At 67.3% G+C, this 57128-nt stretch carries 51 protein-coding genes and 2 pseudogenes (1 of these 53 running past the window's edge); 25 read left to right on the top strand and 28 right to left on the bottom strand.

The window, feature by feature from the left end; all coding sequences use genetic code 11:
- The 5 genes from ACV229_RS28810 to ACV229_RS28790 form a co-directional block, all read left to right on the top strand.
- On the top strand, window positions 1–1864 hold the 3' portion of the coding sequence (locus tag ACV229_RS28810) for a sigma-54-dependent Fis family transcriptional regulator (protein WP_448086477.1). It extends 74 nt beyond the left edge of the window; 1864 of the gene's 1938 nt are visible here — the last part of the coding sequence; its start codon lies beyond the left edge, outside the window; it ends in the stop codon at window positions 1862–1864.
- A gap of 40 nt (window positions 1865–1904) precedes the next feature.
- On the top strand, window positions 1905–3632 hold the full coding sequence (locus ACV229_RS28805; protein WP_448086476.1) for an ABC transporter ATP-binding protein: 1728 nt from the start codon (window positions 1905–1907) through the stop codon (window positions 3630–3632).
- Complete coding sequence (gene qhpE / locus ACV229_RS28800; protein ID WP_448086475.1) at window positions 3625–4323, top strand: subtilisin-like serine protease QhpE; 699 nt, start codon at window positions 3625–3627, stop codon at window positions 4321–4323. The genes ACV229_RS28805 and qhpE overlap by 8 nt, the downstream gene beginning before the upstream one ends.
- Complete coding sequence (gene qhpG, locus ACV229_RS28795; RefSeq protein WP_448086474.1) at window positions 4323–5654, top strand: flavin-dependent monooxygenase QhpG; 1332 nt, start codon at window positions 4323–4325, stop codon at window positions 5652–5654. Before qhpE ends, qhpG begins: the two co-directional genes overlap by 1 nt.
- 354 nt (window positions 5655–6008) lie before the next feature.
- The gene (locus ACV229_RS28790; RefSeq protein ID WP_448086473.1) at window positions 6009–7148 is read left to right on the top strand and encodes a porin; all 1140 of its coding nucleotides are present in this window, start codon (window positions 6009–6011) and stop codon (window positions 7146–7148) included.
- 73 nt (window positions 7149–7221) lie between these two features.
- On the opposite strand, the gene ACV229_RS28785 is transcribed toward ACV229_RS28790, so the two are convergent.
- The 7 genes from ACV229_RS28785 to ACV229_RS28755 form a co-directional block, all read right to left on the bottom strand.
- The gene (locus tag ACV229_RS28785) at window positions 7222–7425 is read right to left on the bottom strand and encodes a DUF2970 domain-containing protein (protein WP_448086472.1); all 204 of its coding nucleotides are present in this window, start codon (window positions 7423–7425) and stop codon (window positions 7222–7224) included.
- Window positions 7426–7575: 150 nt separating this feature from the next.
- Complete coding sequence (locus ACV229_RS28780) at window positions 7576–8286, bottom strand: ABC transporter ATP-binding protein (protein ID WP_448086471.1); 711 nt, start codon at window positions 8284–8286, stop codon at window positions 7576–7578.
- Window positions 8283–9032: an ABC transporter ATP-binding protein gene (locus ACV229_RS28775; protein WP_448086470.1), complete on the bottom strand. Its 750-nt coding sequence runs from the start codon at window positions 9030–9032 to the stop codon at window positions 8283–8285. Before ACV229_RS28775 ends, ACV229_RS28780 begins: the two co-directional genes overlap by 4 nt.
- Window positions 9029–9994: a branched-chain amino acid ABC transporter permease gene (locus tag ACV229_RS28770; RefSeq protein ID WP_448086469.1), complete on the bottom strand. Its 966-nt coding sequence runs from the start codon at window positions 9992–9994 to the stop codon at window positions 9029–9031. Before ACV229_RS28770 ends, ACV229_RS28775 begins: the two co-directional genes overlap by 4 nt.
- Window positions 9991–10860 (bottom strand): branched-chain amino acid ABC transporter permease, encoded by an 870-nt coding sequence (locus tag ACV229_RS28765; RefSeq protein ID WP_448086468.1) that lies wholly within the window; start codon window positions 10858–10860, stop codon window positions 9991–9993. The genes ACV229_RS28770 and ACV229_RS28765 overlap by 4 nt, the downstream gene beginning before the upstream one ends.
- A 137-nt stretch (window positions 10861–10997) precedes the next feature.
- Window positions 10998–12260 carry an ABC transporter substrate-binding protein gene (locus tag ACV229_RS28760; RefSeq protein WP_448086541.1) on the bottom strand — a complete coding sequence of 421 codons (1263 nt, stop codon included), beginning with the start codon at window positions 12258–12260 and terminating at the stop codon, window positions 10998–11000.
- A gap of 224 nt (window positions 12261–12484) precedes the next feature.
- Complete coding sequence (locus tag ACV229_RS28755; RefSeq protein WP_448086467.1) at window positions 12485–13663, bottom strand: multidrug effflux MFS transporter; 1179 nt, start codon at window positions 13661–13663, stop codon at window positions 12485–12487.
- Window positions 13664–13820: 157 nt separating this feature from the next.
- On the opposite strand from ACV229_RS28755, the gene ACV229_RS28750 reads away from it, so the two are divergent.
- Window positions 13821–14690 (top strand): LysR family transcriptional regulator, encoded by an 870-nt coding sequence (locus ACV229_RS28750; protein ID WP_448086466.1) that lies wholly within the window; start codon window positions 13821–13823, stop codon window positions 14688–14690.
- 15 nt (window positions 14691–14705) lie between these two features.
- On the opposite strand, the gene ACV229_RS28745 is transcribed toward ACV229_RS28750, so the two are convergent.
- Together ACV229_RS28745 and ACV229_RS28740 are read right to left on the bottom strand one after the other, a co-directional pair.
- Entirely contained in the window at window positions 14706–16880 is a 2175-nt protein-coding gene (locus tag ACV229_RS28745; RefSeq protein ID WP_448086465.1) for a 2Fe-2S iron-sulfur cluster-binding protein, read from the bottom strand.
- A gap of 37 nt (window positions 16881–16917) precedes the next feature.
- Entirely contained in the window at window positions 16918–17562 is a 645-nt protein-coding gene (locus tag ACV229_RS28740; protein ID WP_448086464.1) for a glutathione S-transferase family protein, read from the bottom strand.
- Window positions 17563–17688: 126 nt separating this feature from the next.
- Here ACV229_RS28740 and ACV229_RS28735 point away from each other — a divergent pair, with 126 nt between their 5' ends.
- Together ACV229_RS28735 and ACV229_RS28730 are read left to right on the top strand one after the other, a co-directional pair.
- Window positions 17689–18645 (top strand): LysR family transcriptional regulator, encoded by a 957-nt coding sequence (locus tag ACV229_RS28735; protein ID WP_448086463.1) that lies wholly within the window; start codon window positions 17689–17691, stop codon window positions 18643–18645.
- Between the two features lie 141 nt (window positions 18646–18786).
- The gene (locus ACV229_RS28730) at window positions 18787–19047 is read left to right on the top strand and encodes a fucose-binding lectin protein (RefSeq protein ID WP_448086462.1); all 261 of its coding nucleotides are present in this window, start codon (window positions 18787–18789) and stop codon (window positions 19045–19047) included.
- A 146-nt stretch (window positions 19048–19193) separates the two neighbouring features.
- On the opposite strand, the gene ACV229_RS28725 is transcribed toward ACV229_RS28730, so the two are convergent.
- From ACV229_RS28725 to ACV229_RS28695, 7 genes are all read right to left on the bottom strand, one after another.
- Window positions 19194–19358: a hypothetical protein gene (locus ACV229_RS28725; protein WP_448086461.1), complete on the bottom strand. Its 165-nt coding sequence runs from the start codon at window positions 19356–19358 to the stop codon at window positions 19194–19196.
- Window positions 19359–19544: 186 nt separating this feature from the next.
- Entirely contained in the window at window positions 19545–21146 is a 1602-nt protein-coding gene (locus ACV229_RS28720) for a GMC oxidoreductase (protein WP_448086460.1), read from the bottom strand.
- A gap of 23 nt (window positions 21147–21169) precedes the next feature.
- Window positions 21170–22042 carry a hypothetical protein gene (locus ACV229_RS28715; protein WP_448086459.1) on the bottom strand — a complete coding sequence of 291 codons (873 nt, stop codon included), beginning with the start codon at window positions 22040–22042 and terminating at the stop codon, window positions 21170–21172.
- Window positions 22043–22083: 41 nt separating this feature from the next.
- Window positions 22084–23340: a ferritin-like domain-containing protein gene (locus tag ACV229_RS28710; RefSeq protein ID WP_448086458.1), complete on the bottom strand. Its 1257-nt coding sequence runs from the start codon at window positions 23338–23340 to the stop codon at window positions 22084–22086.
- Entirely contained in the window at window positions 23337–25184 is a 1848-nt protein-coding gene (locus ACV229_RS28705) for a GMC family oxidoreductase (RefSeq protein WP_448086457.1), read from the bottom strand. The genes ACV229_RS28710 and ACV229_RS28705 overlap by 4 nt, the downstream gene beginning before the upstream one ends.
- 99 nt (window positions 25185–25283) lie before the next feature.
- Window positions 25284–25808 carry a hypothetical protein gene (locus ACV229_RS28700; protein WP_448086456.1) on the bottom strand — a complete coding sequence of 175 codons (525 nt, stop codon included), beginning with the start codon at window positions 25806–25808 and terminating at the stop codon, window positions 25284–25286.
- A gap of 332 nt (window positions 25809–26140) precedes the next feature.
- Entirely contained in the window at window positions 26141–26326 is a 186-nt protein-coding gene (locus tag ACV229_RS28695; protein WP_448086455.1) for a hypothetical protein, read from the bottom strand.
- Between the two features lie 173 nt (window positions 26327–26499).
- Here ACV229_RS28695 and ACV229_RS28690 point away from each other — a divergent pair, with 173 nt between their 5' ends.
- The 11 genes from ACV229_RS28690 to ACV229_RS28640 all read left to right on the top strand — a co-directional run bounded on the left by ACV229_RS28690 (window position 26500) and on the right by ACV229_RS28640 (window position 37849).
- Window positions 26500–28194 carry a 5-guanidino-2-oxopentanoate decarboxylase gene (locus ACV229_RS28690; protein ID WP_448086454.1) on the top strand — a complete coding sequence of 565 codons (1695 nt, stop codon included), beginning with the start codon at window positions 26500–26502 and terminating at the stop codon, window positions 28192–28194.
- Window positions 28191–29663, top strand: a complete 1473-nt coding sequence (locus tag ACV229_RS28685) for an aldehyde dehydrogenase family protein (protein ID WP_448086453.1) — start codon at window positions 28191–28193, stop codon at window positions 29661–29663. The genes ACV229_RS28690 and ACV229_RS28685 overlap by 4 nt, the downstream gene beginning before the upstream one ends.
- 161 nt (window positions 29664–29824) lie before the next feature.
- On the top strand, window positions 29825–30922 hold the full coding sequence (locus ACV229_RS28680) for an ABC transporter substrate-binding protein (protein ID WP_448086452.1): 1098 nt from the start codon (window positions 29825–29827) through the stop codon (window positions 30920–30922).
- Between the two features lie 4 nt (window positions 30923–30926).
- The gene (locus ACV229_RS28675; RefSeq protein WP_448086451.1) at window positions 30927–31853 is read left to right on the top strand and encodes an ABC transporter permease; all 927 of its coding nucleotides are present in this window, start codon (window positions 30927–30929) and stop codon (window positions 31851–31853) included.
- Window positions 31850–32692 (top strand): ABC transporter permease, encoded by an 843-nt coding sequence (locus ACV229_RS28670; RefSeq protein ID WP_448086450.1) that lies wholly within the window; start codon window positions 31850–31852, stop codon window positions 32690–32692. The genes ACV229_RS28675 and ACV229_RS28670 overlap by 4 nt, the downstream gene beginning before the upstream one ends.
- A 38-nt stretch (window positions 32693–32730) precedes the next feature.
- Window positions 32731–33795: an ABC transporter ATP-binding protein gene (locus ACV229_RS28665; protein ID WP_448086449.1), complete on the top strand. Its 1065-nt coding sequence runs from the start codon at window positions 32731–32733 to the stop codon at window positions 33793–33795.
- A gap of 38 nt (window positions 33796–33833) precedes the next feature.
- Window positions 33834–34658, top strand: coding sequence for a transporter substrate-binding domain-containing protein (locus ACV229_RS28660; RefSeq protein WP_448086448.1), 825 nt, complete (start codon window positions 33834–33836; stop codon window positions 34656–34658).
- A 43-nt stretch (window positions 34659–34701) separates the two neighbouring features.
- On the top strand, window positions 34702–35466 hold the full coding sequence (locus ACV229_RS28655) for an amino acid ABC transporter permease (RefSeq protein WP_448086447.1): 765 nt from the start codon (window positions 34702–34704) through the stop codon (window positions 35464–35466).
- On the top strand, window positions 35463–36119 hold the full coding sequence (locus ACV229_RS28650; RefSeq protein WP_448086446.1) for an amino acid ABC transporter permease: 657 nt from the start codon (window positions 35463–35465) through the stop codon (window positions 36117–36119). The genes ACV229_RS28655 and ACV229_RS28650 overlap by 4 nt, the downstream gene beginning before the upstream one ends.
- Before the next feature lie 41 nt (window positions 36120–36160).
- The gene (locus ACV229_RS28645; protein WP_448086445.1) at window positions 36161–36886 is read left to right on the top strand and encodes an amino acid ABC transporter ATP-binding protein; all 726 of its coding nucleotides are present in this window, start codon (window positions 36161–36163) and stop codon (window positions 36884–36886) included.
- A 90-nt stretch (window positions 36887–36976) separates the two neighbouring features.
- On the top strand, window positions 36977–37849 hold the full coding sequence (locus ACV229_RS28640; protein ID WP_448086444.1) for a LysR substrate-binding domain-containing protein: 873 nt from the start codon (window positions 36977–36979) through the stop codon (window positions 37847–37849).
- 146 nt (window positions 37850–37995) lie between these two features.
- Here ACV229_RS28640 and ACV229_RS28635 read toward each other — a convergent pair whose 3' ends face one another.
- Complete coding sequence (locus ACV229_RS28635) at window positions 37996–38661, bottom strand: TetR/AcrR family transcriptional regulator (protein ID WP_448086443.1); 666 nt, start codon at window positions 38659–38661, stop codon at window positions 37996–37998.
- A gap of 140 nt (window positions 38662–38801) precedes the next feature.
- On the opposite strand from ACV229_RS28635, the gene ACV229_RS28630 reads away from it, so the two are divergent.
- Window positions 38802–40364, top strand: a complete 1563-nt coding sequence (locus tag ACV229_RS28630) for a flavin-containing monooxygenase (protein WP_448086540.1) — start codon at window positions 38802–38804, stop codon at window positions 40362–40364.
- A gap of 7 nt (window positions 40365–40371) precedes the next feature.
- The gene (locus ACV229_RS28625) at window positions 40372–41376 is read left to right on the top strand and encodes an alpha/beta fold hydrolase (RefSeq protein WP_448086442.1); all 1005 of its coding nucleotides are present in this window, start codon (window positions 40372–40374) and stop codon (window positions 41374–41376) included.
- Window positions 41377–41446: 70 nt separating this feature from the next.
- Here the strand turns inward: ACV229_RS28625 and ACV229_RS28620 are convergent, their stop codons facing one another.
- Both ACV229_RS28620 and ACV229_RS28615 read right to left on the bottom strand, forming a co-directional pair.
- Entirely contained in the window at window positions 41447–41845 is a 399-nt protein-coding gene (locus ACV229_RS28620) for a carboxymuconolactone decarboxylase family protein (RefSeq protein WP_448086441.1), read from the bottom strand.
- 601 nt (window positions 41846–42446) lie between these two features.
- Window positions 42447–43145 (bottom strand): annotated as a pseudogene (locus tag ACV229_RS28615) (highly repetitive protein); the annotation flags it as partial.
- A 16-nt stretch (window positions 43146–43161) separates the two neighbouring features.
- On the opposite strand from ACV229_RS28615, the gene ACV229_RS28610 reads away from it, so the two are divergent.
- From ACV229_RS28610 to ACV229_RS28600, 3 genes and pseudogenes are all read left to right on the top strand, one after another.
- Window positions 43162–44442 (top strand): collagen-like triple helix repeat-containing protein, encoded by a 1281-nt coding sequence (locus ACV229_RS28610; RefSeq protein WP_448086440.1) that lies wholly within the window; start codon window positions 43162–43164, stop codon window positions 44440–44442.
- A 103-nt stretch (window positions 44443–44545) separates the two neighbouring features.
- The gene (locus tag ACV229_RS28605) at window positions 44546–45829 is read left to right on the top strand and encodes an isoprenylcysteine carboxylmethyltransferase family protein (protein WP_448086439.1); all 1284 of its coding nucleotides are present in this window, start codon (window positions 44546–44548) and stop codon (window positions 45827–45829) included.
- A 646-nt stretch (window positions 45830–46475) separates the two neighbouring features.
- Window positions 46476–47039: pseudogene (locus ACV229_RS28600) on the top strand (histone acetyltransferase); the annotation flags it as partial.
- An 11-nt stretch (window positions 47040–47050) separates the two neighbouring features.
- Here the strand turns inward: ACV229_RS28600 and ACV229_RS28595 are convergent.
- The 5 genes from ACV229_RS28595 to ACV229_RS28575 form a co-directional block, all read right to left on the bottom strand.
- Window positions 47051–48274: a porin gene (locus ACV229_RS28595; protein WP_448086438.1), complete on the bottom strand. Its 1224-nt coding sequence runs from the start codon at window positions 48272–48274 to the stop codon at window positions 47051–47053.
- 64 nt (window positions 48275–48338) lie between these two features.
- Complete coding sequence (locus ACV229_RS28590) at window positions 48339–48881, bottom strand: hypothetical protein (RefSeq protein ID WP_448086437.1); 543 nt, start codon at window positions 48879–48881, stop codon at window positions 48339–48341.
- A 94-nt stretch (window positions 48882–48975) separates the two neighbouring features.
- Entirely contained in the window at window positions 48976–50319 is a 1344-nt protein-coding gene (locus tag ACV229_RS28585) for an MFS transporter (protein WP_448086436.1), read from the bottom strand.
- A 100-nt stretch (window positions 50320–50419) separates the two neighbouring features.
- Window positions 50420–50779, bottom strand: coding sequence for a protocatechuate 3,4-dioxygenase (locus ACV229_RS28580; protein WP_448086435.1), 360 nt, complete (start codon window positions 50777–50779; stop codon window positions 50420–50422).
- A complete protein-coding gene (locus ACV229_RS28575; protein WP_448086434.1) occupies window positions 50776–51621 on the bottom strand; it encodes a gallate dioxygenase in 846 nt (281 codons plus the stop codon). Before ACV229_RS28575 ends, ACV229_RS28580 begins: the two co-directional genes overlap by 4 nt.
- A 498-nt stretch (window positions 51622–52119) precedes the next feature.
- On the opposite strand from ACV229_RS28575, the gene ACV229_RS28570 reads away from it, so the two are divergent.
- Window positions 52120–53385, top strand: a complete 1266-nt coding sequence (locus tag ACV229_RS28570; RefSeq protein WP_448086433.1) for a LysR family transcriptional regulator — start codon at window positions 52120–52122, stop codon at window positions 53383–53385.
- Window positions 53386–54022: 637 nt separating this feature from the next.
- Here ACV229_RS28570 and ACV229_RS28565 read toward each other — a convergent pair.
- The 4 genes from ACV229_RS28565 to ACV229_RS28550 all read right to left on the bottom strand — a co-directional run.
- Window positions 54023–54553, bottom strand: coding sequence for a hypothetical protein (locus ACV229_RS28565; RefSeq protein ID WP_448086432.1), 531 nt, complete (start codon window positions 54551–54553; stop codon window positions 54023–54025).
- A gap of 100 nt (window positions 54554–54653) precedes the next feature.
- The gene (locus ACV229_RS28560; protein ID WP_448086431.1) at window positions 54654–54905 is read right to left on the bottom strand and encodes a hypothetical protein; all 252 of its coding nucleotides are present in this window, start codon (window positions 54903–54905) and stop codon (window positions 54654–54656) included.
- Window positions 54902–55720 (bottom strand): hypothetical protein, encoded by an 819-nt coding sequence (locus ACV229_RS28555; RefSeq protein WP_448086430.1) that lies wholly within the window; start codon window positions 55718–55720, stop codon window positions 54902–54904. Before ACV229_RS28555 ends, ACV229_RS28560 begins: the two co-directional genes overlap by 4 nt.
- A 327-nt stretch (window positions 55721–56047) precedes the next feature.
- The coding region (locus ACV229_RS28550) for a hypothetical protein (protein ID WP_448086429.1) at window positions 56048–57128 on the bottom strand (1081 nt) is incomplete at its 5' end.

Raw genomic sequence — 57128 nt, 5'->3', positions numbered from 1 at the left:
GCGTTCGGACGGTGTGCTCCCGCAAGGCTACCTGCGGGTCGAGATCGACCAGTCATGGCGGCGCAGCCTCGACCACGGCGTGCGCTGGGACAACGACGCGCTCGTGAACCTGCGCGAATTCTGCAATCTCGACGACCTGCACGGCGCGAACCGGCTACTGCTCGATGCGGCCACCCCCGAACTCGAGTTCCTCGCCGAGCGCTGCGGAAACCAGGGCGTGATCCTGCTGGCCGATGCGCGCGCAACGATCCTGTCGGTCGAAGGCAATGCGGGCCAGCTCGCCGATCTCGGCATCGGCGACATCCATCCGGGCGCGAGCTGGTGCGAATCGCTGCGCGGCACCAATGCGCTCGGCACCGCGCTCGTCGAAGGCCGCCCGGTCGCGATCGACCGCGGCGAACACTTTCTCGGCCGGCTCGGCCGCTTTTCGTGCCGCTCGCTGCCGCTGCACGATCCGCACGGACAGCCGATCGGCGTGCTCGACCTCACGCGCGAAGGCGACCTGCCGCTCACGCTCGACGCGCTGTCGATGCTGATGAGCGATGCCGCGTCCCACATCGAGACGCGACTGTTCGACACGTATTTCCCCGAGCACGTGGTGCTCGTGTTCCATCCGCGCCGCCCGTATCTCGACTCGAGCTGGAGCGGCGTGCTCGCGGTCAGCGAAGACGGCCGCATCGTCGCCGCGAACGTGCACGCATGCGAGCTGCTCGGGCTCGCGCGGGATGCGCTCGTCGGCCGCCGCTGCGAAGGCGCGTCGCTCGCGCGCACGCCGTCGTTCATGACGTTCGCCGAACAGGGCGGCATGCTGCGCGTCGAAGGTGTCGACGCGTCGTTCCACTGCAAGGCGCTGCGCATGCCGCGCACGGCGGCGCCCGTCACCTCCGTCATGCGCGCGCGTGCAACGGCGCCCGCTGCCGCACCGCGCCGTGACGCTGGCGCCGACGGACTCGCCGCGCTCGCGGGCCGCCAGCAGCGCCTGCTGCGCGCGCTGACGATGGCGCGCCAAGGCCTCAACAACGGGCTGCCCGTGCTCCTGCAGGGCGAGACCGGCACCGGCAAGGAAGTCGTCGCCCGCGCGCTGCACGATGCGAGCGCGCGCGCCGGCAAGCCGTTCGTCGCGGTGAACTGCGCGTCGATTCCGGAAGGCCTGATCGAATCCGAACTGTTCGGCTATCGCGACGGCGCGTTCACGGGCGCGCGCAAGGGCGGCATGACGGGCCGGCTGATGCAGGCGCACGGCGGCACGCTGTTCCTCGACGAGATCGGCGACATGCCGCTGCAATTGCAGGCACGGCTGCTGCGCGTGCTGCAGGAGCGCAAGATCGCGCCGCTCGGCGCGGGCGACGAACAGCCGATCGACATCGCGGTGATCTGCGCGACGCACCGCGACCTGCAGACGATGGTGCGCGACAAGACGTTCCGCGAGGACCTGTATTACCGGATCCACGGCGTCAACGTGCTGCTGCCCGCGCTGCGCGAGCGCGACGACGTCGACCTGATCGTCGCCGCGCTGCTCGCCCGGCTCGGCGCGCCGCACGTGACGATCAGCGCGGAACTCGCCGACGTGTTCCGCCAGCATCCGTGGCCCGGCAACATCCGCCAGCTCGAGATGGTGCTGCGCACCGCGCTCGCGGTGCGCGACGAGCACGACGACGTGCTCGGCCTCGATCATCTGTGCGACGGCTTCGTCGACGGCGTGTGTCCCGCGCCGGACGCGTCGTCCGGCTTGATCCGCCGGCACGAGGACGAGCTGATCCGCGAATCGCTCGCGCGCCACGACGGCAACGTCGCGGCCGCCGCGCAGACGCTCGGCATCAGCCGCGCGACGCTGTACCGGCGGCTCAAGCGGCTGTCGCCGTAACGGCGCTTCGCCCCTCGCCCTCCCCCGCCGACGACGCCCGATGCTGAACCTCGTGCTGCGCTTCGTGAAAACCGACGACCGGGCGCAGCTCGCGCGCGCGCTCGGCTGGCTGTACGGCTTCGTGAAGCCGCACCGGCTCGCGATCGCGGGGCTGCTCGCGCTGTCCGCATGCGCGTCGCTGCTCACGCTCGCGCAGCCGTGGCTCACGAAGGAGCTGATCGACCGCGGGCTCGTCGGCAAGGACTTCCGGATGCTTGTCGCAATCGCGCTCACGATGGTGGCCGCGGGGTTCGTCGGCACGCTGCTCGGCGGCGTTAATCGCTACCTGCACACGCAGCTGTCGGGCCGCGTGCTGTTTTCGCTGCGCAGCGCCGTGTACGCGCACCTGCAGCGGCTGTCGCCGTCGTTCTACGGACAGCGGCGCCTCGGCGACCTGCTGTCGCGCCTCGACGGCGACGTCGCCGAGATCCAGCGCTTCGCGCTCGACGCGCTGTTCGCCGCGGTGTCGAACGTGATCGGCCTCGTCGGCACGCTCGTGCTGCTCGTCACGCTGTCGTGGAAGCTGTCGCTGCTCGCGCTGCTGCTGATCCCGTTCGAGATCCTGTGGCTGCGCACGATGCGCCGCAAGGTCGAGCGCGATGCGCGCGCGGTGCGCGAAGGCGCCGCCGACGTGTCGTCGTTCCTCGTCGAGACGCTGCCCGCGATGAAGTTCATCCAGGCCGCCGGCCAGCAGCTGGCCGAGCAGCGCCGCCTCGACGGGCTCGGCGACCACTACATGCGACGGCTGCTGAAGCTGCAGGTGACGGAGTTCGTCACGCAGTCGGTGCCCGGCACGCTGACGTCGCTGTCGCGCGCGGGCGCGTTCATCGTCGGCGGCTACTGGGTGATCGGCGGCCACTGGCCGCTCGGCTCGCTGATCGCGTTCTCGAGCTATCTCGGCATGGCGATCGGTCCCGTGAAAAGCCTGCTCGGGCTGTATGTCGCGCTGCAGCGGATGACCGTCAGCCTCGGCCGCGTGATGGAGCTGCAGCGCGCGCCGGTATCCGTGCAGCCGGCAGCCGTGCCGCGCGCCATGCCGGCCCGCGGCGATCTCGAATTCGACGACGTGTGGTTCGCGCATGACCAGCGCGCGCAGCCGGTGCTGCAAGGCGTCAGCGCACGCGTGCCGGCCGGCAGCAAGGTCGCGCTGTCCGGGATGTCGGGCAGCGGCAAGTCGACGCTGATCGACCTGCTGCAACGCTTCTACGACCCGCAGCGCGGCAGCGTGCGCATCGACGGCGTCGACCTGCGGCTCGTCGATCTCGACGCGTTGCGCCGCCATGTCGCGGTGGTCAGCCAGGACATCGTACTGTTCCGCGGCAGCCTCGCGGACAACATCCGCTATGCGGCCCCGCTCGCGCCGCGCAGCGAGATCGCGCGCGCCGCGCGCGCGGCGCAGCTCGACGAACTGATCGCGACGCTGCCGGGCGGCCTCGACGGCCCGATCGGCGAACGCGGCCAGCAACTGTCCGGCGGGCAGAAGCAGCGCATTGCGATCGCGCGGGCGCTGCTGCAGGACCCCGCGATCCTCGTGCTCGATGAAGCGACGTCGGCCGTCGACGAAGCGACGGAACGACAGGTCATCGCGCAGATCGACCTGCTGTTCGGCGACCGCACGCGGATACTCGTCAGTCACCGCGCATCGACGCTCGCCGGCGTCGAGCTTCATTTCGAGCTCGCGAACGGCCGGCTTGCGCGGCGTACGCGTCAGGATGCCGCGCATGCGTGACGCGCTGCAGGCTGCTGCGATCCGCGTTGGCGTCATCGACAGCGGTTATTCCGCCCCACTCGCGTCGCACGTCGATGCCGCGCAGCGTTTCTGGTTCGAAGACAACCAGACGCTTTGCAGCGGGCCTGCGGAACCCGACCGCCTCGGACACGGCAGCACGATCTGCGCGACGATCGCCGGCGCCGCGCCCGCTGCGCGGCTGAGCGTCGCGCAGGTGTTCGACGCGCGCGGCGTGACGAGCGCGGCGCAGATCGCCGACGCGATCCGCTGGCTGATCGCGCAGCGCGTGCGGATCATCAACCTGAGCCTCGGCGTGCGCGCCGACCGCGACGCACTGCGTGACGCCTGCGCGGACGCGATCGCGCAGCGCATCGTCGTATTTGCGGCGAGCCCCGCGCAAGGCGCGTCCGTGTTTCCGGCGAGCTATCCCGGCGTCGTGCGCGTGACCGGCGACGCGCGCTGCACGCCCGGCCAATGGTCGTGGCTCGACAGCGCGCAGGCCGATTTCGGTGCGGTCGTGTCGGGCGGCGGGCCCGGCGCGCCGGCCGGCGCGAGCATCGCGTGCGCGGCGATGAGCGGCATCGCGGCCCGCTGGTTCGCGCGCCATCCGGACGCCGATGCGGACGCGCTGTTCGCCGACCTGCGCGCCGGCGCAACGTTCACCGGCGTCGAACGGCGCGTGTGCGCGTGATGGCCCGGCCGCACATCGCCGTGCTCGGCGCCGGCCCGGCCGGCGCAGCGGTGGCGCTCGGCGTCGCGCGGCTCGGCTATCCGGTGACGGTCGTCAGCGAATGGCGGCGCTTCGATGCGGTCGAGGGCGTGTCGGCCCGCGTGCTGCAGGGCTTGCAGCATGCGGGCCTGACGCACGCGGCCGCATGCGCATTGCCGCCGTGCGCGCGCACGACGCGCTGGAACGGCGACACACGCACGCTCAATCACGAACACCTGATCGACCGGCGGCGCTTCGATATCGCGCTGCGCCGGGATCTCGCCGACGCCGGCATCGACGTGCGAGAGGCGACGATACGCGCGCTGCAGGCAAACGACGACGGATACGCGATCCGCATCGACACGCCGGCCGGACCGGACGTGCTGCACGCGGCGTTCGTCGTCGAAGCGCGCGGCCGGCTCGCGCCGCTCGCGCGCGACGCGGTGCGCGGCCCGCAGACGCTGAGCCTGCTGAACGTGTGGCAGGGATCGCCGGGCGATGCTGCCTCCGCGATCGAGAGCCTGCCCGACGGTTGGGCGTGGATGGCGCGCCTGCCCGACGGCCGCTGCTACTGGCAGATGACGCTCGACGTCGCGAGCACGACGCTGCCGCCGCGCGACGCGCTGCCCGCGTGGTGCGCGGCGCTGCGCCGGACGCCGCTCGCGCGCGATTTCTTCGGCGGTTGCAAGGGCAATACGGACGACGCAGACGCCGTGCAGGTGGTCGCGCGCACAAGCAGCGCGACGCTGTGCGGCGACACCGGCGGCACGAACTGGCTGCGCGTCGGCGATGCGGCAATGGCCGTCGATCCGCTGTCCGGCAACGGCATTTTCCAGTCGCTGTCGTCGGCCTTGCAGGCGCCCGCCGTCATTCATACGCTGCTCGCGCATCCCGACCGCGCGGCGCTCGCGCGGCGCTTCCACCAGCGTCGCATCGCACACTTGTTCACGCGCTTCGCGCGGATCGGCCGCGACTTCTACGCGCTCGAACAGCAGTGGGCCGACCGGCCGTTCTGGCGCGCGCGCCGCGCGTGGCCCGACGACGCGCCCTCGCATCCCGCGCCGGACTTCCGCGCGCTGACGGTCGAGAAGGCCCCCGTGATCGACGGCGACACGATCGCCGAAGCGGACGTCGTCACGAGCCCCGACCAGCCGCTCGGCATCTGGCATCTGCAGGGCATTCCGCTCGCGCCGATCGTCGACGCGTTACGCGACCAGCCGGCCGCGCAGGTGCTGGCCTCGCTCGCACCGCCGCACGCCGCGCTCGTGCGCCGGTGGCTGGAAACGCAAGGTTATCCGCTCTCACGCGCCTGACGTACCTGACGCGCCCGACGTATCTGACGTTCCTGACGCACCTCACGCACGCTTCCCGTCTCCGTTCGTTGTCTCGACCGCCGGGGCTTCGGCACGTCGTTTCGCACGCGCATCGCGTCTCAATCTGAGACGCGAAATGCGACACGTATTGCGACATGCAACGGACGTCGCGCGTTCTCACGCTGCAGGCGGTCGCGTCAATGCCGAAAACGGCAAGTCAGATCGAACTTCGCGTGCATGCGTTGCCCCGAAAGCGCGCGATGGCACGCCACCTGCTTATCGGTATTGGCGCGGCTGCGATGCATCCGGTCGCGCACCGGACCATCGACCGACTCCCTCTTCAAGCCCGCATTCATGAAAACACGATCGCTTCTCATCTCGGCAGGATTCCTGATCGGCTGCGCGAACGCGCATGCGCAAAGCTCGGTGCTGCTTTTCGGCGTCCTCGACGAGGGCATCAACTACACGAACAACGCCGGCGGCAAGTCGTCGTGGCAAATGACGGGCGGCGAGCTCGCGACGAGCCGCTGGGGCATCAAGGGCGACGAGGATCTCGGCGGCGGGCTGCATGCGATCTTCGATCTCGAAAGCGGCTTCGCGCTCGAAAACGGCCAGCTCGGCTACGGCGGGCGCCTGTTCGGGTACCAGTCGTCCGTCGGCCTGAAGTCGGACAGCTTCGGCACGCTGACGCTCGGTCGGCAGTTCGATACGGTGTCCGACACGATCGGGCCGCTGACCGCGAACGGCAGCTGGGCCGGCTTCCTGTTCTCGCATCCGCTCGACAACGACAATACCGACGCGTCGTTCCATTCGAACAATGCGGTGAAGTACACGAGCCCGACGATCGCCGGCCTGTCCGGCACCGCGATGTACGGGCTCAGCAACGTCGCGGGCGGCTTCGCGCGCAACCGGATGATGGGCGTCGGGCTGAATTACACGTATCAGACACTGTCGGTCGCCGCCGTCTATGAAAACCTGTCCGGCCCCGGCACCACGACCACCGGCGCGCTGACGCCCGACGATACGGGCTTCGTCGCGGGCAACCAGAAGATCTACGGAATCGGCGTGAATTACGGGATCGGCACGGTGACGCTCGGCGCCGTCTATTCGCACGTGAACGTCAGCCAGCCCGATGCGTCGCTGTACGTCGGCAGTCTCGGGCTGTCGAATGCGCGGCTGACGTTCGACAATATCGAGGTCAACGCGCACGTCAATCTCACGCCGGCCTTTCTCGTCGGCGGAATGTACACGTACACCCGCGGCGGGATCGACCAGGCCGGCGTGAAGTCGACGCTCCACTGGAACCAGGCCGGCGCAATGGCGCAGTACCTGCTGTCGAAACGGACGTCGGTCTATACGCAGCTCGTTTATCAGCAGGTCGCGGGCAGCGCGACCGGCACGCCGCTCGACGGCGCGCTGATACCGGGCGGTCCGGGCGCGTCGTCGAACGGGCACCAGATCATCGCTCGCGTGGCGTTGAACCACACGTTCTGAGCGGGCGGACGGCACGGAATGCGTCGTGTGCCCATCCGTGCTGCCGTCGCGGGAGATACAGACGACGCAGTGGTCAGAACCCCTGCATCGTCGACGTCGGATCGGCGACCAGATGCACGACACCGTAGATCACCGCGCCGATCAGCGCGGCGAGGATGATCGCCACGAACGGCAGCATCGTGAAGTTCGCGTTCGCGAGATCCGTCGCATGCGCCTTGCTGTTGCGCACGCCGAAGAAACTCCACAGGACCAGGCGGATCATGCCGAGCAGGTTCATGGCTTTGCTCCTTTCATCGAATCGGTTGACGTCATGGTCGATCCGATCGGCATGCGAAAAAAGAAGCAGATGCGAACGCATTTCGGGTAGCAGGTCCCTGGGGCGCGTTCCCTGTGTCATATGCAAACCGACCCCGTTGGTTCGATGCGTCTACTCGTGCGTACTGACACCCGTCAGCGTGCGCACCCGGTTCTCGTCGGCGGCGAGATCTCGCGAGTTGCCCGAATAGACGATGCCGCCGTCTTCCAGCACATAAGCGTAGTCGCTGATCTTGAGCCCCATGCGCGCGTTCTGCTCCACCAGCAGCACCGAAATCCCCTCGTCGCGCATTTGCGATACGACGCGAAACACCTCGCGCACGAGCAGCGGGGCCAGGCCTTGTGACGGCTCATCGAGAATCAGCAACCGGGGATTGAGCAGCAGCGCGCGGGCAATCGACAGCATTTCCTGCTCGCCCCCGGAGAGCTGGCGCCCGCGGCTCTCCTTGCGCTCGGCGAGGCGCGGAAACAATGCATAGATGCGCGAAATCGTCCACGGCCCGCGGCGCACGAGCGGTACCTTCAGGTTTTCCTCGACGCTGAGATTCGCAAAGATTCTCCGCCCCTCCGGCACATAGCCGACGCCGCTTGCAGCGATCCGGAAGGTCGGCCAGCGCGACGTATCCACGCCGAAGATCGTCACGCGCCCCCGACGCGCCGGTGTCAGGCCCATCAGCGTGCGCAGGGTCGTGGTCTTGCCGGCGCCATTGCGACCGAGCAAAGCCGTGATCTTGCCCTCCTCGACCGCGAGGCTCACGTCATGCAGGATATGGCTCTCCCCGTAGTAGGTATGAAGGCCGTCGGCGACAAGCGCTGCGTTCATGTGGAGTCACCCAGGTAAGCGGCCTGCACGGCTTCGTTCGACGCGATCTGCTGCGGCGCGCCCTCGGCGAGCAGGCTGCCGCGGTCGAGCACCGTGATCCGCTCGGCAAGATCGAACACAACGCGCATGTCGTGCTCGATCAGGACGATCGTCACGTCACGACCGTGGTGCAAGCGGCGGATGAGTTGCGTGATCTCGCGGGTCTCCGGGTCGCCCATACCGGCGGTCGGTTCGTCGAGCAGCAGCAGGCGCGGACGGAGGGCCAGCGCCATGGCGATTTCGGCCACGCGCTGATCGCCATGCGAAAGCTCGCCGACCAGCCGGTCAGCTTTGGCGCCCAGGCCGGTGATGTCGAGCATCTCTTCGACGCGCTCGCGCACCCGCATCCGCTCCGCGCGGCGGGTCCATGTGCGCAGGCGAAGACCAGCCGTCACCTCCGCGCTGATGCGCACGCTCTCGAACACCGTGAGTTCGGGAAAGATCTCGGTGATCTGAAAGGTGCGGGCGATACCTGCTGCAACGCGCCGATCTGCCGGAAGCGCCGTGATGTCGCGTCCGTCGAATACGATGGCTCCTGTCGTCGGCGGGAAAAAGCCGCTGATCAGATTGAAGAATGTGGTTTTGCCGGCGCCGTTCGGTCCGATGATTGCGCGCAACTCGCCTTTCTCGACAGCAAGCGATACGTCCCGCACCGCTGCGAGGCTGCCGAAGCGCTTGCTGACGAGCCTGACTTCGAGAACGCTCATGATTCGCCCTTGCGCCGGATGAAGCCGAGCAGGCCACGCGGGAAAAAGAGCACGATCGCGACGAACAACATGCCGATGAAGGACATCCAGTTGACGGTGATGCTCGACAGATAATCCTGCAGCACGACGAACACCGCAGCACCGACGAGCGGCCCCCAAAAGCTGCGCATGCCGCCCATCACGGCCATCATGACGAAATCGCCGGACTGGCTGAAATGCAGCCCGCGCGGATCGGCGAAATTGTTCAGGAGCGCGTAAAGCGCGCCGGCAAACCCCATGAAGAAGCACGACAGCGTGAATGCGATCCAGATGTGGCGATCGACGGGAATGCCCAGAAAGCGGGCCCGCTGCTCGTTCTCCCGAATCGCGATCATCGTGCGTCCGAACGGCGAGCGCAGGATGAACCCCATCGATCCGACCGCCAGCGCCATGCAAGACAGCACGAAGTAGTAGAACGCGTTGGCGTTCGACAGGATGTCGATGGTCGCAACGCCAAGATGGAGGGGCATGCGTGAAAACCCGCGCAATCCGTCGTCGCCTCCTGTCACCGAGCTCCATTGGAAAGCGATGTAGTAGAAGACCTGGCCGAAAGCGATGGTGACCATCGCGAAGTACACGCCTCGCCGCCGCGCGCAGAGCGCACCCAGCAGCGCGCCGGCGATTCCGCCGAGCAACGTGCCGCACAGCAGCGCGAACGGCGTGCTCGGCGCCGCGAACTTCAACGCGAAGCCCGCGCCGTACGCACCGAGCCCGAAAAAGGCCGCGTGACCGAACGAAAGCACGCCGGTGAAGCCAAGCAGAAAGTTCACCGACATTGCAGCGAGGCCAAGCACCAGCACGCGTGTGCCGAGCGCGGTATAGCCGCCGAGCGGCGGCATCCAGTAGGGGGCGAGCAGCAACGCCGCCCAGATTGCTGCGAGCGCCAGCAGCCGGCGCTGGCGGGACCGTGGCCGTTCGCTCATTCCAGCATGCCCTCTTCGCCTAGCAGACCACGCGGGCGCAGCAGCAGCACCACGGCCATCATCACGTAGATGATCGCCTCGCTCGCCGCGGGCAGGAACACCGCCGTGACACCCGACGCGACCCCGATCAGCAATCCGCCGAGCAGCGTGCCGGTGAGGCTGCCGACCCCGCCGACAATGATGGCGATGAAGCTCGGCATCAGCAACCCGGTTCCCATGGTTGGCTCCAGCCCGAGCTGACCCGCTGCGAGCACGCCGCTCAGACCGGCAAGAAACGCTCCGACCGCGAAATTGAGCGAGCGCAACCGGCCCACATTGATGCCGAGCGCCGCGACGGTTTCAAGGTCGAGGGTGCCCGCACGAATACGGATGCCAAGCCTGCTGTAGCGCAGCAGTATGAACAGCAGCGCCACCGCCACCGTTACCGTGCCGACCATGAACAGGCGGTAGCCCGTGACGAAGAAGAACGTATCGCTCAAAGGCTGCGCCAGCACGGCCGGAACGGTCACCGGTTTGCCTTGGGCGCCCCATATGAAGCGGGTGCCGTCCTCGAAGATGAAAGCGAGGCCGAACGTCAGCAGCAAGCTGTATAGCGGATCGCGCCCGTAGACTCGCCGGATGAGCACCCGCTCGAGGGCGAGGCCGATCAGGGCGACGCACGGCGGCGCGATCAGCAGCGCGCCCCAGAATCCGACGTACGGCGTGATGGTGTACGCAACGTAGCCGCCAGCGACAAGGAAGCCGCCATGGGCGAAGTTGATCACATTGCTCAAGTTGAGGATGAGCGATAACCCGAGCGCCATCAGCACATAGAACGCGCCTATGATCAGCCCGTTGGTGACGTTGAACAGGAGAAGCTGGAACATCGTGCACCGTGCTTGTTATCGTGCGTGCCGCGTACGGGCCTCGCCCGATGCGCTTGCACCGTTCGCTTCCCCACGCACACCCGCCGTTCGCGTCGGGAGCGCCACCCGCCGGTACCGTCCCGGCGCGGCTTCGGGCGTCAGGCGGGCCACTGCAGCTTGCAGCCGGTTTCGCTCTCGGGCGGCGCGGTCTTGTCGCCGGCGACCACGCGTTCGACGCGGAACAGGTCTTCAGGATCGCCGGCCGGCGTGGATAGCGCTTCGCCGACGAACGCCGACGTCATCAGTTGGTGGTCGCCCTTGCGGTAGTAGACCTTGTTGGGCTGCAGCTTGATGTCATCTGCCAGTTCGAATCCGCCCAGCGCTTCAGCAAGCTTTCTGGAATCGAGGGTTTGTTCCTTGTTGGCGATGGCAGCCAGCGTGCGGACCGACGTGTACCCGAACCAGTGACGGGCGGTGGGCACCTTGCCGCCGTTCACCTTGCGGATGTCGGCGACGAACTTCTCGACGCCCGGCACGCCCGGCTGCTTCCAGTACCACTCCAGCATCCAGATGCCGACGCGCGCTTCGGGCGGCATCGACGCGAGCGATTCCAGCTCCTGCTGCAGGCCGGCGACGTGAATATCCTTGCTGATGCCGAACTGTGCGATCTGCTTCAGACAATTGACCATATCGGAGCCTTGCGGCAGCACCAGCAGAACGTCCGGCTTCGCCGCGCGCGCCTTGATCAGATAGGCGGAGAAATCCGTCGTGCCGAGCGGCGTGAGCTCGTTGCCGGTGATCGTGCCGCCCAGCTTCTGCAGGTCGGCCGCCGCGGCCTTCTGCAGGGTATGGCCGAACGCGTAATCCGGCGTGATGAAATGCCATTTCTTGCCGTACTTGGTAAACAGCAGATTGGCGACGGCGTTGGCCTCCATGCTCGTCGTGTTGCACACGCGAAAGACATTCCACTTGCAGTCGCTGCCCGTGATCGTGTCGGTATGGCCGCCGGAGACGATGTGCAGCACCTTCTTCTCGTTGCTGACCTGGGCAATGGCCTGAGCAATGCCTGAATTCACGTCGCCGATGAGAAACGTGACCTGATCGCGTTCGATCAGCTTGCGCGCCTTCTGCACGCCGGTCCCGACGTCGTTCGCCGAGTCCTCCACCAACAGCTCGACAGGCCGTCCGAGGATGCCGCCCCGAGTATTGATCTGCTGAACGGCAAGCTTCGCGCCGATCACTTCGTTCTGTGCGTCTGCAGCATAGACGCCGGTCAACGGGTCGACCATGCCGATTCGCAGCGGCGCCTCGCCGCGTGACTCGATGATGAAGGGAGGCGCCAGTTGCAAGGCCGTTGCGGCGGCAACCGACTTGAGCATGGCGCGACGACTCAAGTTAGGAATGCGACTCGGTGTTTTCATAGGGTTCTCCCTCACCGTTTGTCGATCCGGCGTTCGCGCACTTGCGCTTGCTCCGGTCCCACACAAAGCTGTCGAATCGGTCGATCGCCCAAATGCCTGATCGACGCGTGAGATAGCTCGCGCAATTCAATCTTGGACGCGTCGAATCGAATTCACAATACGCAATACCCCGCTTTGCCGTGACGCCCTCCGACGTCGTCGCACGCCACTGCAGGCGACGCACGTCAGACCGGATCGGCCACACCCGCCCGCCGCCATCGCGGCACGCAAGCCGCACCGGCCAGCAACGACAGCACCAGCACCGACACCGCCAGCACGGTGCCGCCCGTGCCGAACAGCGCGCTGACGCCCGTCGCCACCAGCGCCGCGCTGCCGATCTGACAGAAGCCGACAAGCCCCGACGCCGTGGCCGGATGACCGTGCCCGCCCGCGATCGCGCCCGACACGGCCAGCGACAGCGACGACCCGTTCGCGAGGCTGACGACGCACATCGGCAGGATCACGGCGGCCACCCCGGAGAGTCCGCACCGGTCGACCACGACAAACGCGAGACCGCCCAGCACGAAGCACGCGATGCCGGCCGCGACGATCCGGTCGTACGGCCAGCGGTCGAGCAGGCGCCGGGCCAGCAGGTTCGCCGCGATGATGCCGGCGGTCAGCGGCAGGTAGAGCCAGCCGCGCTGCTGCTCGTTCAGGCCCTGCTGCGCGAACAGGAACGGCGACTGCGTCAGGAAGACGAACCACGCGGCGTAGATCGCGCAGACGATCAGCGTATAGACGCGGAACGTCCGGTCGCGCAGCACGTGCGCAAATCCGGCAAACGGCGACGTGCGGACCCGCGCGCTGCGGGGACGGGTTTCCGGCACGCACGTCACGGCCATCAGCAGCGCCGCGGCCGCGAACGCCGCGACGAACAGGAAGTCGGCGCGCCAGCCGAACGACGCCGCGAGCTGGCCGCCGATCGCGGGCGCCAGCGCCGGCGACAGCGACACCAGCGGATAGACCACCGCGTACACCTTCGCCGATGTGCGCCTGTCGCAGGTGTCGGCAATGAGCGCGCGGCCGATGACGAGCCCCGCTGCCGCACCGGCCGCTTCGACCATGCGCCACGCAAGGAAGTCGGCGAAGCCGGCCGCCGACGCGCAGCCGAGCGAGCCCGCGATGTAGAGCCCGATGCCGGCCAGCAGCACCGGCTTGCGTCCGTGGCGGTCCGACAGCGGCCCATACGCAAGCTGGGCCGCGGCCAGCACCAGCAGATAGGCGGAAACGGTTTGCGGCATCTGCCAGTCGGCAACGCCGAACGCGGTCGCCATGACAGGCATCGCGGGCAGGTAGACGTCGGACGCGATCAGGCCGAACGCGCTGAGCATCGCGACGGTAACGATGAAGGACAAACGTGGCATCAGGGAACTCCATGCACACCGGCAACGCCGGCCGTGCAGTGATTCGAACGGAAACGGGAACGCGAAAGGAAGGCGCCATGTTAGGCAGCCGCCTTTCATGTGAAAATGCATGTAATCGCAGACTCATGCTGCAAATTTGCAGCCCCGACCCGAACACATGAACTGGGACGACGTACGAATCTTTCTGGCCATCCAGCGCGCCGGCACGCTGCGCGGGGCCGCACAGCAACTGGACATCGACCAGACGACCGTCGGGCGGCGGCTCGGCGGCCTGGAGCGCGGCCTCGGCAGCCGGCTGTTCCTGCGGACCACGGGCGGCCTCGTGTTGACGGACAGCGGCCGGCAGGTGCTGCAGACGGCCGAGCAGATGGAACGCCTCGCGGTCTCGTTCGAGCGGCGCAGCGAGGGGGCCGACGAACGGATCGCCGGCGACGTGCGCGTGACGACGACCGACGCGCTCGCGGTCGATTTCGTCGTGCCGGCCATCGAGCGCCTGCAGGTGCGCCACCCCGAGGTGCGGGTGATCCTGAGCACGACCACGCGCTTGCTCGATCTGGCCCGGCGCGAGGCCGACATCGCCGTGCGCACGCTGCGGCCCGAACAGCCCGATTTGATCGTGCGCCAGCTCGGAAGCTGGGAGGTGGGGCTTTATGCGTCACGACGATATCTGGCCCGGCATGGCGAGCCGCAACGCGGCAGCCGCTTCGCGGGCCACGACATCGCGCTCTACCAGCCGGGCGTCACGCAGCAGCAGGACGACATGCTGGCGGGCGAATCGCGGGCGGAAGGACGCGTGGTCGCGGAACTCGATTCCAGCCTGATGCTGGCGACCTTCGTGCGCGCGGGCCTGGCGCTCGGCGAATTGCCCGCCTACGTCGCGCAGCGCGACCCTGAGCTGACCCGGATCTGGCCCGACCGGCGCAGGGCCAGGCCTTATGACGCGTGGCTGGTCCTGCATCAGGACCTGGCGCGCACGTCCCGCGTGCGCGTGGTGGTCGACGCGATCGCCGACGCGTTTGCCGTCTGACGCGCGACGAACGCGTCAGAGATCGAGCACGAGCGGCTCGCCGGCCCCCGCAGCAGGCTGCGCGACGCAGAGCAACGCGCAGCCCGTCTCGACGGTGGCATCCGGTGTCTGCACGTAATCGACCTGCCCCGACAACACGCGGGTCGCGCACGTGCCGCACGCTCCTGATCGGCATTCGAACGGCACGTCGATGCGCTGCGCTTCAGCGAGTTCGAGCAGGCTGCCGTCGGCGGGCGTCCACGCGGTTTCGCGCCCCGTTCGGCGAAACGTGACCGTTGCGACCGTTCCAATCTCGCTGGCCGGCGCACCGGCCGCACGCGCCGGCTTGCGCGTCACGCTCGACGGCCCGAATGCCTCGAAGCGGATCCGCTCGTCGGCCACGTTGAGCGCGCGCAAGCCTTGATACAGATCGCGCATGAACGCGGAAGGCCCGCACAGATAGAAGTCGTAGTCGTCGAACGGCAGGATGCGCTTCAACTGCGCGACATCGACACGGCCCGGTCGCGCGATTCCGCCCGCTTCGTGCCGGCTGTCGAACCAGTGCAGCGACAACCGCGCATCGGCGGCGGCCCGCTGCATCAGTTCCGCCACGAACGGACGGTCGGCCGCCGTGCGTGCGCCATGCACGAAAACCACGCGCCGCGACGGATTGTCGTCGGCCAGTGCGCGATCCAGCATCGCGATCATCGGCGTGATGCCGATGCCCGCCGAGATCAGCACGGCCGGGCGCGGGCTCGACAGGTCGAACGTGAAGTGGCCGCGCGGCGTTTGCGCATCGATGACGGCGCCGGCCTGCGCATGGTCGTGCAGCCACGTCGACACGAGGCCTTCGCGCTTGACGGTGATCCGGTAGCGCCGGCCGTCGGACGCAGCGGACAGCGTGTAGCTGCGCATTGCCGGTGGTTCGCGCCCCGGCATCGCGACGCGGATCGGTACGTGTTGCCCGGCTTCGCAGGTCGGCAATGCGCCGCCGTCCGCCGCCTCGAAATGGAACGAACGGATCGCGCGCGCTTCGTCGACGATGGCGGCAATGCGAAGCGGTCGCCAGGTGGGTCGGGATTCCGCTGGTGCGCTCGTTGCCGCTGACGTATTCGCCACCGCTAGCGCTGTTGCCACCGACACCGGCGAAGCCGGCAGCGTATGCCCACGCCTGCTCGGCGCCAAGCCGTCGACCGACGCGTCGGACGCCGCCATACCGGTGTCATTCACACCGCTGCGCGCGACGCGATCCGCAAACTGCGGCGCCCATTCGACCGTCGACCACCGGAACGGCATGACCGCCGCGCTGCGCCGCACTTCCTGCACGCGATACCGCACGACCCGCTGTGCGCCGTCGAACGACGCGACGAGCGGCCCGTCCCAGACGATCTCGGCCAGCGCCGCGACATACAGCAGGTCGCCGCGCTCGAAATCCACGAACAGCAGGCCCGCACGCGGATCATGCAGCAGGTTGCCGAGCGTGTTGAAGAACCGGTTGCCGCTGAAATCCGGCGTCGTCAGCGTCGATGCATCGTCGACGCGCACGAAGCCCGGCGTCCCGCCGCGATGCGACACGTCCACGCCGCCCGCCGCGCCCGCCTCCGCCGACGTATTCGCGCTCGCGACGAAGAACGTATCGGCGTCGGCAAGCAGCGCGCGATCGGCATCGCTCAGGCGATCCGACCGTTCGACACGGCTCGGCTCGACGCGATCGCGCGGCTCGAACACCGGCGTACGACTCTGGATGTATTTCGCGCAGTTGCCGAAGCTCTGCTCGACGGCGATCGTCAGCGCATGCCCGTCGACGGCCTGCACGACGCCGTTTACGCGATTGCGCCGCCGCGTGTCGAACGCGATGCCGAGCCCGCCGAGTTGCGCGCCGGCCCGCCATGCGCCTTCCAGCGGATCGCCGGGCAATGCGTGGCCGGCGATCCGCAACGTGCGCGGATCGGGCGACGACATGAAACCCGGCGCGCCCACCCGCAACGTCGCCCAAGGCTGGCCGCCCGCGTCGGTACCGCCGAGCACGAAGAACGGCAATTGCGCATAGAACGTCCGGTGCTGGTCGGGCATGAAGCGGCGGATGCCGCGCCGTCCGGCGGACTCCGCCGCATCGGCCACGCCCGCGCGCTGCTGCACCGCGAGCTCACCCGCATGAAACGGCGGGACGTCCAGTTCCCAGCCCGGAATCGCAACAGTCGGCGCAGTCATCGCCAGCCCTCCTGATGAAAGTGACGTGATATGCGCGTCACGCCGCGAGCAAGCCCACCCGCGTCGTCGGCATCGCGACGAACCCCGGCAACGCCTCGACCCGCGCAAGCCACGCGCGAATATGCGGATACGGCGCGAGCGACACGCCGCCTTCCGGCGCATGCGCGATGTACGTGTAGCCGGCAATGTCGGCGATCGTCGGCTGCGCGCCGGCGGCGAACGGCTTGCCCGCAAGTTCCGCGTCGATCGCATCGAACAGCTTGACCGCCCGGTGCTTCGCCGCCTCGTGATCGAGCGGCGCGCCGAACACGGTCACGAGCCGCGCCGCAGCCGGGCCCACCGCGATCGGCCCGGCTGCGAGCGACAGCCAGCGCTGCACGGCCGCCGCGCCGGCCGGATCGTCCGGCAGCCATTGCGCATCGCCGTAGCGCTTCGCGAGATACACGAGAATCGCATTCGAATCGGCCAGCACGAGGCCGCCGTCGTCGATCACCGGCACCTGCCCGAACGGATTCACCGCGAGGAAGGCCGGCCGGCGCTGCTCGCCGGCGCGCAGATCGACTTCGATGGTCTCGAACGGCACGCCGAGAATCGACAGGAACAGGCGCACGCGATGCGCATGCCCTGACAGCAGGTACGAATAGACGCGGATGGGAGAAGCGGGCTTGCCTGCGGCCGACATGGGAACACTCCGGAATCACGCGCCGCCGGGAATCGGCGACGAACGGCCCCAGCGTAGCGCTCGCCGGGCGTCACCAGAAGACGGATAATCAAGGAAACATCATCCTCTCCGACAGGACAATCGACGATGGCGGATCTGCGCGACGTGAACCTGAACCGGCTGGCGATCTTCGTGGCGGTGGTCGAAGCGGGCTCGCTGACGGCCGCGGCCGAGCGGCTCGGCCTCGCGAAGACGGTGGTCAGCACGCACATGCAGCGGCTCGAATCGGAAGTCGGCGCGAACCTGCTCGTGCGCACGACGCGGCGGCTCGCCGTGACCGACGCGGGGCGCGCGTTCTACGACGCGTGCCGCGACATCGTGCGCGCGGCCGAGCATGCGCTCGATGCGGTGTCGTCGGAAACGGGGCCGCTGCGCGGCACGCTGCGCGTGAGCGCGCCGATCGATTACGGCGCGCAGGTCGTCGCGCCGGCGATCGTCGCGCTGCGCGACGCGCATCCGGCGCTCGACGTCGAGCTGATCGCGAACGACCGGCTCGTCGACCTCGTCGCGGACAACATCGACGTCGCCGTGCGGATCGGCCGGCTCGCGGATTCGAACTACCGCGCGGTACAGCTCGGCGAATACGAGAAGTGGCCGGTGGCGAGCCCCGCGTTCGTCGCGCGCTGGGGCATGCCGCGCGACCCGGCCGCGCTCGCGGCGCTGCCGTTCGTGATGCTGTCGTCGCTGCAGCGCCCGCAGACGCTCGAGCTCGAGAACACGCGCGGCGGCAAGACGTCGGTGCGCTGCAGCGCGCACGTCGTGTCGAACACCGCGACCGCGTGCCGCGCGATCGCGCTCGCGGGCGGCGGCTTCGGGCTGCTGACCGATTTTTCGATCGCGGACGATGTCGCAGCCGGGCGGCTCGTGCGCCTGCTGCCTGCATGGCGCTCGCCGCCGGCGGGGATCCACGCGGTGTTTCCGTCGACGCGGCTGCCGTCGCCGAAGGTGCGGGCGTTCATCGATGCGATGCGCGGGAGGATCGGCGAGGCGCCGGCGCGGGTCGCGCATGCACAGACAACGAAGCCGAAGCCTACGACTGGCTGAACGATATCGACAAAATAAACCCGATAAAAATAACAGTCATTCATCATTCGATTCATTTGCTAATCTTCATACCGGTGATATGCATATCGCATTCACCGAATCGGTTCAATTCTCCGCTTTATTCAACCCAGGAGCTTGAATATGCAAACCGCCGCAATTTCATGGGGAACTACCCCGTCGATTCGCGTTTATACCGCCAATGGCAACAAAATCACCGAGCGTTGCTACGACGGGCAGGGCTGGTACACCGGCGCCTTCAACGAGCCGGGCGACAACGTGTCGGCAACGTGCTGGCTGGTCGGCAGCACGATCCATATCCGTGTCTATGCAACGAGCGGCAACTCGACGACGGAATGGTGCTGGGACGGTGAAGGCTGGCACAAAGGCGGCTACACGGGCTGACCACTTGTCGGTATGACGCGGAACCGATCGGGTTTCGCGTGCGTGTCGGCGTAAGATGAATTTACAGTTCGTTTTACGCCGAATACTTTTTGATTCTCGACAATTTCACCGAATCATAAAATCATCCCTGAAACGACATTAATCTGTCACGCGGGCGTGACCTCGAATTGACTCACTGTCAATTCATCTTCGTTATCGATATCCCAGACAGGCGCAGTAAACGACCTTGTCGTTCGCGCATCCCTTATATTCCTGCGAATTTTGTTTGATTCCGGATCGCTGATCGGCTCGATCGTGGTGGAGAATTTCACGACGGCATCTCGTCCCGTTGCGCGGCAGCAGGACCGATGGTCGGCCGAATCCGGACACAAAAAAAATGGGCTCGAACAATCGAGCCCGCGGGGGGCACGACGCCCCGCACATGCCGCGTCAAAATCGTTCTCTCAACGGACACCGGCAGGACGGCCCCCACCCGTCCCGCCGGCCCGTCCGTTCTCCTACCCGCCCAACCGTTTCGCCAGCACCGACGTCATCGCCATCCCCGTATAGGTCGGATTCCACGACCCCGGCGACGGGAACAGCATGCTTCCCGTGCCGTACAGATTGCCGATCCCGTGCACCTTTCCCCATGTATCGGTGACCGAATCGTTCGGCGAATCGCCCATCCACAGCGTACCGGCCTCATGGAACACCATCGACGAATCGATCGACGGCATGTCGGCGCGCCACGTGATGTCGAGCGGCTTGTCGGCCGGTGCATGCATGTACTGCACCGGCGCGCCGGCCGACAGCACGCGCACGATGTCCTTCACCGACTGGTTCATCTTGCGCCGCGCGTCCGCGTCCTGCGGCTGCTCGCGCAGCGTGATGAGGGTCTGCCCGTTGCGCAGGCTCACGCGGTTCCAGCTTTTCGCGCTGCGCTCGCCGAGCATTTCGCCGAGCGCCTGCACGAGCACGTACACGTAGCCCGGTTCGCGGTACATCGCGAGCGACTGCGCGGACGACGCGTCGGGAAGCACGCGGTACAGCAGGTCCTCGTCCTCGGCCGGACGCGGATTGAACACGACCGAAATGTGGTTGTGGAAGAACCGCTCGTCGTCGACCTGGCTGAGCTGGTAATACGCACACACCTGCAGCTGGTCCGCGATCGCCGGGAAATGCCCGGCCGGAATCCGGAACGTCAGCGCCGAGCGGTTGTGCACGCACAGGTTCTTGCCGAGCAGCGGATGCTCGGGCAGCGCGGTCAGGCACAGCGCGGCCGCCTCGATCGTGTTGTTCGCGAGCACGATGCGGGCCGCGCCGACGTCGACGCTGATCGTCCGGTGCTGGTCGGTCGACACGAGCTCGAGCCGCGTGATACGGCCGCCGGCCGCCTGCATCCGCGCGACCGTCGTCAGCGGCACGACCTTCAGGCGGTCGGGGTACGCCTGCGCCAGCGCGACCAGCGTCTTGACCGGCGCGTACTTCGCGAACTGGCCGGGCGCGACGTCCGCGCCGGTCGCCATCGCACTGTCGAGATCCGACGGCATCGTCAGCGGCACCGCGCACGCGATGCTCGCGTTGCCTTCGAACAGCCGCGATTTCGCGATCGTGTCGAGCGTCCCGTTGTCGTTGCCCGTGCATGCGAGGCTGAAGCGCCGCCCGATGCGCTCGCCGGCCGGGTACCACTCGGCGTCGAGCGACGCGACGACCGCGGCCGGCCAGTGCGGGAACTCGTAGGGCCGCGGCTGCGGCACCCACGCGTTCCAGAACAGCGCGCGTCCGCCGACGTACGGCTGCTGCGGCGCAAGCGTGAAATTGCTGTCGCAGATCCACGGCGACACGGCGGGCCCGTACACCGCGTTCACGTACGCAGGCGGCAGGTTCTGCGAGTGATCGGGGAAGAAGATCGAGCCCTTCTCCAGCACGAGCACGCGTCCGTTGCCCGAGCGCATGATGCGCTCGGCAAACGTCGTGCCGTACGCGCCGCCGCCGATCACGACGTAGTCGTACTGCCCCTTCAGATCGTCCCAGTTACCGAGAAAATACTGCGCGAGATTCGACAGCACGGGCTGCGACGCGCCCGTCCGGTCGACCGCCAGAAAGGTTTCGAGGCTCACGATCGCTCTCCTTCACGACGCGCTCACAGGAACACCGCGCGGCTCTGGATCGCCGCCGGCGCCGACATGAAAGTCTGGACCGCATGCGCATGCGCGCCGTCGAGCAGCGCCTTCATCGCCTGCTGCATCGGGTGACGGCTCAGGCCGTAGCGCACGCTGACGCGGTGCGCGTCCCCGGGTTTGAGCCAGAAGGTCTTGAACGGCTGCAGGATGTTCCAGCGGCACGCGATCGCACGTCCGTCGTGATGGCCGTATTCGGTGATCGACGAGATGTTGCCGGGCACCGGCGTCAGGCCGTTCAGATCGGCGACGCATGTGAAGATGTCCTCGGCCGCCATCTGCGGATCGTTGACGCGGAAGCTCCAGGTCTCGACCCACTCCGGCTCGTAGAACGACACGTTCGGCTTGCGCACCGGGTTGAGCGACGGCAGGTTGACGCCGAACGTGGTCTTGAACTTCGGCTCGCCGAACAGCTTCTCGCCCGCCTCGATCGCGACGTCGCTGTCGCACGGCACGTACACGCGGTGATTGCCCATCAGCTTGCTCTGGTCGTCGCCCATCACCCATTGCTCGAAGCTCACTTCCGGCAGCGAGGCCGCCTGCGCGGCCGGAAACGCGACGATGTTGAGCTCCAGCTCCTGCGTGACGCCGATGCAGCTCGCCGGCCATTTTTCGGAGGGCTGATCGACGCCGCCCGAGAATTGCCCGGCATACGCCTGGAAGTTGAACGCAACGGACGCGCGGCCGCCGAACAGCGCCGGACGCAGCGGCGTGTTCTGCAGGAACGGCGTCACCCGGTTCGCGTCGACGAGAAAATGCACGACGCAGTTGATCAGCGATGCGTAGTAGAACGGCATCGTCAGCGGAGCAGGCACGGAAGGCAGTTGGGTGGACATGAACGTCTCCTCGCAAGGTGACAGGCGGTGGTCAGCAGAGTTCAGGAAATGGCCGCATCGGACGCGGCCGGCGGTGCGTATTCGAACGTCGGTGCCGCGTGCAGCCGTGTCGCATGCCCCGGCAGCGGATTGTTCACGAGGCGCAGGAACAGGTCCTTCAGCGTGAACATGCGGCCGATTCCCTGCTGCAGCAGCGCCGGTTCGCCGTTGAACGCGCGCTCGATCGTCCGCAGGAAATCCCAGTACGCGACGTTGAACGCCTGCGCATGCGCGAGGATCTCCGGCGCGTCGCGGTAGTCTTCGAGCTTGCTGTTCGGCCGGATCGGGATCGCCGCGCCCCAGTCGACCTCGAACGGCTTGCCGGTCGGGCCGCTGTCGACGGTGTCCTTCCACTGGTATTCGCGCCCGGCCAGCAGTTCGTTGAACCGGTAGTAATGCGCGACCTCCGGAAAGCTCTTGTAGCGCTCGCGGTTGCCGGTCCAGATCGTGTCGTTCGCCCCTTCGCCCTGGTCGCGGATGGTCTCGAGCGCGAACTGCGCCGACACCTCGTCGGTAATCGGGAACGTCGCGCCCGCGCCGTCGTAGTAGAACCCCTCGCCCACCTGCCGCGACGGTTCGCCGATGAACGTGCGCGCCGCGCCGTAGCGGTGCACGAACGCGGCCAGCTTCGCTTCGATGCGCACGTAGAACTCGCCGATCGTCATGTCCGTCTGCGCCGGATGCGCGTGGAACAGCACGTCGTCGCGCAGCTTGCGCGGCCGTTCGATCGCGCAGCCCTGCACGACCGCGTCGCGCGAGAACCCGAACAGGTTCACCTTGATCCCGTCGATGTCGAACGGCAGCGGCGCCGGATAAGCAGGGATGAACGTCGGGGCGCTCGTCTGCGGCGCGCCGCCGAGCGCGTTCATCACGTTCGCGACGAGCGTCATGTGCAGCATCTCCTCGACGACGACCGAACGCAGCACCTCGACCGCGCGCCAGCTGCTGTTCGGCGCGAGCGTGTAGAGCGCCGTGAGATACGGCGGGATCGTCGCGTGCTCGAGGATCAGTGCCTGCTGCAGGTCTTCCAGCAGCTTCTTCCGGTCGGTGTCGATATCCGTCGAGCCGATCACGTCGGCCAGCTCGCCGAACGTCCGGTCCAGCGTCGGGATGGTTGCGTCGAGGCCGATGTGCGGCAGGTTCTCGAGCAGACTGGCCGCATCGAGGCCGGATGTGCCGGATGTGCCGGATGTGCCAGGCGCGCCGGCCTGTGTCGCCTGGTACGCACGCAGCAGGCGGACTTTTTCCGTGAGGTTCATGCGCTTGCTCCCGTGTGGATGCTCGGTTCGCGGCCCAGCGCCTGTTCGATCCGGTCGGCGGCGAGGAAGCTGAGCGACGCGCCCGTCAGGGTCGGGTTGGACGTGCCGCTCGTGGTCATGCTGCCGCAGCCCACCACGTAGAGGTTGTCGTGATCCCACGCGCGCAGGTCGGCGTTCACGACCGAGTCGTGCCGGTGGCTGCCCATCCGGTGCCCGCCCATGTAATGCCCGGCGCCCTGGTAGTTGAACGTATGCCCCCGATACGAGAACTTCGGCTGCTTGTCGAACGTTTCCGTACGGTCGTCGATGCCGCACAGCTTGAAGATGCGATCGGACACCTGGCGCGCCAGCGCGAATCCGGCGCGGGTGTAGTCGCTCACGTCGTAATGGATCACCGGCCGGTAGTTGCCGAGGACGTCGCGATACCGGTTGTCGATCTCCATCCGGTTGCCGGCTTCCGGCAATTGTTCGACGAGAATCCCGAAGCGCACCTGGCGCGTCACGCGCTCGACGAGTTCGCGTTGCAGCCTGCGCCCCCAGTAGTGGCCGTCGACGAACTCCTGCACATCGCTCGCCGGCGCGGCCTTCGGCCAGCCCCAGCCTTCGTTGCCGATCTCGATGCGGAACGACGCGGTGTGATCGCGGAACGCGCCCCAGCGCATCCCCTCGATGCCCGACGTCGCGATCGGTCCGCGGAACGGCCACACCTGCCGCGGCGCGAGCCCCCAGGTGAGCAGCTCAGGATGATCCATCAGCCCGACGCCGACGAGCCCGCTGCTGTTCGCCGCGTGCGACGCGAGCAGCAGCTTTGCGTTTTCCACGGGCGCCGCGCACAGCACGACAATGTCGCCGCGCGCGACGAAGGTCTGGTAATTCGACTCGCCGGGCTTGAGATAGCTCTTGACCGTCACGCCGGTGATGCGGCCGTTGCCGCGGTCGATTGTCAGCTCGCTCGCCACGCACTGCGTGACGAGCGTCACCCAGTCGCCCGGGCTCGCGACGAGCGTCTTCATCGCGTTGTACTTCGCCTGCACCGGACAGATCGGCACGCAGCTCGTGTTGCCCATGCAGCGATGCCCGATCGCGCGCGAACTCACCGAGCCGACCGGCGCATAACCGTTGCCGCCGTCGTACGCGGCATTCGGCACACCGTTGCGGCCGGCCGGCGTGCCGATCACGTCGAGCGGATGCGCGCCGTCGCCCGGATCGTAGGTGCGCCCCTTGAGCCCGTCGGCGAACATCTGGTCGACGAGGCTCGGCGGCAGGCCGTGCATCGGATACACGTAGCCCTGCGGAAAGCGCTGGCCGTGATAGGCCTGCTCCTCGACGTTCGCGGACACGCCGAGCTCGCGTTCGGCCAGTTCGTAGTAGCGCGAGAAGGTGTCGTACGACAGCGGCCAGTCCTGCGCGACGCGGTACAGGCTGTGCATCCGGAAGTCCTCGGGCAGCATCCGCAGCGACGTGCCGAGCCAGTGCAGCGTCGTGCCGCCCGCATAGCGCGTGTAGGTGCTGCGGTACGGCAGCGGGCCGCGCTGCACGAAGTAGCCGCCGTCCGTGTTGTCGTGCTCGGGAACGACCTCGATCTGCAGTTCGTTCGGCTGCGGCGCGTTCGGGTTGTTCGAATACGGCGCCTGCGGCACCTTCGCGAGCGTCGCGTAATAGGTTTCGAGGAATTGCGTGTAGTGCGTGAAGTTCAGGCCGGAGCCGGTGCCGGCCTCGAGCAGCAGCACACGGCGTTTGTGCTCGGCCAGCCGGCGCGCGACGATGGCCCCCATGATGCCCGCGCCGACGATCACCACGTCGTAATGGCGCGCAAGCGCACTCTGCGCTGCTTCGATCTTCATGCTGGATTCCCCGGTTGAGCCGGGCACGGCCCGGCGAGACAGGCGAGACAGGCGAGACAGGCGACGCAACGGACGGCGGACGGCGCGCAGCCGCCCGGCTCAGCGTAGCGGCGGAGCCGACGGCGGCACGGACCAGGCGGCCCAGCCCTGCTGTTTGGCGCCCGGCGGATGGGCGCCGACCAGCGGCCAGACGAGCGCCTCCTGATAGGTGCGCGCGGAGATCACGCTGTCTTCGTCCGGCTGGCCGGCGGGCAGGTGCTCCTTCCGCCAGGCGTCGGGCAGCTTGGACCACGAGCCGGTGTACCAGGCACTCAGCAGGTTGCGTGTCAGCGCGCCGTAAACGCCGTGCAGCAATGCGTGCATGGCCTTGTCCTTGTCCGGGCCGTCGTTCGGCACCGCGGCCAGCTTCGTCATCCATTCGTCGAAGATCTCGCCGCCGACTTTCGCGACGAAGAAATCGCACAGGGTTTCGCCCATGCCGGTACTGCGCAGCGTGAACTGCGTGAATTCGAGAACTTTCGCGCTGTTTTTCATGAAAACCGAATGGCGCTGCGAATCGCCATTGCGATGCCCGGTATTTTCATTATTCATTTTCCAGACCCGTTCCGAATATGAATGAATCAACGGTTCACCGGTGAACCTGCGAACCGTACCCCGTTCCATCGTTCCCGAAACAGACACGCCGGCGCACGGCCCGCGATGCCGCGCGTCGCCCGCAAACCGGCGGCCAGCCGCCGGCAAGCAGGCGTACCGACGCGCGCCCGGCCCGACATGGCGGGCCGGACAACGTATCGATGTCAGACAGTGACGCGCGCAGCCACCGCAACAGGTGGCGCGCCAGGCATGAACATGAATTGGCCCCCGATATCCCCTCGCTTGTTCCTTCTTACGGCAGCGTAATCATTCGAATAAGCCTTATCTGCGTCAGGACAATATATTCAACGGGTCAGCGGAAATCAATGTGATTTGCGCATTGTTTTTCCATTCACTTTTATGACACTTTTAATCCGATTGCCGATCCGGACGACTGGCTGCGACACCTGATCGCGCGCCAATTTCGCGCCGCCGTGCCGACGCATCGACGGCGCCGGACCTGCCTGATCCGGCGCCACTTCGTCATGCATCCCGCTCATGCGCACCATGAGAACTTATCGATTGTTTGCCGCCGGGATCGACGCCGACAATCCGCTCAATGCAACGCGCCCCGCTGCGTGGCCCAGACATCCCTTCAGCGTCAGCGACACCGATCCGTCAGCGCCGCGTCGCGGGCGATTCACCGTCCTGATTCCCACTCCTAACCGGCCCGTCACGAACGATGAACCATCCGGCACCCTTTCCTTGCATCGCCGAGGCCCGCCAGGCCTCGCTCCCGCCCGCCCCATCTTCCGAGCGCACGTGCGGCGAAGCCCTCGTCGGCCTGCTCGAGCGCTACGGCGTCGAATGCGTGTTCGGCATTCCCGGCGTGCATACCGTCGAGCTCTATCGCGGCCTCGCCGCGTCGCCGATCCGTCACGTCACGCCGCGTCACGAACAGGGCGCCGGCTTCATGGCGGACGGCTACGCGCGTGTGACGGGCCGCCCCGGCGTGTGCTTCATCATCACCGGGCCGGGGATGACCAACATCGCCACCGCGATGGCGCAGGCCTATGCGGACTCGATCCCGATGCTCGTGATCTCGAGCGTCAACGCGCGGCGCGAACTCGGCAGCGGCGACGGACGCCTGCACGAGCTGCCGTCGCAGCGCGACGTGTTCGCGGGGCTCACCGCGTTCTCGCACACGCTGCTCGATGCAGCCGACCTGCCGCAGGTCCTGGCCCGCGCGTTCGCGGTGTTCGAAGGCGCGCGCCCGCGGCCCGTCCATATCGAGATCCCGCTCGACGTGATCGTCGCGCCGGCGCGCGACATGCGGATGGCGCCCCCCGCGCTGCCGGCGAAGCCGGCGCCGAACGCACACGCGCTCGCCGCGGCCGCCGACCTGCTCGCCGACGCGCGCCGGCCGCTGATCCTCGCCGGCGGCGGCGCCGTGGAGGCCGCCATCGAGCTGCGCGAACTCGCCGAGCGCCTGCAGGCGCCCGTCGCGCTGACGATCAACGCGAAGGGCCTGCTGCCGGCCGGCCACCCGCTGCTGCTCGGCTCCACGCAGTCGCTGCCCGCGACGCGGGCGGCGGTGCGCGACGCCGACGTCGTGCTCGCGGTCGGCACCGAACTCGGCGAAACCGATTACGACGTGACGTTCGACGGCGGCTTCGCGATCGACGGGCAACTGATCCGTATCGACATCGACGCGCAGCAGCTGATGCGCAACTTCCGCGCGGACGTCGCGATCGCGGCCGACGCGCGGCTCGCGCTCGGCGCGCTGTCGATGCGGCTGCACGAACGGCCGCTGCCGGCGCCACAGCCCGGCTGGGGCGCGTCGCGCGTGGCGGCGGTGCGCGACGCGATCGCGTCCGGCCACGATGCGCCGACGCGCGCGCAGGCACGGCTGATCGACACGATCGTCGCGGCGCTGCCCGGCGCGATCGTCGCGGGCGATTCGACGAGCCCGGTCTACGTCGGCAACGTCACGCACGACGCGCCGGCGCCGCGTGCGTGGTTCAACTCGTCGACGGGCTACGGCACGCTCGGCTACGGGCTGCCCGCCGCGATCGGCGCGAAGCTCGCGGCGCCCGCGCGCCCCGTGGTCTGCCTGATCGGCGACGGCGGCCTGCAGTTCACGCTGCCGGAACTCGCGAGCGCGGTGGAGGCGAAGCTGCCGGTGATCGTGATCGTGTGGAACAACCGCGGCTATGGCGAGATTCGCAAATACATGGTCGCGCGCGACATCACGCCGGTCGGCGTCGATCCGTACACGCCCGATTTCATCACGCTCGCGCGCGGCTTCGGCTGCGCAGCGCACGCGGCTGCCGCGCCCGGCGAACTGGCCGGCGCATTGCGCGACGCCGCCGCGCGCGCGATCCCGACCGTGATCGAGATCGACGAGGCCGCATGGTTCAGCCAGGTGCAACGATGAGCACGGCACCCGATCTCGCGTTCGATCCGCCGCTGCACACGCGTCACTTCATCGACGGTGCGTGGCGCACGAGCTTCGACGGCGCGACGCTGCCCGTCGTCGATCCGTCGACCGAAGCAGTCATCGCCGACGTCTGCGCGGGCGGCGAGGCGGACGTCGAGCGCGCGGTGCAGGCCGCGGCGCGCGCGTTCCGCGGCTGGAAGCGCACGACCGGCGCCGCGCGCGCGGCCCTGCTCCGCGCGATCGCGCGCGGCGTCGACGCGCGCCGCACGCGGCTCGCGACGCTGCAGTCGCTGAACAACGGCAAGCCATTCGCCGAAGCGCAACTCGACGTCGCGGACGTGATCGCCACCTTCGATTACTACGCGGGCCTCGCGGAACGTCTCGACTGCGATGGCGAAGCCGCCGTCGACCTGCCGAGCGCCGATCATCGCGCATGGATCCGCCGCGAGCCGGCCGGCGTCGCCGCGCTGATCGTGCCGTGGAATTTCCCGATGGTGACGACCGCCTGGAAACTTGCGCCCGCGCTCGCTGCGGGCTGCACGGTGGTGCTGAAGCCGTCGGAGATCACGCCGTTGCCGGAGCTCGAACTGGCCGCGATCGCCGCCGAAGCGGGGCTGCCGCCGGGCGTGCTGAACGTCGTGACCGGCACCGGCATCGAGGTCGGCGCGCGACTGTGCGCGCATCCGCTCGTCGCGAAAGTGTCGTTCACCGGCAGCACGGCGGTCGGCGCGCAGGTGATGAAGACGGCCGCCGACACGATCAAGGGCGTCGGCCTCGAACTCGGCGGCAAGTCGTCGATCGTCGTGTTCGACGATGCCGATCTCGATCTCGCCGTCGAGCTGGTCGCGGGCGGCGGCCTGTTCAATGCGGGGCAGATGTGCTCGGCAACGTCGCGCGTGCTCGTCGCCGCGCCGCTCGCCGACGCGCTGATCGCACGCCTCGGCGAGCGGATCGACGCGACCGTCGTCGGCCCGCCGTTCGCACCCGGCGTGCAGATGGGGCCGCTGACGAACCGCGCGCAATACGAGCGCGTGAAGCACCACATCGCGCAAGGCAAGGCCGACGGCGCGCGGCTCGTGACCGGCGGCGACCCACCCGACGGGCCAGGCTATTTCATCCGCCCGGCGCTGTTCGCCGGCGTGCCGGCCGGCAGCGCGCTGTGGCGCGAAGAGATCTTCGGCCCGGTGTTGTGCGTGCGCACGTTCGATACCGAAGACGACGCGATCGCGGCCGCCAACGACACCGAATACGGGCTCGTCGCGACCGTCGTCACGCGCGACCTGGCACGCGGCAAGCGCGTCGCCGACGCGCTCGAAGCGGGCGTCGTATGGATCAACACGCCGCAGCTGATCTATCCGCAAACGTCATGGGGCGGCTACAAGCGCAGCAGTGTCGGGCGGGAGCTCGGCCCGTTCGGGCTGGCCGCGTTCCAGGAAGTGAAGCAGGTGATGATGCCGGCCCGTTGAGGCCGGCCGCCGGGGGACCGGCGCATGAGTTTATGTCATGCCGCGCATGCAGAGATTTCGTTTGTTGCGGAAATTTGACCTCCCTACAGTTCATTCACACCCCGCGCCGCCACCTGGCGACCGGCATCGAACCACACGGCATCGTTCATCAGGAGACGGCCATGCAACACTTCAAGGCGGGCAGAAGGCAGGTGATCAAAACCCTCGGCACGGCACTCGCCGCATCCGCCCTTCCGATGCCGTTCATCAGTACTGCGAAGGCACAGTCGAACAGCTTCGCGGGCAAGACGCTGCGCCTGCTCACGTGGTCTGACGATACGGGAGCGGCCGCGCTGCGCAACATCGCGGAGACCTTCAGCAAGCAGACCGGTGCACGCGTGATCGCCGATCGCGCGGACGGCACGTCGGGGATGGTCGCGAAGGTGAAGGCCGCCGGCGAGCGGCCGACCTACGACGTGATCACGCTCGCCGGTGTCGGCGCGGCCGGCCTCGCGGACGCGGGCCTGCTCGCGAAGCCCGACCTGAACAAGCTGCCTAACCTGAAGGACGTCGCGCCGCAGTACCGCACGGGCGCGAACGGCTTCGGCATCGGCTACCTGCTGTGGTCGGACGGGCTGATCTACAACACATCGACCGTGAAGGCCGCGCCGTCGAGCTACGAAGCGCTGTGGGATCCGAAGTATGCGGGCCGCCTGTTCCTGCCGCCGCCCGAGTGGGCCGAAGCGGTCGACCTTGCGATCATCGCCGCGAAGCTGGCCGGCGGTTCGCAGCAGAACATCGATCCGGGGTTCAAAAAGCTCGCGCAGCTGAAGGATCGCGTGATGACCCTCGGCGAGAACCCGAACCAGGTCGCCGACCTGTTCCGCACCGGGTCGCTCGATATCGGCGGCATCTACTCGCCCGCGTTCTTCCCGGACCAGATCCGCAAGCCGGAATACCGGATGGGCGTCACGTACGGGATGAAGGAAGGCTTCGCGACGCAACTGATGTTCACGGTGATTCCGAAGGCGCACCCGGGCGACCTCGACCTGATCCATGCGTTCATCAACCATTCGCTCGACGCGGGCGTGCAGGGCCGGATGGCGGCCGATGTGCTGAACGGCCCCGTGAACGGCAAGGCCGTGATCCCCGCGGAAAGCCGCGCGTTCGTGCCGTCGCCGCAGCAGATCGCGGAGAAGGCCGTGCTGCACGACGACAAGGCGCTCGCGCTCGTCCAGCCCGCGTGGATCAAGCGCTATACGGGCCTCTTCTCGGCATAACGACATGGCTTCCCTGTCCTCCCCCCGCGATGCAGCGCCGGCCGCCGCCGCACCGGCCGGTGCCGGTTCCGGCGCCGGGCCCGCGCTGCCCGGCGTGCCGCCCTGGCTGCTGCTCGCGCCGATCCTCGCGTTCCTCGCGGTGCTCGCCGCCGCGACGCTGACCGTGCTGCGGATGAGCATCGGCGTGTCCGGCGACGAATGGCGGACCTTCACGCTGCAGAACTACATCGATCTCGCGGACCCGTATTTCACGAAGTCGCTGTGGCTCACGCTGCGCCTCGCGTTCCAGAGCATGGTGTGCGCGGTGCTGCTCGCGATCCCGGTCGCGCTCGCGATGGCGCGCACCGAATCGCGGCTTGCGCGCCGGCTGCTGCTCGCCGGCGTGCTGCTGCCGCTGCTCGTGAACCTGCTGCTGCAAGGCTATGGCTGGCTCGTGATGCTCGGCCCGGCCGGGCTGCTCAACCGCGCGCTGCTGGCCACCGGCGTGATCGAGCGGCCGCTGCAGCTGCTGTACCGCGAGCACGGCGTGCTGCTCGGGCTGATCCAGACCGCGTTCCCGCTCGCCGTGCTGCCGCTGTCGAGCGCGCTGCGCGCGGTGTCCCGCGCGTACGACGAAGCCGCCGCGACGCTCGGTGCGAGCCGCTGGCAGACGCTGCGGCACGTGACGCTGCCGCTCGCAATGCCGGGGCTCGTGTCCGGCGCGCTGCTCGTGTTCGCGTACAACGCCAGCGCGTTCGCGGTGCCGCTGCTGCTCGGCGGCCGGCGCGTGCCGATGCTCGCGGTGCTCGTGCACGACCAGGTTGCGCCGCTGCTCAACTGGCCCGCCGCATCGGCGTCGGGGGTCGTGCTGATGGGCGCGACGCTCGTCGTGATGGCCGTTTCGCAGCGCCTCGTGCGCGCCCTGCAACGTACCGACGAGGTGAACCGATGAATGCCCTGCTGCTGCGCGCGCCGATGCCCGGCCGTCTCGGACGCGTGACGGGCGCGCTCGCGACGCTCGTGCTGTTCCTCGCCGCGCTGCCGATTCTGACGATGATCACGATGTCGTTCGGCACGTCGGGCACGCTCGAATTCCCGCCGCGCGATTTCAGCCTGCATTGGTACCGCGCCGCGTGGCAGACGTTCGTGTCGGCCGATGCGGGCAGCGCGCAATCGATGGGCGCCGCGTTGACGACGAGCCTCGTCGTCGCGATCGCGACGATGCTGATCGCGACCGCCGTGTCGGTGCCCGCGGCCTACGCGCTGTCGCGCTACCGCTTCCGCGGCAAGACGCTCGTCGAGCAGCTCGTCGCGCTGCCGATCGTCTATCCGCTCGTGATGCTCGGCCTCGCACTGCTGATCGTGTTCAACGCGCTGCCGGTGGAGCTCGGCATCGTGCGGCTCGTCGTCGCGCACGTGATCCTGACGCTGCCGTTTACCGTGAAGAACTGCGCGGCCTCGGTCGCGTCGATCGGCCCCGACTTCGAGGAAGCCGCGTGCCTGATGGGCGCGAGCCCGCGCCGCGCGCTCGTCGACGTCGTGCTGCCGCTGATGCGGCCCGGCATCCTCGCCGGGATGCTGTTCGCGTTCATCGTGTCGTTCAACGAATTCACCGTGACGTTCTTCCTGTACAGCATCGACACGATGACATTGCCGGTCTGGCTCTACAGCCGCACCGTGTCGTCGCTCGACCCGACCGTGTTCTGCTTCGCCGTGTTCACGGTCGCGATCGACTTCGCGCTGATCTGGATGCTCGAAAAACTCGTCGGCGACAAGGGCGTCGCGCTCTGACGCGCACTGCTCCGCCTTCGCCCGTGCAAGGAACCCTCATGACCCAGCTCATCCTCCAGAACGTGACGAAACGCTTCCATCAAGCGCATGCGGTCGATCACGTCGACCTGTCGGTGCCGGACGGCAAGCTCGTCTGCTTTCTCGGCCCGTCGGGCTGCGGCAAGACCACGCTGATGCGGATCATCGCCGGCCTCGAGACGCCGACCTCCGGCACCCTGACGTTCGCCGGCCGCGACCTCACGCACGTGCCGGCCAACCGGCGCGACTTCGGGATGGTGTTCCAGTCGCTCGCGCTGTTTCCGCACATGACGGTCGCGCAGAACATCGCGTATCCGCTGCGGCTGCGCAAGACGGCCAAGGCCGCGCAGACGCAGCGCGTCGCCGAGCTGCTGGAACTGATCCAGCTTCCGCACATGGCGGACCGGCTCGTCACGCAACTGTCGGGCGGGCAGCGCCAGCGCGTCGCGATCGCGCGCGCGATCGCGTCGTCGCCACGCCTGCTGCTGCTCGACGAGCCGTTGTCGGCGCTCGACGCGAAGCTGCGCGAGGCGATGCAGGTCGAGATCCGGCTGCTCCAGCAGCGGCTCGGCATCACGACGATCATGGTCACGCACGACCAGCGCGAAGCGATGACGATGGCCGACGAGATCGTCGTGATGGAGAACGGCCGCATCCAGCAGGTCGGCCGGCCGCTCGACATCTATCGCGATCCGGTCAACGAATTCGTCGCCGATTTCATCGGCCTCGGCAACATCCTGCCGGTCGCGTGCGACGGCGACGACGGCATCGTGCTGCCGGGCGGACAGCGGCTCGCGATCGGGCGCGCGCCACGCGCAGCGGACGCCGTACGCCTGCTGATCCGCCCCGAGGACGTGTGCGTGCGCACGGCCTCGGCGCAGCAGGCCGGACCGAACACGCTCGCCGGCACGATCACGTTCGTTCGTGACGTCGGCGCGTCGATCGAAGCGACGATCGATTGCCGCGGCTTCACGCTGACGGCCGCGACGACGCCGCGCGAAACGCCCGTCCTGCATGTCGGCATGCCCGTCGTCGCCGAACTGCCCGCGCACGCATGCAAGCTGATCGCCGCACGCGGCGCATGACACCCATTTCCCCCCAGCGCAGCAACGAGGACCTCACCATGAACGCATCGACCCAAGCCGCCCGTCTCGTGCGGCACCTGCTCGCCCGCCTCACCGTCGCCGCCGCCTTCACCGGCGTAGCGAGCCTCGCCGCCTTCGCGCCGCTCGCACATGCCGACACGCTCGACACGATCGCGAAGTCCGGCGTCGTGCGCATCGGCGTGTTCGAGGACTACCCGCCGTTCGGCTCGATCGGCCCCGACATGAAGCCGCAGGGCTATGACATCGAGATGGCGAACCTGATCGGCAAGGCGCTCAACGCGAAGGTCGAACTCGTGCAGGTCACGGGCGACAACCGGATGGCGTACCTCGCCGACCGCAAGACCGACATGCTGCTGTCCGTCGGCCAGACGCCCGAGCGCGCGAAGGTGATCGACTTCTCGAACGCGTATGCGCCGTACTACCTCGCGGTGTTCGGCCCGAAGTCGCTGGCTGTGAAAGGCACCGCCGATCTCGCCGGCAAGTCGGTCGCGGTCGCGCGCGGCACGCTCGAGGACCTGAGCGTGAGCAAGGTCGCGCCGCCGTCCGCGACCATCAAGCGCTTCGACGATCCGAACGGCGCGATCGCCGCGTTCCTGTCGGGCCAGGCGCAACTGCTCGTCGTCGGCAACGACGTCGGCGCGACGATCATCGCGCGCCACCCGTCGATCGATCCCGAGCAGAAATTCTCGCTGTTCAGCTCGCCCGACCACGTCGGCCTGAACAAGAACGAGCCGCGCCTGATGCAGAAGGTCAACGATGCGATCGCAAGCGCGAAGAAGAACGGCACACTGAACGCGCTGTCGCAGAAGTGGCTGCACGCGGCGTTGCCGGCGGACCTGTGATGCGACGCGCGTCCGCCCCGCACTCACGACGAAAGGTGCCGCGATGAGCTATGTGTTCGATTTCAGCGACTTCGGCCTGTATGCGGGCATGCTCGCGCGCGGGGTCGGCGTGACGCTCGGCCTCACCGCGGTGTCCACCGTGCTCGGCGGGCTCGTCGGCACGGCCGGCGCGTGGGCGGCGATCGCGGGGCCCCGCTGGGCGCGCGCGCTCGTCGCGGCCTACGTCGAGCTGATCCGCAATACGCCGTTCCTGGTCCAGCTGTTCTTCATCTTCTTCGGGCTGCCCGGGATCGGCATCCACATCGACGAAGGACAAGCGGCCGTGCTGGCGATGACGGTCAACCTCGGCGCCTACGCGGTCGAGATCCTGCGTGCGGGCATCGATTCGGTGCCGCGCGGCCAGGTCCAGGCCGCGCTGGCGCTCGGGCTGCACGGCAGGCAGGTGTTCGGCCAGGTCGTGCTGCCGCAGGCGCTCGCCAACGTGTACCCGGCGCTGCTCGGCCAGGTGCTGATCGTGATGCTCGGCTCGGCCGTCGTGTCGCAGATCTCCGTGCCCGACCTCACGTACGCGGCGAACTTCATCCAGTCGCGCAATTTCCGTGCGTTCGAGATCTACATCGTCGTCACCGCGATTTACCTGTTCCTGTCGATCGCGCTGCGCGTGCTGCTCAATCGCGTCGGCCGCAGGCTGTTCGCGGGCCGCACACCGCATGGCGCGGGCAGTGCGAGTCGGCGCCCGCGCGCCGCCCGCTTCACGTGGCGCGCCCGCGCCTCCGAAACCGCCCTCTCGACGGAGCGTGCAAGATGATCGAGTTCACCACCTGGGACATCGCGTGGAACCTGCTGCTCGCCGCGCGCTGGACCATCCTGCTGTCGCTGATCGCGTTCGCCGGCGGCGGCCTTGCCGGGTTCGTGCTGCTCGCGATGCGCGTGTCGCCGGTGCCGGCGCTGCGCCGCTTCGTGAACCTGTACGTCGAGCTGTTCCAGGGCACGCCGTTGCTGATGCAGCTGTTCCTCGGCTTCTTCGGGCTACCGCTGCTCGGCATCGACGTGTCGCCGTGGGTCGCCGCGTCCGTCACGCTGACGCTGCATGCAAGCGCGTATCTCGCCGACATCTGGCGCGGTTGCGTCGACGCGGTGCCGCGCGGCCAGTGGAGCGCGGCGGCGAGCCTCGGCATGACGTGGACGCAGCAGCTGCGCTACGTGATCTGGCCGCAGGCGTGGAAGATCGCATTGCCGCCGACGGTCGGCTTTCTCGTGCAGGCCGTCAAAAGCACCGCGCTCACGTCGATCATCGGCCTGACCGAATTGACGAAGACCGGCAACATCATCACCAACGCGGTGTTCAAGCCGTTTCCGATCTACGCGATGGTCGCGCTGCTCTACTTCGCGATGTGCTTCCCGCTGACGTGGTACGCGCGCGTGCTCGAACGCCGCTATCGCGTCGCGAAGGCCCGCTGAACGGCGCCGCGCGCCCTCCTCTCCACGATGCAGGTTCTGAAATGATTTCCATCAGCAACGTTTCGAAGTGGTACGGCCCGTTCCAGGTCCTCGCCGATTGCACGACCGAGGTCAAGAAGGGCGAGGTGGTGGTCGTCTGCGGGCCGTCGGGCTCGGGCAAGTCGACGCTGATCAAGACCGTGAACGGCCTCGAGCCGTTCCAGCAGGGCGAAATCCTCGTCAACGGCCAGTCGGTCGGCGACAAGAAGACAAACCTGTCGAAGCTGCGCTCGAAGGTCGGGATGGTGTTCCAGCATTTCGAGCTGTTCCCGCACCTGTCGATCACCGAGAACCTGACGCTCGCGCAGGTCAAGGTGCTCGGCCGCAGCAAGGGCGAGGCGAACGACAAGGGGCTGAAGCTGCTCGACCGCGTGGGTCTCAAGGCGCACGCGCACAAGTATCCGGGCCAGCTGTCCGGCGGCCAGCAGCAGCGGGTCGCGATTGCGCGCGCGCTGTCGATGGACCCGATCGCGATGCTGTTCGACGAGCCGACGTCCGCGCTCGACCCCGAGATGATCAACGAAGTGCTCGACGTGATGGTCGAACTCGCGAAGGAAGGGATGACGATGATGGTCGTCACGCACGAGATGGGCTTCGCGAAGAAGGTCGCGCATCGCGTGATCTTCATGGACAAGGGGGCGATCGTCGAGGACGACCGCAAGGAAGCGTTCTTCGCAAATCCGCGGTCGGACCGCGCGAAGGACTTCCTCGCGAAGATCCTGCACTGACCACGGCGGCGATCGGCCGACGCGCCCCCGCCCCGCGCGCGCATGCAGCACGCCGCGCCGATCGCCCGCTCCACGCCGGGACCCGCCACGATGAGACGACTTCCTTCCTTGAACGCGCTGCAGATCTTCGACATCGTCGCGCGTCACGGCAGCTTCACGCGCGCCGCCGAGCAGCTGTGCGTCACGCAGGGCGCCGTGAGCCGGCAGGTGCTCGCGCTAGAGGCGTTCTACCAGTTTCCGCTGTTCAAGCGCACGCCGAAGGGCCTGACGCTGACGGCCGAAGGCGAACTGCTGCTGCCGACCGTGCGCGAGAGCTTCGCGCGTATCGAGGAAGTATCGATGCGCCTGTCGCGCCGGCGCACCGAACTCGCGCTGAAAGTGCCGACCTGCGTGATGCAGTGGATGCTGCCGCGGATCATGCGGTTCCAGGCCGAGCATCCGGACCTGCAGGTGCAGATCACGACGACGTGGCAGCATCACGTCGATTTCCGCATGGAGCCGTTCGACGCCGCGGTCATCTACGCACCCGCGTCCGGACCCGACATGCATGCGATCCCGCTGTTCGACGAGCGGCTCACGCCCGTGTGCGCGCCGGGCCTGCTGGAGCGGCAGCCGCTCGCGCGCCTCGACGGCCTGGCCGGCCATACGCTGCTGCATCCGACCCGCGATCACCGCGACTGGAAACTGTGGCTCGCGCACGTCGGCGCGCCGCACGTCGACGCGACTCGCGGCCTCAGCTTCGAGACGCTCGACCTCGCGACCCATGCGGCGATCGACGGCTACGGCATCGCGATCGGCGACCGGACGCTCGTCGACGAGAACGTCGCCGCGAACCGGCTCGTGCTGCCGTTCGACGTGTCGATGCCGACGGGAATGGGCTACTTCTTCGTGTATCCGGATTGCGTCGAGCAGCAGGAGAAAATCCGGCTGTTCGGCACCTGGATCGCGAACGAGCGCGGGTGATCGATGGACGTGGCGGCCGCCTGAATCGGGCGGCATGGTTCGCAGCGCGACGCCCGGCGCTGCAGCGCAAACGGCGCCACGCTTCGCAAGCCGCGTCTGCGTGATCGGCCGATGCGCGCGCCCGCCCGCGCAAACCCGCGCAGCCGCTACCCCACCGACCGCAGCGTCCCGAGCAGCACCTTCCTGCAGCTCGCGATCATCAGCGCTTCCGGATCGCGATAGCCGGTCAGCAGCCACGCGGCACCGACGTTCGTCATCGCGCCGACGAGCGCGAGCCCGATCAGCCGCTGCTCGGCCCGCTCCGCCGCCGTGGCCGCCTCGCCCGATGCGCCCGATGCGCCGATCGCCATGATCAGCTTGCCGAAGTCGATCAGCACGCGCTGATACGTCGCGTCGGTCTCCGGGCTTACGCCCATCACCTCGAGCATCAGCACGCGCGCCGCGCACGGGTCGCGCAGGAACGCGAAGAACGCGGCCAGCCCCGCGTCGACGCGCGCATCCAGATCGCCGCCGCGCGCGGCCACCGCCTGCGCGACCGCGTCGTGCAGCTGTTCCGCATGATGCAGGTAGGTGCAGCGCAGCAAATCGTCGGTGCTGTCGAACGCCGCGTAGAAATAGCGGTCGTTGAGCTTCGCTTCCTGACAGATCGACCGCACGGTCGCCTTCCGGAAGCCGACCGTGCCGAACACGCGCGTCGCCGCGCGGATCAATGCGTCGCGGCGCTCCGCCGCGCGTACCTCGGGCGCCACGCCGCCGTACGCGCGGCCCCGTTTATCCGTTTCGAGTGCTTTCTCCATTCCGCTATTTGACATCAGGACACCCGAAAACTAAAGTGGTGACGAAAAACACCACAATAGACGCGCCGCCGGCGCAGCGCAAGCGGACACGGGAGGAACGACGAATGAAGGGATTTTCCGGCAAGGTCGCCGCGGTCACGGGCGCCGGTTCGGGCATGGGCCACAGCCTCGCGGTCGAGCTCGCGCGCAACGACGGCGCCGACCTCGACGTGCTGATCGTCGGCGCCGGCCTGTCCGGCATCGGCGCGGCCTATCACCTGAAGCAGCGCTGCCCGTTCGCGAGCGTCGCGATCCTCGAGGCCCGCGACGCGATCGGCGGTACCTGGGACCTGTTCCGCTATCCGGGCGTCCGTTCGGATTCCGACATGTTCACGCTCGGCTACAGCTTCCGCCCGTGGCACAGCGACAAGGCGATCTCCGACGGCCAGACGATCCTCGACTACATCCGCGACACCGCGCGCACCCACGGCATCGACAAGACGATCCGCTACGGCCACAAGGTCGTCGGCGCGGACTGGGATTCGGCCCGCGCGCGCTGGACGGTGCGCGTCGAACGCACGCACGGCGGCACCGTCGAGCCGCTCGTGCTGACCTGCCGCTTCCTCTACATGTGCAGCGGCTACTACGACTACGACGCGGGCTACCTGCCCGACTGGCCCGGCATGGACACGTTCGCCGGCAGCGTCGCGCATCCGCAGCACTGGCCGAAGGACCTGTCGTACGAGAACCGGCGCGTGATCGTGATCGGCAGCGGCGCGACCGCGGTGACGCTCGTGCCGTCGATGGCGGGCGTTGCGAAGCACGTGACGATGCTGCAGCGTTCGCCGACCTACATCGTGTCGCTGCCCGCGCGCGACAGGATCGCGAACGCGCTGCGCCGCGTGCTGCCGTCGGGGCTCGCGCATCGGCTCGTGCGCGTGAAGAACGTGCTGCTGACGATGTACTTCTACAATCTCGCGCGCCGCAAGCCCGACCAGACCAAGAAATTCATCATCCGCGCGGCGGGCAAGCAGGTCGGCGCCGGCTTCGACGTCGCGAAGCACCTGACGCCGCGCTACGAGCCGTGGGACCAGCGCGTGTGCCTCGTGCCGAACGGCGACCTGTTCCAGGCGATCCGCGCGGGCCGCGCGTCGATCGTCACCGACGAGATCGAGCGCTTCACGCCGACCGGCCTGCAGCTGAAGAGCGGCCAGCGGCTCGACGCCGACGTGATCGTCACCGCGACCGGGCTGAAGGTGAAGATGCTCGGCGGCGCGAAGGTGACCGTCGACGGCCGCGCGGTCGACCTGTCGGAGACGGTGTCGTACAAGGGGATGATGTACAGCGACGTGCCGAACCTCGCGTCGTCGTTCGGCTACACGAACGCGTCGTGGACGCTGAAGGCCGAGCTGATCGCGCGCTACGTGTGCCGGCTGCTCAACCACATGCGCGCAAACGGCTACGATACCTGTATGCCGCGCCGCTCGCCCGGCGATCTCGGCGACGTGCCGGCGGTGAACCTCAGCTCGGGCTACATCCAGCGCGCGGCCGGCATCCTGCCGAAACAGGGGCAGAAGAAGCCGTGGAAATTCCACCAGAACTACGTGCTGGACCTCGCGTCGCTGAAGTTCAGCCCGCTCGCCGATTCGGCGATGCAATTCGAACGGCGCGCAAAGGCCGACGCGGCTGCTGCACCAAATTCTCAACCCGCGCTTGAACCCGCGCCTGAAACCCGCTGAGGACGTCATGAGCCATGCTTTCCATCTGATCCTGCACGTGCTGATCGGCGTCGCCGCGGTGCTCGCGGCGCTCGCGCTGTTCACTGCATACGTCGCGCGGCGCGTGACGCGCGCGTTCCCGCCCGAAGGCCGCTTCGTCGACGTCGGCGGCGACCGCATCCATTACGTCGAGTACGGCAACGGCCCGCCGATCGTGTTCGTCCACGGGCTCGCGGGGCAATGGCGCAATTTCGCGTACCTGCCGCTGCAGCAGCTCGGGGAACGGCATCGCGTGATCCTGATCGACCGGCCGGGCGCCGGCCGCTCGGTGCGCGGCGCGCGCTCGCAAGCGAACATCTACGCGCAGGCGCGCACCGTCGCCGGCTTCATCGACGCGCTGCAGCTCGACAAGCCGGTGCTCGTCGGCCATTCGCTCGGTGGCGCGATCGCGCTCGCGGTCGGCCTCAACCATCCGGAGCGCGTGAGCCGCCTCGCGCTGATTGCGCCGCTCACGCATCCGGAAGCCGCGCCGCCGGGGCCGTTCCGCGCGCTGCTGATCCCGTCGAAGCTCGTGCGCCGCTTCGTGTCGTGGACCTTCGCGATTCCGATGACGATCCTGACCGGGCGCAAGGCGGTCAGCGCGGTGTTCGCGCCGGAAGCGGTGCCGCACGATTTCCCGATCAAGGGCGGCGGAGTGCTCGGGTTGCGGCCGCGCAGTTTCTACGCGACGTCGTCGGACCTGATCGCGGTGCCCGACGACCTGCCCGCGATGGAACGCCGCTACGCGTCGCTCGCGTTGCCGGTCGACGTGCTGTACGGCCGCAGCGACCGCATCCTGAACTGGCGCAATCACGGCGAGGCACTCGCGCAGAAGTCGCCGCGCGTGCGGCTGCGGGTCGTCGACGGCGGCCACATGCTGCCGGTGACGATTCCGGGCGCCACCACCGAATGGCTGATCGATGTCGCGGCGGCGCCGATCGAAGCCGAAGCGCCGGGCGCGCAGGTCGCGCCTGTCGTTCACGCCGGGCGCTGACGCCGCGCCACGCGGCGAACGCCGCCGTCGCATGGCGGCGCCCGCTGCGTGAAGCGGCGCCGACGCCGGCTCAGGCCTCGTCGTCGGGCAAGTTCAGGCCGAGTTCGGCGATCACCTCGCGCGCGCTGCGGAACGCCTCGACCGCAGCCGGCGCGCCCGCATACAGCGCGCTGTGCAGCAGCACCTCGCGAATCTCGACGAGACTCGCGCCGTTGTTGAGCGCGCCGCGCACGTGCCCCTTCAGCTCGGTGCTGCGGCCGAGCGCCGCCAGCATCGCGCACGTGCAGAGGCTGCGCGTCTTCAGGTCGATCCCGCCGCGTTGCCACGTGCTGCCCCACGCGTGTTCGTTCAGCCAGTTCTGCAACGGCCGCGAAAAGCCGTCGAGATCGCGCATCGCGCGCTCGACGAACGCCTCGCCCATCACGTCGATGCGACGCGCCTTGCCCTTCTCCCTGTCCTGTTCGCTCATGTCGGTGTCCTGGATCGATTTGGGGGTGTCTGTTTGGTGACCGGTCTGGTTGCGGGTCTGATTGCGGGTCCGATTGCAGGTCCAGTCGACGCTCCGGTTGACGGTATACGCAAACCCGCCCGGGGGCGGGTGCATTCGCGTCATGTTCGCGGTGTCCGGCGAAGGCGTCAAAGACGCCGTCCTCGGTCGGGCGCCGCGCGGGAACGCGCGGCCGCCGGATCGCCGGATGCCGGCGCGTCGCAATGGCCGTTCAAACGCCCGGACGGACGCCGCCGACGCTACGTAACGTTCCGCCACGCGTTACGGCCGCTTGCGGGAACACTGCGTCGCATAGGGTGAACCCGACCGGTAAAAACGCCTTTATTCTGAACAAAAGACATCGAACTTCGCGCTTCCCGCGAGGAATACCACATCAATCGTGGGCAATCTTCCATGGCGCGGAAATTGCAGTGTTGGCCGGGACAAATTCAATCGTCGAGACCAACATGCAAAATTACTTCACAAAAACCACGCTCACCCTTGCCATTTCGTCACTGCTCGCGCTGTATGGCTGCGGCTCGGTCGATGGTCCGTCGGCCACGGCCGCCTCCATCAAGCCGAGCACGTCAGGGACGTCGGGAACGTCAGGTACATCGGGTACATCGGGTACCTCGGGTACATCGGGTACATCGGGTACATCGGGGTCTTCCGGAACGTCCGGCAGTTCGGGGACGTCCGGTAGTTCGGGGACGTCTGGAACTTCGGGCACGTCCGGTACTTCGGGCACGTCCGGTACTTCGGGCACTTCGTCCGGCACGTCTTCGGGCACTTCGTCCGGCACGTCTTCGGGCACCTCGTCCGGCACGTCTTCGGGCACCTCGTCCGGCACGTCTTCGGGCACCTCGTCCGGCACGTCTTCGGGCACCTCATCCGGCACGTCTTCGGGCACCTCGTCCGGCACGTCTTCGGGCACCTCGTCCGGCACGTCTTCGGGCACTTCGTCCGGCACGTCTTCGGGCACCTCGTCCGGCACGTCTTCGGGCACCTCGTCCGGCACGTCTTCCGGTACATCGTCAGGCACGTCCTCGGGCACCTCGTCCGGTACGTCCTCCGGTACATCGTCCGGTACGTCCTCGGGCACGTCCTCCGGCACGTCTTCGGGCACATCCTCCGGCACCTCCGGCTCGACCCCGCTCGGCAGCATCCTCCAGCAGACCGGCAACCTCGTCACGTCGCTCGGCACGACCGTCGCGACCGGCGGCTCGCAAGTCGGCGGCGCGTCCAGCAACCCGGCGGCGACGAGTGTCGGCAATGCGGTCACGAGCCTCGGCAATGGCGTGCAGTCGCTCGGCAACGGCGTCGCGGCCGGCCTCGGCTCGATCGGCGTGTCGCCGAATCCGCTCAGCCCGACGCTGACCTCGACGACCGGCCTGCTGAGCGGCGCAGGCGGCGCCGTCAGCAACCTCGGCAACGCGGTCACGAGCGCCGGCAGCGGCCCGCTGGCGCCGCTCGCCCCGGTCACGACGACCGTCGGCGGTCTCGTCAACACGGTCGGCAACGTGATCAGCACCGCGGCGTCGGGCCTGAACACGACGTTGAGCAGCACCCCGATCCAGAACCTCGGCACGCAGGTCGGCACGCTGATCAACCCGATCACGAACACGCTGACGGGCGGCGTCCAGAACCCGGGCACGTCGCAGAACGTCGGGACCACGACCGGCGTCGGCACCCCGGTCGGCAACCTGCTGACCACGATCGGCAACGGCCTGGGCACGGCCGGCTCGACGGTCGGCAGTTCGACGGGCAATCCGGCCGGCACCTCCGCCGGCAACGTCGTCACGCAACTCGGCAACACGGTGACGAGCGTCGGCGGCCTGCTCGGCGGCAATACGGGCAGTTCCAGCAGCGGCACGAGCGGCAGCAACCCGCTCGCCCCGGTGACCAACCTGCTCGGCACGCTCGGTTCGGTCGGCAGCACCAGCGGTACGACCGGCACCAGCGGCACCAGCCCGCTCGCACCCGTCACCAACCTGCTCGGCACGCTCGGTTCGGTCGGCAGCACCAGCGGTACGACCGGCACCAGCGGCACCAGCCCGCTCGCACCCGTCACCAACCTGCTCGGCACGCTCGGTTCGGTCGGCAGCACGAGCGGCACGACCGGCACCGGCACCACCAACCCGCTCGCGCCGGTCACGAACCTGGTCAACTCGCTCGGCTCGATCGGCGGGACGACCGGCACCGGCGGCACCGGCAGCACCAGCCCGCTCGCGCCGGTCACGAACCTCGTCAACACGCTGACGCCGATCGGCGCGAGCCTCACCGGCACGGCCACGTCGCCCGGCGGCAGCAACGTGACGGGCAACCTGACCGGCGCGCTGACGAACGGCCCGGTCGGCACGCTCGCCGGCTCGCTGACGTCGCCTGCCGGCACCACCGGCGCAGGCGTGACCACGAGCCCGAGCGGCGCAACCGGCACGGTGACGACGCCGTCCGGCAGCGGCACCGTCACGGGCGGCCTGACCGGCAGCTCGAACGGCGGCACGGCGGGCGCGACGAACCTGCTCGCGCCGGTGACGAACCTGGTCGGCGGCCTGCTCGGCGGCGGCATCAAGAAGTAATCGACCGGCAAGGCCAGGCGGCCGGGCACACAACAAACCAACGCCCGGTCGCCAGCCGGCGCCGCCCGCGCGGCGGCGCCGGCCTCATCCATACGAGGACCACATGAACTCCACGCTCGAAGGCGTCGCCGTCGTCCAGGATCGGCCGCCCCGCTCCGCCACACCGTTCCGGGCCGGTCTGCTCGGGATCACCGCAGGCCTCTTCGCGCTGTGGATCACGCGCAACCAGCCGGCCCTCGACGCCGCCACGCGCGCGGTCATCGCAAGCCTCGCGATCATCGGCACGATCGCGCTGCACGAACTCTTCATCTCGCGCGTCTACCTGCGCGCGAGCGCCGGCCTGTCGCGGCAGGCCGTGCGTCCGCTGTCCGTCGCGCGCGTCGCGGTGCGGCTCGGCGCGCTCGCGTCGATCTACGCGGGCATCGGGATCCTGTACTGGCTGCTGCCCGAATATCACGGCGCGTTCTACCTGCCGTTCTGGTCGCTGCTGCGCTCGCTCGCGCCGTACGTGATCGTCGCCGCGCCCGTCTACTTCGCGTGGATGGATCGCCACCAGCGCGAGACCGACGACGCGTACCTGCTGTGGGGACGCTTCCTGTTCCGCGGCGAGAAGCCGGCGAGCTGGCAGCCCGTGCGCGAGACGCTCGCCGGGTGGATGGTGAAGGCGTTCTTCCTGCCGCTGATGACCGTGTACCTGTCGAAGGATGCCGACCACCTGAGCGCGTCGCTCGCCAACGCAATGCATGCGCCGATGTCGCTCGCGCTGTTCGTGTTCATGTACGACCTGTCGTTCACGATGGACCTGATGTTCGGCACCGTCGGCTATCTGTGCACGTTCCGCATCCTCGACAGCCACGTGCGCACCGTCGAGCCGACGACGCTCGGCTGGCTCGCGGCACTGATCTGCTACCAGCCGTTCTGGTCGCTGATCTCGAGCAACTACATCCACTACGAAGGCTCGATGTTCTGGGACAACTGGCTGCTGTCGGCGCCGGCGATCCGCGTGGCCTGGGGCGCGACGATCATCGCGCTGCTGCTGTGCTACGCGCTGTCGACGATCGCATTCGGCCTGCGCTTCTCGAACCTGACCCATCGCGGAATCATCACGTCGGGCCCGTACCGTTTCACGAAGCATCCGGCCTACATCACGAAGAACCTGTCGTACTGGATGGTCTCGGTGCCGTTCGTCGAGCCGCTCGGCTGGCAGGTCGCGCTCGCGCACTGCGCGGCGCTCGCCGCGGTCAACCTGATCTACTACCTGCGCGCGAAGACCGAGGAACGCCATCTGATGCGCGACCCCGACTATCGCGCGTACGCGGCATGGATCGCCGAGCACGGACTGTTTGCGCGGATCCGGCGCGTGTTCGGGCAGCAGCAGGCGGCCTGACGACGCGCGGGCGAGCCCGGGCCGCCCTGGCCTGGGCCACTTGGGCCACTTGGGCCACCTGAACCACCCGGGCCACCATCAAGCGACGGCGCGAGCTCGACGGTCGCCGCCAATACTGCGTCCGGCCGGGTGACACGCCCTTTGCCGGCATTCGCCAGCCCCTCCATCTCGAAAATCGGCCAGCTTGCGGCCAATTGTCGCGAAACGACGCGATTTACCGCTTTTCGTCGCCCTTCCCCGCCAGCCCGATTGCACGACTGACCGGGCTCGCGTATGGTTCTGGCCGTCCGCATGCGCGACGCACCGGCCGAAACACCGAACGAAACACGCGCCGCGCCGCCACGGACACCCGACCGTCGTCCCGCACGACGGCCGTGCGGGCGCTGCCCGCCGTTCGCCGTCTCCGCGACGCCGCCCGCCGGCGCCGCGCGTTCATGAGGAAAGAGGCGTGATGCACAAAGTCCTGATCCTGATTGCGCTCTGCGTAGCGGGCCTCGCCGCGATCGCCGCCGGCTTCCAGCGCATCCCCAGCTGATGCGCGGCCCCGGCTCGCTTGTCGAGCCTGGGGGCCGCGCCACCCCGCACCACCCGTTTCCCGCCGCCATGACCCGACCATTCGACACGCTCGACACGATCCCCTTTTGCCATGCGCATCGACGTACAGCATTGCCAGCACACCATCGACGATGAACTGGATAGCCTCCACGCCCGTCTCCATCGGCCCGGCGACCGCCTGCACGGGCTGCCGGCCGTCCCGCTCGGCACGACGGGCCTGATCGTCCGCCACCGCGAGGCGGACGGCGAATACTTCCTTTACGTCGAGGATCCCGCGACCCGGCAGCTCGCGGGCAGCACGGTGTTCAACCGGCTGCCGGAAATTCCCCGCCGCGCGGACCGCTACCTGCGCGCGCCGCATTCCCGGTTCCGTTCGTCCCATCAGCGCCGCGGGCTCGCGACCGCGCTGTACCGCTGGAGCCTCGACGCGGGGCTGTGCCTGATCAGCGGCGCGCGGCAGTCGGTCGGCGCCGCGCACCTGTGGACGGCGCTCGCGCGGGACTACCGGCACGGGTTCGCCGATGTCGAAGGGCGCACGCTGCGCTATCTCGGCGAGCAGGTGCCGGACGACGTGCACGGCGCGCTGCATACGCGCCGCCTGCTGCTCGGCCGCGGCTGGACGATGGCGGACTTCGCGCAGGCGACCGGGATGACGGATGGGCCCCATCAGAACCGATGCACGATGCCGGCCCCGAACGCGACCTGGCTGCGCGATGACGACGGCGTCGAGTTGAAGCCGTCGCCGATCGTCGCGGTCGCTTCGATGATGCTGCCCGCGCCGTTCGTGCCGAGCGTCTGGCCGTTCGCGCGCTGAAAGGCTTCGAGCGCATAGAGCCCCGTGCGTTTCGACAATGCGTAGTACTGCGACAGGTTGAACTGCTGGTACTGCGCGCTGTGCCGGATGCCGTTCGCCTGCGTCGCGCGCGTGTAGCTGTAGCCCGCGGCGAGATCCCACACCGACGCGGGCTTCCAGTGCAGCACGACGCCGCCCGTGTTGAAGATTGCCGTGTCGGTGAACTTCGACGCCGCGCCCGGAATGTACTGGACGTTCGAATAGGTCGCGGTGATGTCCCACGCGTCGTTGAACTGGTAGCCGCCGCCGACCGCGAAACGCTGCTGCGCGCGTGCCGTCTGGTAGCCGTTGGTCAGCGCGGACACGCCGATCTGGCTGCCGCCGTTCGTCGTCGTCGAGTCCGCTCCCCATGCGCCGCCCGACGTATTCGAATTGTTGATCCGCGAGAAGCCGACCGCGAGGCCGACGGGGCCCATCGCGTACTGGACCGCCGCCGCCCACGTCGAGCCCTGGTTGACGCTGCCCGGCACGCCGCCGAGCGAATACGAGCCGCTGACCGTGACGCCGTACAGCTTCGGCGACGTATAGACGATCGTGTTGTTCGCGCGATAGATCGTGTCGAGCCCGTCGATGTCGCCCGGATGCGCGCCGTAGAAACCGGTGATCCACGTCGTCGGGCTGTACGGCGACAGCAGCTGGTAATACGACGCGTACTGGCGCCCGGCCGTCAGCGTGCCGTACGCCGGATTCGCCATGCCGACCCACGCCTGCCGGCCGAACATCGCGTTCGTGTACTGCTGCGCGCCGGTGCCGGAATTGAAGCCCGATTCGAGCTGGAAGATCGCCTTCGTGCCGCCGCCGAGGTCCTCCGATCCCTTCAGCCCGAAGCGGCTGCCGGCCCAGACGCCCGGCGTTATCTTGACCACCGACTTGCCGCCCGTCGTCGAGCCGAGCGACGTCTGGCTGCTCTGGTAGGCGATCCCGTTGTCGACGATCCCGTACAACGTGACGCTGCTCTGCGCGAACGCGGGCATCGCGCTTGCGGCCGCGAGCCCGATCAGTGCAGCTTCGATGCGTTTCGACGTCCTTGTTGTCATGCTGCGTGTCTCCTGTGTGAATTCGAATTGTTGTGGCGCGACGCGAATCGCCGGCCGCCGCGCGTCACGCACCGGCCGGGCGCAGCATCCGCCGGACCGTCAGCGCGAGCGGCACGGTGAAGAAGAAGTGCGACATGAACCCGCCGACGATCACGACCGGGTCCAGATAGTTCGGGTGGTTGTCCGATGCGATCGAGATCGCGACATGCATCGCGATCCACGCGATCACCGCATAGAACAGCGCGACGAACGTCGCCTCGAAGCCACGGCGGCGGAACCAAGGCCAGATCGCGGCAAACAGCACGCCCCAACCGAGCGCGAACACGAAGTGAATGCCGGTGCCGACCACATATGCCCAGATGCCGAGCGCATCCTGCACGCCCTTGCCGAACACGAGCCCCGTCGCGTTGCGCGGAATGCCGGCGAGCGGCATCAGGTGCTGCGCACCGACCCAGACGATCGCCTCGTACACCCAGATCGTTATCGCACCGATCAGGCCGCCCGTCAGGCCCGCGCGGATCGTGTCCGCCCGCGCCGGCGTATCGGCATCGCGGGATGCCGACCCGTTGCCGAGACCGTTACCGCTCGCCGTGTAATTGCCGTTCATGCTGCTCTCCTCCGTATCGTCCCGGTCGCTCTCGACCTTCATCCGTACTACGAATCGATTACTGTGCTGCAACTTGTTCCGAACCCGGCGCGAATCAGGCATCCGCGACCGGCGTCGAGATGAACCGCAGCGCGAGCCGGTTCATCATGATCGCGAACGCGGCGACGACGGCCGGCACCGCGAGCACCGAGAACACCGTCGAGAAACTGAACCCGAGCGACAGCAGCACGCCGCCGACGAGCGAACCGAGGATCCCGCCGAACCGGCCGATCCCGAGCATCCAGCTCACGCCGGTCGCACGGGCACGGGTCGGGTAGCAGGTCGGCGCGAGCGCATTCAGGCCCGTTTGCGCGCCGCTCATGCAGAACCCCGCGCACGCGACGAGCACCGGCAGCAGCCCCGACCGAAGCGACCCCATCCCCAGCGCGAAAATGAACACGCCGCCGAGCAGGTATGCGGTGCCGATCACCGCGTTGCGGTCCATCCGGTCCATCGCGTAGCCGACCGCGACTGCGCCCACGGTACCGCCGAGCTGGAACATCCCGGTGATCGCGGCCGCGCGTTCGACCGGCAGGCCCGCGTCCTTGATCAGCGTCGGCAGCCAGCCCGTCAGCAGGTAGATGATCAGCAGTCCCATGAAGTACGTGACCCACAGCATCGCGGTGCTCAGCGCATAGCCGTCGGCGAACAGCATCCGCACCGGCGCCTTTGCCGCGACGGCCGGCTCCGGCGACGTGAAGCGCACGCCCGCATCGAACGTGTGACGGCACACGCGGCCGAGCGTCGCCGTGATGCGCTCGACTGCCGCATGGCGCACGAGCAGCAGGCGGGCCGATTCGGGCAGCAGCCACAACAGCAGCGGCACGCTGACGACCGGCAGGATGCCGCCGAACAGGAACACCGCGCGCCAGCCGAAATGCGGGATCAGCGACGCGGCGACGAAGCCGCCCGCGCCGGAGCCGAAGTTGAAGCCCGTGAACATGATCGTCAGCAGCAGCGAGCGGCTGCGCGACGGCACGTATTCGGACAGCAGCGTCGTCGAGTTCGGCATCGCGGCGCCGAGACCGAGCCCCGTCAGGAAGCGCAGCACGACGAGCTGCGCGGGCGATGCGGCGAATGCGCACGCGATGCTGAACGCGCCGAAGCAGAACACCGAGCCGATCAAGACGACCTTGCGCCCGACGCGGTCCGCAGCCGGCCCTGCGACCAGCGCGCCGATCGCGAGCCCGACCATCGCCGCGCTCATCACCGGGCCGAACGCCGCGCGGCTCACGCTCCAGTCGTGCATGATGACCGGCGCGACGAAGCCCATCACCGCTGTGTCGAGGCCGTCCATCGTGACGATCCAGAAGCACAGGACCAGCACGAGCCACTGATAGGCGGACATCCTGCGTGCGTCGATGAACGCCTTGATGTCGACCGGATCCGTTGGTTTCATCATTGTCTCCAGAAAAAATGTTCCCCCGCCCCGTCGCCTGTCGGCGGCGGGGTCGTTGTCGGTTTGGATGGGGTGACGCGAAGGGTGGCGTCTACACGGGCTACACGGCGTCGGGCACCCGGCGCGTCTTCAGGAACGCTTCGAGCGTTTCGCCACGCATGCTCGCGTACATGCCGAGGTTCGTGATCTTCACGACGCGCGCGAACTTCTCCAGCACGAAGAAGCAGACGCCGTAGCGGATCAGGCCGAGCCAGTCGGTGTCGTCGACGAGGCGGCGCTCGTCGGCGGTGAGGCGCGCCGCGTCATACGCGGCCTGGCGGTCGGACAGCCACAGCTCGCGCGCCTGTGGGCGGCGCATCTCCCAGAAGAAGCGGTTCAGCCGCATCGCCTTGATGCTCTGGCGGATGTCGAACGGATAGGTGCCGTCCAGCGCTTCGATGCCGATCAGTTGAGGATTCATCGCGCGGCCTCCTCTTCGTACACCGTCACCGCCATCGCGGTGCTCGTCGCGAGGTAGTAGCTGCGATGGACTTCGCGGACCGCCGGACCGAGCGCGCCGCGCATCGCGAGCCACATGATCGTCTCGACGCTTTCCGCGCCGCCGAGCCGCACGTAGTCGACGTGCTTCATCGCCGCGAGCCGTTCGGGGTCGTGCACGATCAGGTCGAGGAACGTCATGTCCCAGTCGGTGTTGTTGAAGCCGCTGCGTTCGCCATGCACCTGATGCGACAGGCCGCCCGTGCCGACCACGACGACGTCGAGATCCTCGTCGAACGACTCGATCGCGCGGCGCAGCGCCTGGCCGAGCCGGTAGCAGCGGTTGGCGGTCGGCAGCGGATACTGCAGCACGTTCACCTCGAACGGCACGATCGCGCACGGCCAGCCGTCGTGATGCGGCAGCATCAGCGACAGCGGCGAATTGCAGCCGTGGTCGAGCGGCTTGTCCTGGAAGATCGTCAGGTCGAATTCGTCGGCCACCAGTTGCTCGGCGAGATGGATCGCGAGTTCCGGATGGCCCGCGATGTCGGGCAGCGGACGCTTGCCGGCGCCTTCGTCCGCGAATTCGTGCTGCGGCGACACGCCGAGCGCGAACGTCGGATAGCAGTCGAAGAAGAAGCTGTTCGCGTGATCGTTGTAGAACATCACCATCACGTCCGGCTTGCGCTCGGCAAGCCATGCCGCCACCGGTTCGTAGCCCTTGAAGAGCGGCGCCCAGGCGGGCTCGTTCTGCTTGCCCTTGTCGTACGCCAGTCCGATCGTCGGCACATGCGACGTGCCGATGCCACCTACCAATCTTGCCATGTCGAATCCTTCGGTTGCGTCAGACCGTTCCGCCGGCGCGCATGCCGGTCGCGGTCGTCATGGATCGGACGATAGCGGAGCGGGCCGGCCGGCCGGAAGTACGGGTAAACCGTAGACGGCGCGACGGATGTCGTGCCGGATCGCCGGATGCGCGGCGTGCGCCGTCCGCTCAGCCGCGCCACGCGGGCGTCTCGCGGCCGGCCCACGATGCATGCCGCCGTTGCATGCGCCGCCGGCCCGCTCATCCCCGATAAATAAATCAGATACCAATAGAACGAACTCGCAATCCGCGCGCCGGCCGTGGCCGGAAACGCGATGCACCGCTATACTCCGTGCGAAAGCGGTGGCGCCTGAGGGCGTCCGCGAGGCACGGTACGGCGTGCCGGCCGTGCACGCGCGAGAAGGAAAAGGCATGCACCGGCCGGTCGTCGCGCAGCGCCGATGCGCGTCCCGCGTTCTTCACCCGTTGCCTGCGCGCACCGCGCGCCCGACTCGACCGTGACCCGACCCGACCTTCTGAACCTCGCCCACCTCCGCACCTTCCGGCTCGTCGCGTCGGCCGGCAGCGCGACGCGCGCCGCGGACAGGCTCTATCGCGCGCAATCGGCCGTCACGCGGTCGATCCAGGAACTCGAAACGGCGATCGGCGAACCGCTGTTCGAACGCAAGCCGTCGGGCATGCTGCCGACGCCGGTCGGCCGCACGGTCCTGGAGCGCTGCGAGCGGATCTTCGGCGAACTCGAGGAGCTCGCGCAGTGGTGCGCGGCGCGGCAGACGCGCCGGCGCGCACCGGCCGACAGCGCGGTGCCCGCGTACCTGCTGAACACGCGCCGCCTGCAATTGTTCGTCGCGCTCGTGCGGCACAAGCACATGCCGACCGCGGCCGCGATGTTCGGGATCAGCCAGCCGGCCGTCAGCAGCGCGATCCGCGTGCTCGAGAGCGGCGCGGGGCTCACGCTGTTTCACCGTGGTCCGCGCGGGATCCTGCTGACGCCCGAGGGCGAGACGTTCTCGCTGCACGTGCGGCGCGCGCTCAACGAGCTGCGCCACGTGCCCGACGACATCGCCGCGTTGCACGGCAACATCCAGGGCGCGGTGACGGTCGGCGCGCTGCCGCTCGGCCGCACGCTGATCCTGCCGAAGGCGATCGCGCGGCTCAGCGCGCGGCATCCGGGCGTGCGGGTCGCGACCGACGAAAGCGCGTACGAGACGCTGGTGGCCGGCGTGCGCGCGGGCGACGTGGATTTCGTCCTCGGCGCGCTGCGCGAGCACGATGCGGCGAGCGGGCTCGTCAACGAGCGGCTGATGTCCGACGACATGGTCGTGCTTGCGCGGCCCGATCACCCGCTCGCCCGCGCGCGCGGCCTGACGGTCGCCGACCTGCGTCACCTGCAGTGGATCGTGCCGCGCAGCCACGCGCCTGCGCGCGGCCTGTTCGAAGCGCAATTCCGGCGCTTGAAGATGAAGCCGCCGATGCCGACCGTCGAAACGGCCGATCTCGCGGTGATTCGCGGGCTGCTGCTCGGCACCGACATGATCGCGGTGCTGTCCGCGCAGCAGCTGCACGTCGAATGCGCGTCGGGACAGCTCGCAGTGCTCGACGTCGCGCTGCACAACACGCGCCGCGACATCGGCCTGACGACGCGCGCAAGCGGCACGCCGTCGCCGGCGGCGCGCGCGCTGATCGACGCGATCCGGCTGGCGGTGACGGATGTGGAAAGGGAGATGAAGGGCGGTGTGGTCCACTCGGCCGTCGGGTCCTGACGGGCCGTTCCCCAAGGTTGAAATGGCGCGAAGAAATCAGGCAGGTCAGCATCCTGCTTCGAGACGGACAGCTAATCATCACCCCTCTCCCTGCCATGCCTTAAACAACAAACCCGGCTTCCGCCGGGTTTGTTGTTTCATGCCCCAGGCTCTCATTTGAACCACGGCCCGAATCTCTTCGGGTCGTCGCTCAACATTCCTGCATTGTGCAACGGCTTCGGCAAGTACCTCACAAACACCATGAACTGAATAACAATTACTGGAAGCCCAACTCCAAAGACAGAAACACCATCGCTCCAGCCAAACAGCTTTCTGCAAATACCGATCACCACAACCGTGTTGCAGCCAGCCCCGAACCCAGACGCCAAACAAATCACAAACCAGATTTGGAGCGTCGCGTATAGTCTGCGCCAGTTCACTTCTTATCCCCCACTGCCTGCCGCACGTCATTGACTACTACAGCCCCCTTTGAACCAACACCAAGAAGCAATGCCCCCTATGTCGTGCCATACGGCCAAGGCTGCTTAATGAAGGGGAGCAATTTCACGTTGTCGACGCGTGGAACCGTAACACCAAACATCGAAACGGGACGATTGAGACCATCGGCAACACCAATGTTTAACGGAACCGGCGCCCTCTATGCCAGTACTGCGGCACCGAAGTTCAGCCCATCATAGGCAACATTTCCCCAGCCAGCAGGCAACACCTGATTGAAACCCCAACGCAAAGGATTATCGCCAGGAGCATTCACGCCGTTATAGCGGTTGTACAGGCCACTGCCACCCTCGACCACTTCGCTCATCCCGAAAGCCGCCATCCAACCACCCACCGTACAACCAAGACCTGTCGTGCAAAGCCCAGCCCCTGTCTTCGCCGTCACGCCCCCAACGACCATCTTGGCAGCATCCTTTGCCACGCCGACTGGATCAGTCTTGAGCGCATCACCAACTTTCTGCAACGGTGTATATTCAAACAACCCAACTTCCTTCTGCTGGTTTACCCAATCCAGTTGCGGCTTCAATTGCGATGCATCGACCTCGCTCACGAAATTCTTGATCCGTGCCTCGCTCCCCTCCGGATACTCCGCCCAGCACTCCCCCCCGATCACCACTACCGCATCGCCAACAGAGAAATGACCGAACAGGAGATTCAGGACCGCATCCGCCACGACGAACAACTCGCCGCTGAACGACTGCCTCGCCAGCGACGCCGTTCGAAGCGCGCTTAAATACCAAGCCCGGCAACAGCCGGGCTCGTCGTTTCAAACTCTAGCGACCTGATCTCTTCTTTTCGTAAAACCAGATCAACGTCCCAATCAACAAACTGGACACCACTACGAATACCGCCAACCTGCCTACTCGATCCCACGTCGGCAATTGATATGGTATGTCGTCAAACAGCCAGAGCACTGCAGGGCCGGCGGCAAGTTCCGAGATAGCAACGCCAATCCCCATAATAAGGAACCAAAGCAGCACGTTGTATATCCAGCGAAACCATTCAAAGCTGGTCTTCGGTTTCATTTCTTCCCGGCTCCGTCAAGCCCGTTCTGTACAGTGGCGCCCGCTTTCTCTTGCACCACTCCCCCAACTGCACCACCTGCCCATGACGGAATTGGACTCATGGGAACATACTTCGAGATACCCATACCGATATCCTGCCACTCCTGCCGATACCAAGGATTCAACACGTCATTGAGCTTGCCCTCAACTTTGGACCCAAGCGGATATCCAATCACAGTCCCTACCGCCGCGCCTCCCATAGCCGAATTCGGGTTCTGGCCTTGCAATGCCGAACCGGTCAACGCGCTTCCGATTCCCATCATGAACACCGGAACAAACTTCATCCCCGTCGATGCCGCTCCCGTCGTAGCCGCCAGCGCAAAGCTCGTCCAATCAAACGGCTGATTGCCCGTAAGTTGTACTCCGCCATTCGTTATCAGACCAACTGCCGCACCAATACCCATCATGCTGGCCGGAGCCAACGAACCACCCGTCACCAACCCAAGCCCCATCATCCCCGCACCCGCCAGCGTCGTTCCCACCGGATCTTTCTTCATGTTCAACGTCACCAGTTCGTTATACGTCTGCCCTTGGCCCAACTGCTGCTGCCCTCGGTCATACGCACCCTGATTCGGCTTGATGTACTGGCCGTTGTAATCGTGATTCGCATACTGCGGATCGTTCTTGTAACCGTCGCAGTTCAAATTCTGGCAACCCACGATTCTCCGAATCTCGTAGTCATGCTTGCCGCCTGATGCCTCCGCAGTCTGTTTGTCCGAGTTACGCAGTATCTCGGCAACAATGCGACTCTCCGCCTGCTCCACGCTGATTCCCAACTTCTCCGCTACGATCTTCGCGTCCTTCTTGGCCCACGCGTATTCATCAGGATGGAGTTGGCGATTGAACCGAACCCGGTCATAGCAGGGTTCATTGCTATCGCGAATGCCTCTTTAACAGCACAATTCCAACAATGGCGACCGCCGACAGTGTTCCTTTTATCACAACACTTTTATAATTGACCATACCAAAAATGTTTTCGAAATTTATTTTATACAGGCAGCCAGGCACAAATACGCAATGAAAGCAAAGCCCCAGAATCCAAATAGCAAGCAATCCTAAAACGCATATTATCCACACACCAATAGATGCAACCACCCATCTCATCATTTTTTCTGCTCGCTGAATTTCGGGATATTTTTAACAGCCGAACCAGTAATTTCTTGGCTCACCCCACCGGCAGTAGTGCCGAGCACCACACCAGAAGTGTTCGGCCTGAAGAGATTCCATCCACTACTGGACCAGACGCCCGGCGTTGACCAATTCGGGGTATTGATAGTTGGCTTGATGGCATTGCCAACCCAAGACTCGCCAACTTTTCCAATACCATAACCCACCGTGCTAAATAAGCCGCTCGTAGCACCAGCCCCAATCACACTGTCATTCTTCCCCTGCAAAACATTATTCAGCGCAGTCGTCGTTGACCCACCAATCGTATTCACAAATACGTTCCAGCCTAACCCACCATAAGAACCAGCCGCACCTGTCGCGAACGCACCGGCCACATCAACCGGGTTGACTTTTCCATCCTTGTAGTATTGCGCGCCCGCATTGATCCCTGCACTGATTGCTCCCGTCCCAACCGGTGACGCCAACGCCCCCGAACCCAACACCCCGCCGGTACCAAATATCGGCGCCCCCGGCAACGCCGCAATCGGCCCGCCGACTGCGATCCCTGCCGACCCCACTGCCGCCCCTAGCGTGAGCTTCCCGTACATGTCTTGGTATGCCTGGTCCCGGCCCGCCGAGTTCACAATCGCCTGACCTGCCGGTACGTTCATACCAACACCATTCGGGTAGTACTTCGCGTACATCTCCACATTCGCCCTCTGCTCCGGCGTCGCATAGAACATGTACCCCGGACCGCTATTGCCATCGGCCGGCAGCATGCCGTGAGCCTGACTCAGGAAGTCACTCGCACGTTGATTCCACGTTCCCGACGAGCCGCTCTGCACTTGCAAATTAGCCTGCGTCGTGAGTTCGCTATGCGCCTGTTCAAGTGTCAAACCGTATTTCTTCGCATACGCCGCTTCCTTTTCATTGATCCACTTCTTCTCTTCAGGATGCAACTGCCGATTGAACCGATCAACGTTGTACCCCGAAAACGCCCCCGCATCACCGCCCACCGCTCCTCCGGCCCCCGTCGCGATCACGTTCGCGATGATGTTGCCGAGCGCCTGGTTCATA

It is taken from the genome of Burkholderia sp. MR1-5-21, from assembly GCF_053427715.1.
Note: the sequence above shows the minus strand (reverse complement) of the source record. Positions and strands in the feature narration are given on the sequence as shown.

Excerpts from the sequence above, each read along its gene's own strand:
- ACV229_RS28805 (WP_448086476.1), top strand. The coding sequence starts at position 1,905 with ATGCTGAACCTCGTGCTGCGCTTCGTGAAAACCGACGACCGGGCGCAG.
- qhpE (WP_448086475.1), top strand. The coding sequence starts at position 3,625 with ATGCGTGACGCGCTGCAGGCTGCTGCGATCCGCGTTGGCGTCATCGAC.
- qhpG (WP_448086474.1), top strand. The coding sequence starts at position 4,323 with ATGGCCCGGCCGCACATCGCCGTGCTCGGCGCCGGCCCGGCCGGCGCA.
- ACV229_RS28790 (WP_448086473.1), top strand. The coding sequence starts at position 6,009 with ATGAAAACACGATCGCTTCTCATCTCGGCAGGATTCCTGATCGGCTGC.
- ACV229_RS28785 (WP_448086472.1), bottom strand. The coding sequence starts at position 7,425 with ATGAACCTGCTCGGCATGATCCGCCTGGTCCTGTGGAGTTTCTTCGGC.
- ACV229_RS28780 (WP_448086471.1), bottom strand. The coding sequence starts at position 8,286 with ATGAACGCAGCGCTTGTCGCCGACGGCCTTCATACCTACTACGGGGAG.
- ACV229_RS28775 (WP_448086470.1), bottom strand. The coding sequence starts at position 9,032 with ATGAGCGTTCTCGAAGTCAGGCTCGTCAGCAAGCGCTTCGGCAGCCTC.
- ACV229_RS28770 (WP_448086469.1), bottom strand. The coding sequence starts at position 9,994 with ATGAGCGAACGGCCACGGTCCCGCCAGCGCCGGCTGCTGGCGCTCGCA.
- ACV229_RS28765 (WP_448086468.1), bottom strand. The coding sequence starts at position 10,860 with ATGTTCCAGCTTCTCCTGTTCAACGTCACCAACGGGCTGATCATAGGC.
- ACV229_RS28760 (WP_448086541.1), bottom strand. The coding sequence starts at position 12,260 with ATGAAAACACCGAGTCGCATTCCTAACTTGAGTCGTCGCGCCATGCTC.
- ACV229_RS28755 (WP_448086467.1), bottom strand. The coding sequence starts at position 13,663 with ATGCCACGTTTGTCCTTCATCGTTACCGTCGCGATGCTCAGCGCGTTC.
- ACV229_RS28750 (WP_448086466.1), top strand. The coding sequence starts at position 13,821 with ATGAACTGGGACGACGTACGAATCTTTCTGGCCATCCAGCGCGCCGGC.
- ACV229_RS28745 (WP_448086465.1), bottom strand. The coding sequence starts at position 16,880 with ATGACTGCGCCGACTGTTGCGATTCCGGGCTGGGAACTGGACGTCCCG.
- ACV229_RS28740 (WP_448086464.1), bottom strand. The coding sequence starts at position 17,562 with ATGTCGGCCGCAGGCAAGCCCGCTTCTCCCATCCGCGTCTATTCGTAC.
- ACV229_RS28735 (WP_448086463.1), top strand. The coding sequence starts at position 17,689 with ATGGCGGATCTGCGCGACGTGAACCTGAACCGGCTGGCGATCTTCGTG.
- ACV229_RS28730 (WP_448086462.1), top strand. The coding sequence starts at position 18,787 with ATGCAAACCGCCGCAATTTCATGGGGAACTACCCCGTCGATTCGCGTT.
- ACV229_RS28715 (WP_448086459.1), bottom strand. The coding sequence starts at position 22,042 with ATGTCCACCCAACTGCCTTCCGTGCCTGCTCCGCTGACGATGCCGTTC.
- ACV229_RS28710 (WP_448086458.1), bottom strand. The coding sequence starts at position 23,340 with ATGAACCTCACGGAAAAAGTCCGCCTGCTGCGTGCGTACCAGGCGACA.
- ACV229_RS28705 (WP_448086457.1), bottom strand. The coding sequence starts at position 25,184 with ATGAAGATCGAAGCAGCGCAGAGTGCGCTTGCGCGCCATTACGACGTG.
- ACV229_RS28695 (WP_448086455.1), bottom strand. The coding sequence starts at position 26,326 with ATGGTGCGCATGAGCGGGATGCATGACGAAGTGGCGCCGGATCAGGCA.
- ACV229_RS28690 (WP_448086454.1), top strand. The coding sequence starts at position 26,500 with ATGAACCATCCGGCACCCTTTCCTTGCATCGCCGAGGCCCGCCAGGCC.
- ACV229_RS28685 (WP_448086453.1), top strand. The coding sequence starts at position 28,191 with ATGAGCACGGCACCCGATCTCGCGTTCGATCCGCCGCTGCACACGCGT.
- ACV229_RS28680 (WP_448086452.1), top strand. The coding sequence starts at position 29,825 with ATGCAACACTTCAAGGCGGGCAGAAGGCAGGTGATCAAAACCCTCGGC.
- ACV229_RS28675 (WP_448086451.1), top strand. The coding sequence starts at position 30,927 with ATGGCTTCCCTGTCCTCCCCCCGCGATGCAGCGCCGGCCGCCGCCGCA.
- ACV229_RS28670 (WP_448086450.1), top strand. The coding sequence starts at position 31,850 with ATGAATGCCCTGCTGCTGCGCGCGCCGATGCCCGGCCGTCTCGGACGC.
- ACV229_RS28665 (WP_448086449.1), top strand. The coding sequence starts at position 32,731 with ATGACCCAGCTCATCCTCCAGAACGTGACGAAACGCTTCCATCAAGCG.
- ACV229_RS28660 (WP_448086448.1), top strand. The coding sequence starts at position 33,834 with ATGAACGCATCGACCCAAGCCGCCCGTCTCGTGCGGCACCTGCTCGCC.
- ACV229_RS28655 (WP_448086447.1), top strand. The coding sequence starts at position 34,702 with ATGAGCTATGTGTTCGATTTCAGCGACTTCGGCCTGTATGCGGGCATG.
- ACV229_RS28650 (WP_448086446.1), top strand. The coding sequence starts at position 35,463 with ATGATCGAGTTCACCACCTGGGACATCGCGTGGAACCTGCTGCTCGCC.
- ACV229_RS28645 (WP_448086445.1), top strand. The coding sequence starts at position 36,161 with ATGATTTCCATCAGCAACGTTTCGAAGTGGTACGGCCCGTTCCAGGTC.
- ACV229_RS28640 (WP_448086444.1), top strand. The coding sequence starts at position 36,977 with ATGAGACGACTTCCTTCCTTGAACGCGCTGCAGATCTTCGACATCGTC.
- ACV229_RS28635 (WP_448086443.1), bottom strand. The coding sequence starts at position 38,661 with ATGTCAAATAGCGGAATGGAGAAAGCACTCGAAACGGATAAACGGGGC.
- ACV229_RS28630 (WP_448086540.1), top strand. The coding sequence starts at position 38,802 with ATGGGCCACAGCCTCGCGGTCGAGCTCGCGCGCAACGACGGCGCCGAC.
- ACV229_RS28625 (WP_448086442.1), top strand. The coding sequence starts at position 40,372 with ATGAGCCATGCTTTCCATCTGATCCTGCACGTGCTGATCGGCGTCGCC.
- ACV229_RS28620 (WP_448086441.1), bottom strand. The coding sequence starts at position 41,845 with ATGAGCGAACAGGACAGGGAGAAGGGCAAGGCGCGTCGCATCGACGTG.
- ACV229_RS28605 (WP_448086439.1), top strand. The coding sequence starts at position 44,546 with ATGAACTCCACGCTCGAAGGCGTCGCCGTCGTCCAGGATCGGCCGCCC.
- ACV229_RS28595 (WP_448086438.1), bottom strand. The coding sequence starts at position 48,274 with ATGACAACAAGGACGTCGAAACGCATCGAAGCTGCACTGATCGGGCTC.
- ACV229_RS28590 (WP_448086437.1), bottom strand. The coding sequence starts at position 48,881 with ATGAACGGCAATTACACGGCGAGCGGTAACGGTCTCGGCAACGGGTCG.
- ACV229_RS28585 (WP_448086436.1), bottom strand. The coding sequence starts at position 50,319 with ATGAAACCAACGGATCCGGTCGACATCAAGGCGTTCATCGACGCACGC.
- ACV229_RS28580 (WP_448086435.1), bottom strand. The coding sequence starts at position 50,779 with ATGAATCCTCAACTGATCGGCATCGAAGCGCTGGACGGCACCTATCCG.
- ACV229_RS28575 (WP_448086434.1), bottom strand. The coding sequence starts at position 51,621 with ATGGCAAGATTGGTAGGTGGCATCGGCACGTCGCATGTGCCGACGATC.
- ACV229_RS28560 (WP_448086431.1), bottom strand. The coding sequence starts at position 54,905 with ATGAAACCGAAGACCAGCTTTGAATGGTTTCGCTGGATATACAACGTG.